Annotated in this window: 45 protein-coding genes; 24 read left to right on the forward strand and 21 right to left on the reverse strand. The window is 68.9% G+C overall.

From position 1 onward, the window contains the following. From M3148_RS18055 to M3148_RS16070, 3 genes are all read right to left on the reverse strand, one after another. On the reverse strand, positions 1–87 hold an 87-nt coding region (locus tag M3148_RS18055), incomplete at its 3' end, for a helix-turn-helix domain-containing protein (protein ID WP_285885079.1). Between the two features lie 226 nt (positions 88–313). Beyond that, on the reverse strand, positions 314–892 hold the full coding sequence (locus M3148_RS16065) for a DUF2314 domain-containing protein (protein ID WP_251305742.1): 579 nt from the start codon (positions 890–892) through the stop codon (positions 314–316). Next, complete coding sequence (locus M3148_RS16070; RefSeq protein WP_251305743.1) at positions 889–1,203, reverse strand: PadR family transcriptional regulator; 315 nt, start codon at positions 1,201–1,203, stop codon at positions 889–891. Before M3148_RS16070 ends, M3148_RS16065 begins: the two co-directional genes overlap by 4 nt. 361 nt (positions 1,204–1,564) lie before the next feature. Between M3148_RS16070 and M3148_RS16075 the strand changes: the two genes are divergently transcribed. Next, on the forward strand, positions 1,565–1,852 hold the full coding sequence (locus tag M3148_RS16075) for a hypothetical protein (RefSeq protein ID WP_251305744.1): 288 nt from the start codon (positions 1,565–1,567) through the stop codon (positions 1,850–1,852). A 307-nt stretch (positions 1,853–2,159) separates the two neighbouring features. Here the strand turns inward: M3148_RS16075 and mobF are convergent, their stop codons facing one another. Then, positions 2,160–5,771: a MobF family relaxase gene (gene mobF / locus M3148_RS16080; RefSeq protein WP_251305745.1), complete on the reverse strand. Its 3,612-nt coding sequence runs from the start codon at positions 5,769–5,771 to the stop codon at positions 2,160–2,162. Between the two features lie 248 nt (positions 5,772–6,019). Here mobF and M3148_RS16085 point away from each other — a divergent pair, with 248 nt between their 5' ends. The 3 genes from M3148_RS16085 (at position 6,020) to M3148_RS16095 (ending at position 7,777) form a co-directional block, all read left to right on the forward strand. Beyond that, positions 6,020–6,382 carry a hypothetical protein gene (locus M3148_RS16085; protein WP_251305746.1) on the forward strand — a complete coding sequence of 121 codons (363 nt, stop codon included), beginning with the start codon at positions 6,020–6,022 and terminating at the stop codon, positions 6,380–6,382. Positions 6,383–6,714: 332 nt separating this feature from the next. Further along, positions 6,715–7,017, forward strand: a complete 303-nt coding sequence (locus M3148_RS16090; RefSeq protein ID WP_251305747.1) for a hypothetical protein — start codon at positions 6,715–6,717, stop codon at positions 7,015–7,017. A 175-nt stretch (positions 7,018–7,192) separates the two neighbouring features. Further along, on the forward strand, positions 7,193–7,777 hold the full coding sequence (locus M3148_RS16095; protein WP_251305748.1) for an SHOCT domain-containing protein: 585 nt from the start codon (positions 7,193–7,195) through the stop codon (positions 7,775–7,777). A gap of 198 nt (positions 7,778–7,975) precedes the next feature. On the opposite strand, the gene M3148_RS16100 is transcribed toward M3148_RS16095, so the two are convergent. Continuing rightward, positions 7,976–8,548, reverse strand: a complete 573-nt coding sequence (locus M3148_RS16100; protein WP_251305749.1) for a recombinase family protein — start codon at positions 8,546–8,548, stop codon at positions 7,976–7,978. Positions 8,549–8,831: 283 nt separating this feature from the next. Between M3148_RS16100 and M3148_RS16105 the strand changes: the two genes are divergently transcribed. From M3148_RS16105 to M3148_RS16130, 7 genes are all read left to right on the forward strand, one after another. Beyond that, positions 8,832–9,791 (forward strand): excalibur calcium-binding domain-containing protein, encoded by a 960-nt coding sequence (locus M3148_RS16105; RefSeq protein WP_251305750.1) that lies wholly within the window; start codon positions 8,832–8,834, stop codon positions 9,789–9,791. Positions 9,792–10,048: 257 nt separating this feature from the next. After that, a complete protein-coding gene (locus M3148_RS18440) occupies positions 10,049–10,543 on the forward strand; it encodes a MucR family transcriptional regulator (RefSeq protein WP_368859565.1) in 495 nt (164 codons plus the stop codon). Positions 10,544–10,896: 353 nt separating this feature from the next. Further along, positions 10,897–11,451, forward strand: a complete 555-nt coding sequence (locus tag M3148_RS16110) for a sigma-70 family RNA polymerase sigma factor (protein ID WP_251305751.1) — start codon at positions 10,897–10,899, stop codon at positions 11,449–11,451. After that, entirely contained in the window at positions 11,444–12,109 is a 666-nt protein-coding gene (locus M3148_RS16115) for a hypothetical protein (protein WP_251305752.1), read from the forward strand. Before M3148_RS16110 ends, M3148_RS16115 begins: the two co-directional genes overlap by 8 nt. A gap of 7 nt (positions 12,110–12,116) precedes the next feature. Then, positions 12,117–13,133 (forward strand): ImmA/IrrE family metallo-endopeptidase, encoded by a 1,017-nt coding sequence (locus M3148_RS16120; protein ID WP_251305753.1) that lies wholly within the window; start codon positions 12,117–12,119, stop codon positions 13,131–13,133. Between the two features lie 84 nt (positions 13,134–13,217). Beyond that, a complete protein-coding gene (locus M3148_RS16125; RefSeq protein ID WP_251305754.1) occupies positions 13,218–13,373 on the forward strand; it encodes a hypothetical protein in 156 nt (51 codons plus the stop codon). A gap of 93 nt (positions 13,374–13,466) precedes the next feature. Next, on the forward strand, positions 13,467–13,739 hold the full coding sequence (locus tag M3148_RS16130; protein WP_251305755.1) for a hypothetical protein: 273 nt from the start codon (positions 13,467–13,469) through the stop codon (positions 13,737–13,739). Here the strand turns inward: M3148_RS16130 and M3148_RS16135 are convergent. From M3148_RS16135 to M3148_RS16195, 13 genes are all read right to left on the reverse strand, one after another. Then, on the reverse strand, positions 13,736–14,476 hold the full coding sequence (locus M3148_RS16135; RefSeq protein WP_251305756.1) for an HNH endonuclease: 741 nt from the start codon (positions 14,474–14,476) through the stop codon (positions 13,736–13,738). The genes M3148_RS16130 and M3148_RS16135 overlap by 4 nt on opposite strands. 61 nt (positions 14,477–14,537) lie before the next feature. Further along, positions 14,538–15,683 (reverse strand): hypothetical protein, encoded by a 1,146-nt coding sequence (locus M3148_RS16140; RefSeq protein WP_251305757.1) that lies wholly within the window; start codon positions 15,681–15,683, stop codon positions 14,538–14,540. Further along, a complete protein-coding gene (locus tag M3148_RS16145; RefSeq protein ID WP_251305758.1) occupies positions 15,680–17,017 on the reverse strand; it encodes a DNA cytosine methyltransferase in 1,338 nt (445 codons plus the stop codon). Before M3148_RS16145 ends, M3148_RS16140 begins: the two co-directional genes overlap by 4 nt. Before the next feature lie 260 nt (positions 17,018–17,277). Next, positions 17,278–17,583 carry a hypothetical protein gene (locus M3148_RS16150; RefSeq protein ID WP_251305759.1) on the reverse strand — a complete coding sequence of 102 codons (306 nt, stop codon included), beginning with the start codon at positions 17,581–17,583 and terminating at the stop codon, positions 17,278–17,280. Positions 17,584–17,943: 360 nt separating this feature from the next. Beyond that, positions 17,944–19,053 (reverse strand): hypothetical protein, encoded by a 1,110-nt coding sequence (locus M3148_RS16155; RefSeq protein ID WP_251305760.1) that lies wholly within the window; start codon positions 19,051–19,053, stop codon positions 17,944–17,946. Positions 19,054–19,187: 134 nt separating this feature from the next. Beyond that, positions 19,188–19,592, reverse strand: coding sequence for a ParB family protein (locus M3148_RS16160; RefSeq protein WP_251305761.1), 405 nt, complete (start codon positions 19,590–19,592; stop codon positions 19,188–19,190). Then, entirely contained in the window at positions 19,589–20,371 is a 783-nt protein-coding gene (locus tag M3148_RS16165) for a ParA family protein (RefSeq protein WP_251305762.1), read from the reverse strand. Before M3148_RS16165 ends, M3148_RS16160 begins: the two co-directional genes overlap by 4 nt. Before the next feature lie 332 nt (positions 20,372–20,703). Next, positions 20,704–21,003 (reverse strand): glutaredoxin family protein, encoded by a 300-nt coding sequence (locus M3148_RS16170; RefSeq protein WP_251305763.1) that lies wholly within the window; start codon positions 21,001–21,003, stop codon positions 20,704–20,706. Between the two features lie 167 nt (positions 21,004–21,170). Next, positions 21,171–22,088 (reverse strand): ArdC-like ssDNA-binding domain-containing protein, encoded by a 918-nt coding sequence (locus tag M3148_RS16175; RefSeq protein ID WP_251305764.1) that lies wholly within the window; start codon positions 22,086–22,088, stop codon positions 21,171–21,173. 541 nt (positions 22,089–22,629) lie between these two features. Next, positions 22,630–23,880 (reverse strand): IS256 family transposase, encoded by a 1,251-nt coding sequence (locus M3148_RS16180; protein WP_251305765.1) that lies wholly within the window; start codon positions 23,878–23,880, stop codon positions 22,630–22,632. Positions 23,881–24,439: 559 nt separating this feature from the next. After that, positions 24,440–25,531, reverse strand: a complete 1,092-nt coding sequence (locus tag M3148_RS16185) for a hypothetical protein (protein ID WP_251305766.1) — start codon at positions 25,529–25,531, stop codon at positions 24,440–24,442. Between the two features lie 266 nt (positions 25,532–25,797). After that, positions 25,798–26,034, reverse strand: a complete 237-nt coding sequence (locus M3148_RS16190) for a hypothetical protein (protein ID WP_251305767.1) — start codon at positions 26,032–26,034, stop codon at positions 25,798–25,800. 58 nt (positions 26,035–26,092) lie between these two features. Further along, positions 26,093–26,416 (reverse strand): helix-turn-helix domain-containing protein, encoded by a 324-nt coding sequence (locus M3148_RS16195; protein ID WP_251305768.1) that lies wholly within the window; start codon positions 26,414–26,416, stop codon positions 26,093–26,095. A gap of 231 nt (positions 26,417–26,647) precedes the next feature. Between M3148_RS16195 and M3148_RS16200 the strand changes: the two genes are divergently transcribed. The 13 genes from M3148_RS16200 to M3148_RS16260 all read left to right on the forward strand — a co-directional run bounded on the left by M3148_RS16200 (position 26,648) and on the right by M3148_RS16260 (position 39,751). Further along, on the forward strand, positions 26,648–27,787 hold the full coding sequence (locus tag M3148_RS16200) for a MinD/ParA family ATP-binding protein (RefSeq protein WP_251305769.1): 1,140 nt from the start codon (positions 26,648–26,650) through the stop codon (positions 27,785–27,787). A gap of 17 nt (positions 27,788–27,804) precedes the next feature. Beyond that, entirely contained in the window at positions 27,805–28,080 is a 276-nt protein-coding gene (locus tag M3148_RS16205; protein ID WP_251305770.1) for a hypothetical protein, read from the forward strand. 21 nt (positions 28,081–28,101) lie between these two features. Continuing rightward, the gene (locus M3148_RS16210) at positions 28,102–28,794 is read left to right on the forward strand and encodes a hypothetical protein (protein WP_251305771.1); all 693 of its coding nucleotides are present in this window, start codon (positions 28,102–28,104) and stop codon (positions 28,792–28,794) included. Between the two features lie 2 nt (positions 28,795–28,796). Next, the gene (locus M3148_RS16215) at positions 28,797–30,353 is read left to right on the forward strand and encodes a type IV secretion system protein (RefSeq protein ID WP_251305772.1); all 1,557 of its coding nucleotides are present in this window, start codon (positions 28,797–28,799) and stop codon (positions 30,351–30,353) included. Then, positions 30,350–31,975: an SCO6880 family protein gene (locus M3148_RS16220; RefSeq protein WP_251305773.1), complete on the forward strand. Its 1,626-nt coding sequence runs from the start codon at positions 30,350–30,352 to the stop codon at positions 31,973–31,975. The genes M3148_RS16215 and M3148_RS16220 overlap by 4 nt, the downstream gene beginning before the upstream one ends. Further along, the gene (locus M3148_RS16225; RefSeq protein ID WP_251305774.1) at positions 31,972–33,444 is read left to right on the forward strand and encodes an ATP/GTP-binding protein; all 1,473 of its coding nucleotides are present in this window, start codon (positions 31,972–31,974) and stop codon (positions 33,442–33,444) included. Before M3148_RS16220 ends, M3148_RS16225 begins: the two co-directional genes overlap by 4 nt. Then, positions 33,445–35,163, forward strand: coding sequence for a type IV secretory system conjugative DNA transfer family protein (locus M3148_RS16230; RefSeq protein WP_251305775.1), 1,719 nt, complete (start codon positions 33,445–33,447; stop codon positions 35,161–35,163). Next, positions 35,160–35,669 carry a hypothetical protein gene (locus M3148_RS16235; RefSeq protein ID WP_251305776.1) on the forward strand — a complete coding sequence of 170 codons (510 nt, stop codon included), beginning with the start codon at positions 35,160–35,162 and terminating at the stop codon, positions 35,667–35,669. The genes M3148_RS16230 and M3148_RS16235 overlap by 4 nt, the downstream gene beginning before the upstream one ends. Further along, positions 35,666–36,229, forward strand: a complete 564-nt coding sequence (locus tag M3148_RS16240) for a hypothetical protein (RefSeq protein ID WP_251305777.1) — start codon at positions 35,666–35,668, stop codon at positions 36,227–36,229. The genes M3148_RS16235 and M3148_RS16240 overlap by 4 nt, the downstream gene beginning before the upstream one ends. A gap of 16 nt (positions 36,230–36,245) precedes the next feature. Then, positions 36,246–37,667: a M23 family metallopeptidase gene (locus tag M3148_RS16245; RefSeq protein ID WP_251305778.1), complete on the forward strand. Its 1,422-nt coding sequence runs from the start codon at positions 36,246–36,248 to the stop codon at positions 37,665–37,667. Positions 37,668–37,682: 15 nt separating this feature from the next. Beyond that, complete coding sequence (locus tag M3148_RS16250) at positions 37,683–38,327, forward strand: M48 family metalloprotease (RefSeq protein ID WP_251305779.1); 645 nt, start codon at positions 37,683–37,685, stop codon at positions 38,325–38,327. Between the two features lie 123 nt (positions 38,328–38,450). Next, positions 38,451–39,461: an EcsC family protein gene (locus M3148_RS16255; RefSeq protein WP_251305780.1), complete on the forward strand. Its 1,011-nt coding sequence runs from the start codon at positions 38,451–38,453 to the stop codon at positions 39,459–39,461. Positions 39,462–39,562: 101 nt separating this feature from the next. Further along, positions 39,563–39,751: a DUF4913 domain-containing protein gene (locus M3148_RS16260; RefSeq protein WP_251305781.1), complete on the forward strand. Its 189-nt coding sequence runs from the start codon at positions 39,563–39,565 to the stop codon at positions 39,749–39,751. Here the strand turns inward: M3148_RS16260 and M3148_RS16265 are convergent. The 3 genes from M3148_RS16265 to M3148_RS16275 all read right to left on the reverse strand — a co-directional run. Further along, a complete protein-coding gene (locus M3148_RS16265; RefSeq protein WP_251305782.1) occupies positions 39,717–40,343 on the reverse strand; it encodes a DUF6338 family protein in 627 nt (208 codons plus the stop codon). The two genes, M3148_RS16260 and M3148_RS16265, sit on opposite strands and share 35 nt — an antisense overlap. 6 nt (positions 40,344–40,349) lie before the next feature. After that, complete coding sequence (locus M3148_RS16270; RefSeq protein WP_251305783.1) at positions 40,350–40,499, reverse strand: hypothetical protein; 150 nt, start codon at positions 40,497–40,499, stop codon at positions 40,350–40,352. An 81-nt stretch (positions 40,500–40,580) separates the two neighbouring features. After that, a partial coding sequence (locus M3148_RS16275) for an IS30 family transposase (protein WP_251305784.1) occupies positions 40,581–41,060 on the reverse strand: 480 nt, incomplete at its 5' end.

The raw sequence follows: 41,060 nt of genomic DNA on the forward strand, positions 1-41,060 counted from the left end.
ACGGTCGAGGTACTCGGCGATCCTGCGCACCGTCCACCCCGCCTTGAGCCCCGTGGAGATCTCCGCCCGATCCGTCGCCGTCAGCATCCTGCGTCCCACCAGCAACCCCTCACCCGACCAGCACTGTCGCTACGACGCTATGACACCGCCCAATGCCATCCATTCGAATGCATGGCTCCTCACTGATCGCTGCCGCAGCTTGCGGCCGGCACCGGATGAGGATCCCCGCGGGGCGAGGCTTCCCACTATGGTCGCGACGGAACAGTCGAATTAGGCGCAGCGCAGGTTCGATTGCGCCTACGGTCGGTGGGATCTAGGCCGCCTCCTCCTCGATCAAGATCCCCTCGTCTTCGAGAATGCAGTCGATGATGTCGTCGATGTGGAAGGAGACCGTTTCGCCCGGGTCCATGTAGACGAACACGGGTGAGTTATCGAGGACGCCGACGAGCCGGTCCCCCTTTCGCTCGGTGACTGTTACCCACATGCGCTCTCCGGGGAACCGCTTGACGGACCACATCAGCTTCACCTGATCGCCGGGGCCAATCACAGCCTTGTCCTCGTCGTCCGGGATCTCGAACGAGACGGGATACGCCAGGTGCCGCTCAAGCCCCGACTCCAAGCTGCAGCGATGCCACACGTACCGTCCCCACATCCACTCAATGCGTGGGGCAAGCCCGATCCGAAGTGCAACCTCGAACTGCTGAGCGACCCAGAACGGGCGTTCCCACCGCGGAACCTCGTACAACTCAGCCTGAAGTTCGAGCCGCCGGTCGAAGTCAGGGATGAGCCGCACGATCACGGCTAGGACGATGCCAGGGGCGAAGCCGAAGATCAGCACGGCGAGCATGAAGACCCCGAACGTCCCAGGCGCTCTCATCAGTTCGCCGATCATGCGAACCTCACCTTCATCGACTGGAACCGGGACTGCTTCTCGGCTCGCGCAACTACAGCGCCGAGTTCCCTGCGCCCGCGATCCGTGAGTGTGTAGTAGCGCCGTGGGGGTCGCTTCTGACCCTCCGCACGTTCCTCCCAATGGTCATCTAGCCATCCCTCGCCCATCATCCGGTCGAGTTGCGGATACAGAACGCCCGAACGCACACCCGACCGCTGGGACAGGGCATAGCCCCACACCCGACCGTCACCATCCCTGTCCATGTCCATGATCGCGAGTGCCACGAGAACGAGCGAGTGAGTCACCTTCATAGGTCGTACTCTACATAGGTAGAGGTAGCCCCAGCCGACGACACTCGGGGCGGCTCGATGAAATCTCCTGTCAGGTCCACACGGGTTCACCCCGTGCGCTCGTTGGCAGTGAGCTCGCGTAACCATCCCCATCGTCCCGGTTGGGGAACCGCCGCGGGCCGGTCCGTACGGGGTCGTGGCCCTCCTCGAAGCGGAGCCCAGCCACGTTCCGCAGGGGATCGACTCACGGGATGTCGCATCGGCGAGGCGCCCCCGAACCGCCCCGACAGGAGCCGCTACTGATCTGCGACAGAACCCCGCCACATCGCGTCAAAGCCATAGACATGGGTCGCACCTGAGTTGAGCAGCATAGGTTTAGCGCATGAACGACTTCGTCATCGCCGCGTTGATCTTCGCCCTCTCGGGTGTCTTCGTGGGATCCGCCGCAGGCGTCCTCAGCGAGGCTGAGGGCTTGAAGGCGGAGACCAAGCGCAGGTTCGACGTGGCTAAAGCCGGCGGACGCCTCTTTGCGGCACTTGCGACCTTCATCGGCGCAGTCGCCGCACTACCCGGCAAAGGCACGTGGTGGCTCGCCATCGTCGCCGTCGTCGCGTTCACCGGCGCAACCCTCGCGGTCGGCCGGATCACCCCCCGCCGAACGAGCGAGTAGGCCAGGACAGACGACTCAAGGACCGCCGGAAACAGAGGTGCGTGCTCGACTCGACTGACCCGGGTTCCGCAAGGCGAACCGCCTACGGGCCACACCGCGGTCAGCAGATGTGACCGCCGCCTGGGTCCGTCGCGTAATACCCGTCCTGTGAAGGTAGTCACGAGGGTCTCCTTTACGGGACGCGGGCGTCGGAAAAGCGCACGACCAAGCAGGGAGTGGATAGTCACGCTGAGTGCTGACCACAGCACTCCGGAGTCGCCCTGCCGCCCTGTGTTGGCGGCAGCGCGCCTCGGCGCCGACTCCTCGCTTAGAGCTGTGGCCCGCGGCGGGTGGGGCCAGATCTTGCAGGCGGGTCGTCACCACGACGGCGGCGTTGCTCACGGTGCCGACGGAGCTTCTCGCGCGCCTGGACGATCCGCTCGGCGGGTGTCTGATCGCCGAGCGGCGGCTCCTGCTGACGACCCGCCACGCCCAGCGTGCGGTCGGGCTCGTCCACGTGCGCGTGCCTGCGCTCGTTGCGAATGCCGACCATCGCATCGTCGTCTCCGCGCCGGGTGACCTGGCGCATGCGCTCCAGCGCGGCGGCCGCGGCCCGGTAGTCCTCGCCCTGGCGGCCCTCATCAACCTGCGGGCCGAGCGCGTCGGTGTCGGTGATCGACCACCGGTCGCGGTACCCCGCAACCGCGCGTGCACCAGCCACCCACGCCTCGACACCCTCAGCCTCGACCGGGATCGGTATCCGCTGAACCCACGGTGGCCGGCCGGCGGCTGCGTCGTCGGTCAGGTAGTCCAGGCGTTGTTCGATCAGCTCAACGTGACGATGGACCCACGGCTCGACCCGTGAGTCGACCTCGGGCAGCGAGTCTCCCGTCCCCGCTGTCGGGGCTCGCCACGCCGGCACGGGCTCTGGACCGGGCCCGGTGCGGTGCCGGTCGACGGCGTCCTCGACCTCGGGCACCAGGCGGGCGAGGCTGTGGGCGTCTTGCCATGCGCGTTCCTGGGCGCTGGTCGCCGACACCGCGGCGCCGTCGCGGCCGATAATCCGGCGCAGTGCCTCGGCCGGCGACTCGGCGGGCTTGGTCTCGTCGTGGCCATCGGCCCCGACCAGAGCCTCAGTCACGAGGTAGACCCGGTTGCTCTCCCGGCCTCGGGTGGCGGCGGTGTACAGCGCCTGGCGGTCGGTGGCCTCGGCGTCGATGAGCGCGTGGGAGGTGTCCACGGTCATCCCCTGGACCCGGTGCACGGTCGCGGCGTAGGCGAGTTGGACGTGCTCGGCGACGTAACCGGCCGGCAGAGTGAGGGTGCCGCCGTGCCGGGCGTGGCGCACGCGCAGCCGCCCGTCGTCGGCCCGGGCGAGCACGGTCCACACGTCACCGTTCTTGACGAAGTCCCGGCCCGCCGCGGTGGCCAGGCGGCGCTCGTTGCGGCGGGTGACGATCCGGTCGCCGCGGCCGGCGTGGCTGCCGTCGGCGAGCTGGACCCCGTCGGGTTCGACCCGGCCCGCTGCGACGAGGTCTCGTCGGGCCTGGGTCGACAGCGCCAGTGCGTCGTCGTTCGAGCCGGCGACCATGACCGAGTCCTTGCCGGTCTCGACGTCGTCTCGCCAGGCCGCGTAGACGTCCTCGAGCATCGCCTCGCGCGTGCCGCCGCGCACCCGGTCCCGCTCGAGGTAGAACTGCGCGCCGTCGGGGTCACCGCGACGCAGCTGCAGCGAGGCCGCGGCCTCGGCTGGGTCGGTGAAGCGGTGTACCTCGCGCAGGTGAGCTGCGCCCACCCGCTCGTCGATCAGCCGGAGCACTCCCCCGGCCTCCACGGCGGCGAGCTGTTGCGGGTCACCCAGCAGCCGCACGCTCGCCCCGTGCTCGCGCGCCAGGGCGAGCACCGCGGCGAGCTGGGGCGTGCCGGCCATGCCGGCCTCGTCCACCAGCAGCACCGTGCGCGCGTCCACCTGCAGGCTCTCGGGGATCTGCCCGCGCCTGTGGGCGTCGATGAGCTTGTGCAGCGTCTCTCCGGTGACCCCGAGCTCCTCGCCGAGCACGGCGGCCGCGGCTGCTGAGGGTGCCAGGGCCAGCACGCGTCCGCCGGCGTTCTCCACCGCGCGGGCGAAGGCGGCCATGGCGGTGGTCTTGCCCGCCCCGGCCGGCCCGATACCGGCCGTCAGCTCGCGGCCCGAGCCGGCGAAGTGCGCGGCCAGGGTCCGCTGCCCCTCGTCCAGCGTCCTCCCGGTGCGGGCCTCGACGGCCGCGGCCGCGTCCTCGAGGTGCCTGTCGTCGACGTGCAGGCCGCCGGTGCGGAGCGCGGCCTGGACCAGGTCGGCTTCCGCGTCGAGCACCGCACGGCTGGTGTAGCTGCGGGCCCCGTGGACGGTGTAGACGGACTCGCCGTCGGCGCGCCGAAGCGGCGCCGGCGCCGGGTTGAGTTCCGGAGGGTCCAGCCGGATCGACAGGGCCTGTGCCCGGTGAGCGACCCGCTCGGCAAGGCCAGCGACGTCGCCGGCAGCCGGGTGCCGGCGGACCTGACGCATCGCCTCGGCCATGAGGTGCCACGGCCCCCAGGTGGCGCGCTTGGTTTCCACCTCGCGCACCACCTGGGCGGCGAGCTGGTCAACGTCGACCGACTCGCCCTCACTCTCACCGGCGCCGGGACCATGCACCGCGGCGGCGACCATGGCGTCCACGGCCTCTTGCCCGCCGAGCACCGCGGCTGCACTGGCTCGCCACTGCTGCCGGCGTTCGGTGAGCGTGACGCCCTTCTGCTTGCCCTCTCTGGTCTCCAGGGTGGCCTGCTGAGCCAGGCGCAGCTGGATGCGCTTGGGTGGCTCGTGGCCGTGCTCGGACCGGTACCGGGCGAGCAGCTCGTGGTAGGTGTCCTCGATCGCTGCGCGACGCGAAGAGAACACCTCGCGTACTCGCTTGTCGATGCCCTCCACCTCACGGACGGGCTGCTTGCCCGGTCCGCGGGACTCCTCGACGAACTCCACACCGAGCCGCCGGCGCAGCTCGTTCTCGACCAGGGTGTTGTACCGCTCCGAGGCGGCAACGCCGAGTGCGTGGAGGACGCGCGCGTCCAGCGCGCGCCAGCGCCCGTCGGTGCCCTGCACCTTGTTCGACACCGCGACGTGGGTGTGCAGGTTGGGGTCCCCGGTGCGTGAGTCGGCGTGGTCGAACGCTGCGGCCATCAGTCCGCGTGCGTCGACCTGTGCGGCCCCGCCCTTGCCGACCCGGGTCACCCCGGCTTCCTGCTCGACCCACGCGAACGCTTCCTGCCACGCGGCCTCGTGCGCGGCGGCGACCTCCCGGCGCACGTCCTGCCCGCCGAGGGCCCACAGCGTGCTCACCGATTTCACCGGCGTGAACACCAGGTCGTATCCCGCGACGGGCTGGCGCTGCTGCTTGCCCTGCGCCGCGAGGAACGTTGAGCGCTCCTCATCGTGCGGTTCGCGACCGAGCCGTTCGGTCAAGAGGTGGCCGGCGACCTGCCACCGGATGAGGTCACGCTCGACGCCTGCCTGCGGGGGGCGGTCCTGGTCGACCTTGAACTGCGTGTACGCCGCGGTGATGGCCGAGCGCCACTGCTGGTCGCTCTCCACCGGCGCGAACCGCGGGAACCGCCGGCCCAGCCGTGCGACCTCCACGGCCTGCTCCGGGCTGGCTCCGCGCGCCATCGCCTCGGTGATGATCCGGTCCGCGTCCGGGTGCAGCCCCTCTCCGAACAGGGCCCGCATCTGTGCTTCGGACACCCGTCCCGTGACGTCGACGCCGGCCATGCCGGCTCCGACCCACCGGCCCGGTGGGTTGCCCTCGTGGGCGTAGTAGTCGGCCAGAGACTCCCCGGCTGCCCGCTGCTGGTCGCCGGTGGCGACCTGCCGCGTGAGGTAGGTGTAGCCGTCGCCGGCGTGCAGGACGTGCACGGTCATCATGACCGGCTCCCTCCCGTCGCTCGCCGCGAAACTGGGGCCAGCGTAGCGCACCCACTGAAAGTGCAAGAGGTGTGTACGGTTCAGCATTTTGCGCGCTGTGGTGGCGGACGAGGAGGAGAGGGCGTTAGCGTGGGGACGGGTAGGACACAGGAGTCAGACAGTTGTGGAGTACGGGGGGATGATCGGCGATGGCAAGGACGACGAAGCAGATAGATGCTAGGGAGCGGGCACGCAAGGCACGGCTGCGCGTGGACACCGAGCGCGAACAACGCGACCGCAACATCGAGGACGCCGCAGCCGACTACTTCGCCGCGGCTGACAACTACGCCGAGGTCACGAGGAAGCTCGAGGTGATCGAGGGCCGCATGCGCACGGCGGTGAAGAGCCTGCTCGACCTCGGCGAGTCCCAGGCCCGCATCGCCGCACTCCTGGAGATCGATACCAAGGAGGTCCGCCGGCTCCGCGCCGGCTTTGACGGGAAGACCAAGACCGCCGATCAGAGCAAGCAGGCCGACAGCCAAACGCCAGTTCCACAAGACACCGACCTTCCCACGGAAGTTCACGGCGAATCTGCCGCCCGGCTCCTCGCTGGCTCAGGTCATGGGGGCTGAGCCTCCTCCCCCCCCCCCCCCCCACACAGTCGCCCCGCCACAGCCAGACTGCCCTCTACCGGCTCGATAAGTTGGGGGCTCTTACGCTGGCGCCAGACTCACGGCCAGGGCGGCCCGCGAGGGGTTCGGTCTTCTTACGTACCTCACCGTCGCGCGCACCTTACTTCGAGCCGAGAGTGGCTTGTCGGCCGTGGCATTAGGGTGGCGCGATGAGTCGACACGTTCTGACATGTGCTGTGCTCGGTGCCGTCGTCGCAGCCACTGCCGCCTGCAGTGGCTCAGGAGAGACAGACCTCGGTGACGGGAAAGACTCCGGCGTGCAAAATGTCCCGGTGCCCGACAACGCCGAGCCAAGAGACGACCTGGATCAGGCATATACCATCCCGGGCGCTTCTTATGAAGATGTCGTCTCCTGGTACGAGGCTCAGCTCCCGGTCGAGGACCGGTACAAAGATCTAGCGTTCTGTGAGACGCAGGAACTTGACAACATCACCACCTGGCTGTGGTGGGACGATGCCGAAAAGTACTCCGACGATGACTTGAGACCTTGGCTGTCAGTGACGGTCTTAGACCAGCATCCAACCGAGGTGGTGGTCTCCTACGATCCTGAGGATGCAAGCGGGCCCTGCGACTAGCTCGGCTCGCTCGAGGCAAGGATACGTTTCTCTCCGTTATGCGCGGGGAAGCATCATGGCAATGGCATAGCAGCATCCTCGACGCTCTTAAGACGGTGGGTCGGCGGGGGGCACCCCGGCCCCCTCGCGCCGCGAGAGCCCACGACGCCGCACGGTGCGAGCTACCGTGGGCAGCATGGGAATGTTGCGCAAAGATCCGGAGAAGCGGGCAGAGGGCCAGGCAGCCGCAGCGGCGACCCGGGCAAACAAGGACGCGAAGGTGCGAGCCGCTGCGCTGAAGTCCGAGGAGGCTGCACGGAAGAAGGCCCAGAAGAAGGGGATAGACGTCTCCGGATCGGTGGCCGTCGGCTACGTTTTCGACGACTCAGCGGACAAGTTCCTAGTGGTTTTTCCCGACCGGGTCGAGCTGATCAACCGGGGCAAGATGGGATCACTGCTGAGGGCCGGCGCCGGAGCCGAGACGGTCCCGACCTCGCGGATCTCGTCGGTCGAGTCCCGCAACAAGGGGATCTGGAACGTCCTGGAGATCCACACCTCTGGGAACGTCGTTGAGTTCAAGGCCGATCACGTGTCGGGGCCATACCTACGTGAGGTCATCCTCGAGCAGGTGGGCGGCGGCACCGTCGTCCCCGCCGGCGCTGCACCCAGCACCCCCGATGCGGCAGACCAACTCAAGAAGTTGGCAGCGCTGCACGCGGACGGCATTCTCACCAAGGAGGAGTTCAACACCAAGAAGGCTGAGCTACTCGACCGCATGTAGCGGATAGTCGCGCCCCACATGCTTCAGCCGATCGGTGGATCGAGGATAAGGAGCCGCCACCGGGAGGAGTCCGGCACCTCCCGGCCTCAGGATCACGGCCCCGACCCCGTCGCCGTAAGACCTGTCCGGTGGTATGCCCGGTGGGGCACCGCATCCGGCACACTGCGTAGTCCCGGAGGACCAGTCGTGCACTTCCGGCTAATCGGCGGCCGCCAGGTAGCGGTAGACCGTTGCACGTGACACCCCAAGAGCCTTGGCAATCTGTGTTGGGCTCTCGCCATTGGCGCGGCGGGCGCGAGCTATCGCTAACTTGTCGCGGTCCATCACCCGAGGTCGCCCGCCCAGGCGTCCCTGCGCTCGGGCAACTGCCAGGCCCGCCATGGTGCGTTCGCGGATGAGGTCACGCTCGAGCTCGGCGAAGGCGGCCATCATCGTGAAGAAGAACTTCCCCTCCCCCGTCGGGCTGTAGGTGCCGGCCAACGTCCCCGTAAGGACGCGTAGACCGATACCTCGGTCACTGAGGTCATCGGCGACCGTGAGGATGTCCTTGGTCGACCGGCCCAGGCGGTCAAGCTTCCACACCGCCAAGGTGTCCATGCCGTCGCGCATGTAGTCCAGCGCCGCGGCTAGCCCTGGGCGATGGCTCGATCGGCTGCTGATCTTCTCCTCGAAGATCTTGATACAGCCGGCCGCTTGGAGGGCGTCGCGCTGCAGCTGGGCGTCCTGAGCGCTGGTGGACACGCGGGCCAGGCCGACGAGGTTGTGCGTCACCCCGTAAGCGTCTCAGAAACGGTCGCAGAACAAGAGGACGACACGGCCAGTTTTGAGACGGGTTGTGGACGTGCGGGCGAACATTCAGCGTCGCACAGTTGCGCCGTCTCATAAACGATCGTTTTCGATCGTGACGCCATGAGGCCGGCCAGGCTCGATCCGGGCACGCGCCTGGGTTGCCCAGTGACGATGGCGCCGCGAGTGACTACGTTGCATCTAAGGAGCGGGGCCAAAGCCGGTCCCGGCCGACCAAGGAGGAACTGTGGCAAGACGACGACGTTTGGTGACCATCGCCTCGGCAGGAGCCGTCGCGCTAGCGACAATCGTGGCCGGTGGCTCGACCGCGGCCGCCAAGGGCGGGGAGATCGGAGGATCCGGTGACCAGTACTTCCTGAACGACACGTGGTCAGGCAAAGCCAACATCGAGTTCAGTTACGGCGCTGCCACCGACCAGGTTTACGTCGGTGACTGGGATGGCAACGGCACTGACACCCTCGCGGTCCGCCGTGGCGCTACGTTCTACATCCGCAACTCCAACTCCGGCGGCGGAGCGCACCAGGTTGTCACATACGGTCGCCCCGGAGACGTCGTGCTAGTCGGTGACTGGGACGGTGACGGGAAGGACACCTTTGCCGTACGCCGCGGCGCCGCCTACCACGTGAAGAACTCACTCAGCTCTGGACCGGCCGACCGCCTCGCCGTCTACGGCCGTGCCTCGGATGCAGTACTGGTTGGCGACTGGAACGGTGATGGCAAGGACACCTTCGCCGTACGCCGCGGCGCCGCCTACCACGTCAAGAACTCGATCTCGGCAGGCGCAGCCGACCACGTCGCCGTCTACGGGCGCGCGGGCGACGACGTTTATGTAGGGGACTTCGACGGCGATGGGGACGACTCCTTCACCGTGCGTCGCGGCGCCACGTACCACGTCGCCAATGCGATCCGAGCAGGGAAGGCAGACCGGACCCTGACCTACGGCCGGACGACGGACACCACCCTGGTGGGCGACTGGAACGGCGACGGCACCGACACCCTCGGTGTGCGCCGCGGGGCTCCCAAGCCGGCGCCCGTTCCAACCCCGCGTCCGCCCACCGTCCCGGGACCGCCCTCCGACCTTGACTGCGACGACTTCCCCACCCAAGCAGCGGCACAGGCCGAGTTCAACCGCTGGTACCCGATCTACGGGGATGTCCACAAGCTCGATAGCGATGGCGACATGATCGCCTGTGAGTTCCTGCCCTAAGTCGCAGACAACCTGTAAGCGCAAGGGGGGGCGCAGAAACCGGGGGGTGCGAGGGCGGCCAGCCACCGCCCGGGGGAAGCGCGGAGGCACGAATGAACCCAGCGGCCATCAGGCCGCACCGTCAGCCGGCGGAGCCCGACCTTGGTCTTGGAGCGTCGCTTCCGCGGCGCTCGTCGCCGGTCGACGTAGGCGACTTCCGATTCGTGGACCAACGTTGGGTGTAGACGCGGCGACGCGCGCTTGCCACGATTGCCCCGATGGAGGTCGGCGATGAGGACGGCCACGGCCGCTTCGGGGTTCTCGAGGAGGACGCCGATGGTCTGCTGTGCCACGAGTGTGGCCAGCGGTTCGTCCATCTCGGACTGCATGTTTACAGGGCCCACGGGCTCACTGCAGCGGAGTACCGCCAGGCGCATGGTCTTGGCCGACGTGGGTTGGTAGCGGCGTCGACTCGACAAGCTCTCGCGGATGGCGCGCGTGCGCGACTCCCCCGCAACAGTGCCTTTCTCGAGAGGAGGGATCCCGCGAAGGCCACCGCCGCGCGCCTGGCGGCGGGCAGTGTCTTCTCGCCGGCTGGCCTTGAGGCGATGCGTCAGGCGAGCGCTTCTCGGCGCGGGCAGCAGCGCCTGGGCACGGTCGTGACGTGTGCGCAGTGCGGGGTCCAGTTTTGTCCGCTGACGGACGCGAAGCGACGGCGTTTCTGTTCGCGTTCGTGCGCCTCGAAGTACAACCGAGCCCGACGGTCGCGATGACCGGTCCCTTCGGGGGCCTGGCGGCATTCGGGGGCGGCCAGCCCCCGCCCTACTGGGGCTTGTCCCCGGCCGGGCGGTCGGACGGCTGCGTGGCCGCACCGGTACGCCTCCTCGCGGTCGGGTGGCCCTCGTCTGCGCGACGACTCCGGCCCGAGGCGAATCCGAGGAACTGCTGCAAGCCGCAGAGGATGTTGATCCGCAGACGACGAGAGCGAGCGAAACAATGCATAGAGGAAACTCAGCACGGGGGAGCGTTAACTCTTGGTCGCGCAGTCTCGACTACTAGTCGAGGGGATGGGGTCAGTGATGGATCGTCACCGATGGTGTGGGCTTAGGGCGAGGTGCAGCACGCCGTGACGGGAAACGAGACGCGGCTGGACGTCGCTGCGCTCTACCTGCGCCACCGGGATGCGATGCATAGAGCCGCAGGTCTAGTACTCCGGGGGGCGGGTCGTGAGTCCGAGGCTAGCGACGCCGTACAAGACGCTGTCGTCTCGATCATGGCGTCGCTCCCTCGGGACGTGCGGAACTGGGAGGCCTTCCTGGTCACCGTCGCTAAGCGAAAGGCGCTGGATCGGGTCCGATCGGCAGAGGTACGTCACGCCGGGGGCGAGCTTGTGGAGACTGCCCATGACAGTGCGGACCCGGATAGGTCCCACGTTGCCGAAGATGTCGCTGACGCAATCGATCAACGGCGGCGGGCAGCGCTCGCCCGCGACTGCCTGACGACGGTGTTGGACGACCGCCATCGAAAGGCCGTGTGGGAGACGCAGGTCCTGGGACGGACCCGAGCCGAGGTGGCGGCCGAACTGAATGTAAGCCCCGCGCGGGTGAGCCAGATGACCACACGAGGGCTAGCACTGCTCCGAGAAGCGATGCAGAGAAGGGAGGAGGGAAACGATGGATGAAGATCTGCGCGACAGACTCGTGGCAGAGATGCTGGAGCGGCCCGAGGAGCGGGAACGAATCCTGAGTGATGTCGAGCTCACCGATCTGGAGCGCCACGAGTTGTCCAGCATTGTCGAGATGTCAGACCTGCTCTGGCTATCTGCTCAAGGTGCGCCCGCCCTGGCAGATGACCCCACGGCGGCCATGCTTGGCCTCCTCCCTGATAGCGAGTGCACGCTAAGTTCAGGCGCACTGTCTCGAGCAAGGAAGCATGCACGCCTGAGCGTCTCTGACGTCGCCGCACGCCTCCGCGAGCGAGGTTGGGAGTTCACCAAGGGCGACGTGTTCAGGTGGGAGACACGGACCGCTGCAGACGTGGCTCCAGCGGTGGTGCAGGCTGTCGCCGATATCGTCGGCGCACCGGTGGAGGACCTGATCTCGCCTCCATCGACGGCTTCGCTACCCGAGGGAGTGAAGGCTGCACGCCTGCATCCGCTGTTTGACCAGCTCGTCGACCGCTGGGCCCGCGCCCGGCGAGTCTCACCCGCCGTGGCCGCGGGAACACTCGAGAGTCGGATGCTCGCGACCGTTCACCGCGGCGAGCAGCCGAGCACAGAGCAGCTTCTGCAAGCTATCGATGCCTTGGTCACTTCGGTCGAGCAGGGCCAGCGGGAGTGATGGACACATGGACCTCGAAGGCTGTGTCCATCAGGCGCTCTCCCTGCTTGCCGATGACGTGCGCGCTCGCTTCGCCCAGGATCCCGTGGTGGTTCTCCGCGATGACCTGAGCCTGATCGTCGAGCCCGCTGAACATCTCGCCACAACGCGCGACGATGGTGGCGCGTGTGATGGCGTGTCGTTCCTTCAGGACGGGGTGATCCTGTACGCGCCCACGCCGTGGAGCCGCCGCGAGAATTTCACGCTCGCTCACGAGCTCGGGCATTGGCTCGCGGAGGAGGCCCCCGACGTCTATGACTGGGTAGCGGACCAGGAGGAGGCCGGCCGGCTCCTGGAGACTCTCTGCGACCGGATCGCCCAACGTCTGCTGTTGCCCGAGACGGAGGCCGATCGGGTCATCGGCAGCGGCCCGATGAGGGCACAGCACGTCATCGACCTCTACAACGCCACCCAGGCAAGTAGGCCGGTATGTGCAATCGCCCTGGCGAAGCGGTTGCCAGGACTGGGAGCGATCGCCATCCTCGACCGCGACACCGGCACTGTGACGCACGCCAGTGTGAAACCTGACCCCGAAGAAGGCTGGCCTGTCGTATTCCCATGGCGCGGCCAGCAGCTCAGCGATAGCCACCCACTGCTGGGAATGGCACCGGGAGCATCAACTGCTCGGCGCTTGACGTGGCGGACCCCGTGGGGCGCACAAGCGGACTTCTATGTCGACGCTGTCGCCGATGAGAGACGGATCGTTGCAGTGTTCTGCGCGTCGGACCTCTGGGACGTCGAGCGGTTCCACGTCCCTACGGACCGGGACTTCGACGCCCGTCCGCTCCTCACGGGGTCCTGCTGTGGGACCGTCTTCGAGCGGCGAGGGTACCCGTGCCCAGAGTGCGGCCAACCGTTCTGTCCCCGTTGCGGTGACTGCCCATGCGCGCGAGACGCGAGGTGTGCAGTGCTCTGTACCAGCTGCTTTCTTGCTTTCCTGCCACACCTCGTCAGCGACGGTCTGTGTGTGGACTGCCGATCCTGACCTAACTCCAGCCGCTGCCACCCCGACTACCTAGTGAGAGCCCCCCTCGAACGGACCCGGGCCCTCGGGATGGAGGTGAGATAGATGGCCAAGAACACCGGACGCGGGCACCGCGTCGGCGCCGTGAAGGCCCGCAGCGAGTTCAAGCGCGGCGAGACCTGGTTCAAGCGCGACACCAGCACCGGCCGCATCCTCAACGGCAGCCCCAACCAGCACAAGGGCGTCCGCAACGAGAAGTGACCCGACGGCCGGCGGCGCTGTGGCGTCGCCGGCCGGGCGGTCCCGATGGGTGCACCCAGTTCCCAATCACAAACTGACACAGCAGGAGGAGACATGGCGGTTCACTGGGTCAACTACGACCTCAACAAGGCGGGGCAGGACTACACGAAGCTGATCGACTACTTGAAGTCGCACCAGAACTGGGCGAGGCCCCTGAAGAGCAGCTTCTTCGTCAAGACGTCGCTGACAGCTTCACAGCTTCGAGACGGGATCAAGCAGCACATCGACGGGAACGACGACATCGTGGTGGTGACGGTCACGGGCCAGTCATGGGCCACCTACGGCATCTCGCCAAACCTGAACGAGTGGATGAAGAAGAACCTCTAGGCCCCTGCTTCGGCCCTGGCCGCGGAGTGCTGGACGCGCACAACCTGCCGGAGTTCCTGCGGGGTGATCCAGTGGCCTCGGTGGATCATTCGGTGGCAGTTTGCGCACAAGAGCGCGAGGTCCTCGAGTCGAGTAGTTCGGCTGCCCGTAACGTGCAACGGCACGGTGTGGTGCACCTCGATGTATCCGGTGCCTCGCGCGCCGTAGTACTCCTCGAAGCTGAACCCGCACACCTCGCAAGCTAACGGGCTGCCTGCAGCTGAAGTAGCCTCGATCTTCCTCCGGCGGAGGGTCGCGTGCCGCTCCCGGGAACTGTGAAGTGCGAGGAGGATGGTGCCTTCGCGTGCCTCAGGCTCGAAGTCAGCATCGGCCGGCGACAGCTCCGGGATCCGTTCGCCCGTCTCAAGAACGTGGCGAATGGCGTGGGCGGTAGCACGCATGTGCTCCGGGGCCTCGAGAAAGTCCTGGAGGACCACTCTGTCCAGTTTGCCGCCGCGCGTCCGTCTGCCGGCGTAGCTTGGATGGGCCGTGACGATGTCCCACGTCTTCCGGGACACAGCATCGGCCGACCGGTAGTTGGGTTGGCGCAGTTCTCGGGGATAGAACTGGTTGGTGTCTCGGAGCAGGGCCGATAGCGCCTGAGCTTCGGGCGCCGTTTCGGGAAGGGCGCGCCAGTCGTTGCTCGCGACGAGGTCGCAGGCGAGGATGACCTCTTCGCGCTTCCAACTGAGCCTCATGTGAGGAGCGTAGGGTGCTCGCTCGCAGCACAAGCCCTCTCAGCCGCGTGATCCTCGAGTGCTAGCTAGACAAGCTCTCCAGCCAGGTTTCCAGCGCGGACAGCCGTCCGGAGTCGATCCGTTCGAGGGCACGAGCTTGTCCCCCGCTGGGGCGGGCTGAGATTCCGGGCGCACTGTACGCGGCGACGGGACCACGGGGGTTGACGTGGACCACGTCGGTGAACAGGAGGGCGTTCTGGCGGCGTGTATCGCAGGCGGCGGCGAGGCGGGCAGGGTCGAACTCGTTGGTGATGAGGACGTAAGAGAAGTCCTCGCCCGCGGCTTCGAGCTCGGTGTATGCCCGAAAGTCGCTGACGAACTGCTCCTCCCGGTCACTGCGGACACTCCACTTGCAGGAGACGAGAATCCGCCGGGCGTCGGCGCGGCGAACGAGCGCGAGGTCGACCTGTTTGGCTTTCTCGCTGCCCCGCGGGGGGTGGAATCCCGGCAAGTCGTGCAGCCACGGCCTTACGCGGATGTCGTAGGACTCGGTGATGCGGGGGATGCGTGTGAGCAGCGCGACGAGCGTGTCCTCGAAGCCCTCACCGACTAAGTTCTTGCGCTTGTTCTCCTGGCCGACGTGGGCTTGGATGCGCTCGGTTAGATCGCGCAGGGCCTCCGGCGGCGGCTCGTGGCTGAGGTAGGGAGCGAGCGCTTCAGTGAGGATCGCCTCGAGCTCAGGGTCCTCGCCGGGCAGTGGCAGGTCTCGTCCGACGTAGGGTGCGCGCTGGGTGTCAGCGGCTACTGCGCGCTCGCGACGGCGTGTGGCCGCTGCTGCGGCAAGGTCGGCGGTGGCCCACCGGAACATGAGGTCTATGTGCTCCCCAAGCTCGCTCGGTGGGACCCCCAAAGCGTCAGACAGCCACACATGGAAAGCCAGGCTGCGGGCGTACCAGGGACGCCCCGGTTGAGACTTGTCGCTTTCGTAGCAGTGAGCGAGACCGGTTGTCCGGTCAGCCCACAGCAGGAGGCGGTAGACGTGCTGCCAGGCGTTGCTTTGGGTGACTTCTGGAACGTCGGCGAAGTAGTCACTTAGCAACTTGGCACGGTTTTCCTCGCCGAACGCACGCGCCGGGACCGTGGACGTCGCTGCTGGGCTCGTTCCCAGTTCCGTGGCTGCCGGGGTGTCTCGTGGCGCGCCGAGACCTGCCGGGGTGGGCGTGCTCATGCGGTCAGGCGAGCGGTCTTGGCGGAGGAGAGCACCTCGCGTAGTGCCTGGGCGGCAGCCGCGGCGAGGAGCGGCGGGACCGCGTTGCCGACCTGGCGGTACCTCGAGTGGGCGGCGCCTCCCGACATGCGACCCGGAAGCGGCCCGCGTCGGGCGTCCGTAGTGAAGACGAAGCGGTCGGGAAAACTCTGGAGGCGGGCGAACTCCCGGACGCTGAGCGCCCGCCTGTCAGACCAGTGGTAGGCGGAGTCGCCCTTCGTGTTGAGGGTCCACGCCCAGATATCCGGGTGGAGCCTGCGGTATGCATAGTAGTGGGCCCGGCCCAGGCGGCCTGAGCCGTTGTGAGGGCCCCACTTAGCGCCGGTGAGGTACCGGGCCAGGAGGTGGTCAGGAAGGTCGCGGTGATTCCCTCCTGCCGGAATGCCTGCCAATCGCAGCAGGGTGTCGGCCTGTGACCGCGGCACGCTCACATTCTTGAAGGTCTCGGGCGCCCCAGAGCGCATGAGTCGCTGGTACGCCGAGCTCGGAGCCGGGAGGTCGGCCACGGCCATGCTCTCGGCACGGCGCCCGGTTTCGAGAGTGACAAGGTCGCCGATTGCTTGCTCCACTGTCACCGCGGTGAGGTTCTCCGAGTCGGCGAGGGCGAGGCCGAGTCTTTGGCCATGCTCGTCGGGTCGGGCCGCGACAACATACCGGGCTGTGAGTTCGTCGGAGCTCGACTCACTCGGAAAGCGGACGAGCTGGACGGCACTGGTCACGCCGGTACCGCTGAGTTGGGGCGTGGGCACTCCGAGAGATTTGCGCACGCCGAGGAAGAAGAGACGCTTCCTTGTCTGGGGCACACCGAAGTCGGCGGCGTCGAGGAGCTGCGCTTCGACGTCGTACTCGCCGTCGAGGCTGAGGTCAGTGAGGACTTGCTCCTTGACGCTCATCTGGTCCATGCCCGGGACGTTCTCCATCACAAAGGCATCAGGCTGGGCGTGGGCGACGCTGGAGACGAACTCGCGGTAGAGCGAATTGCGGGGGTCGTCGATCAGCCGGGTGTGGTTCCGGACCTGGGAGAATCCCTGGCAGGGAGGACCGCCGACGATGATGTCCGCCTCGGCGGTCACCTCGTCGAGGCGTGCCCGCAGGTCCGGGTCGCGGATGTCACCGCACAGCGCCGCCGCCTCCGGGAAGTTTCGTGCGTACGTCGCCACGGCGTCGGGATCGTAATCCGTGCCGGCGATCACCGAGTAGCCCGAGGCACGAAACCCCTCGGACAGTCCGCCTGCCCCGCAGAACAGGTCGACGACCTTGAGTTCTGGATGGTCCTGAGAGGTAGGTGTCAGCACTGTCGCGGCCCCTCGTCGGCTGCCACACCAACTGAGATGTAGGCACCGGCGGTGTCCGAGAGTGACTGGCGACGGCGTACCGCCTGCTGCTCTAGGCGGTGCGCTAAGTCCACAGGGAGGCGCACGAGTACGGCCTTGCGCTCCCCCTTCCACTGAGGTCGGCGGCTGCGCGGGCGGGACATCCGTACCGGCGTTTGGATCTCGGGCATGACGTTCTTGTATCAGGTTTCGGAGCGACGACGCCTTCAACGCGCCGCCGCTCACGCCTCAACCCACATCCAGCCGTCGAGCTCGTAGGTCGTTGCTCGGTCCTCAGTTCCCCCGGCCACCCAGTAGTCGACCGCTCCGTCGCGGTCTTCGTAGACCAGGCGGTCGCCTTCGGTCCGGACTCCCTCCAGCCTCCATGGTCCGTGTGGGTCGACCAACTTCCACGCGGCGACGAAGGCACGAAAACTGTCCGCTGTGGCCAGCGGCACGATGAAGCCGTTCCACCGCTGATGCCTCACTCCTGCACAGTCGAGAGCGGGTGTTGCCGATGGCTCATGCCCGTCCAGGTAAACCGCCATCCGTTCCCTCCAAGTGAGTGCGTCTAGTCGGCTTGCTCCGCGCCCGAGGTATCGCTGACACCAGGCTCTCGCGCGGCCTGGCACTAGCGCTAGCTGCGCCAGCGCACGACTCCGTTCGCAGCGTGCGCTCGCCCCCCCAGGGCGCCGGTGGCTGCGTTGAGGGCCGGTGGCCGCGACCTCAAGTTCGGCCGCGGCGGTCACAGTTCCCAGTGGCTCCCGTCGCCGCGGTCATCCTCCCCCGCGTAGTACACGACATCGACGACACTGTTGTGCCAGGCGCCGAACTGTCGGCAGACCTGCTCGAAGTGAGTCGATCGTGGCGCGCAGCTCCCCTGAGGGGGGTGGCGCCGGGTGGCGGGGTCACTTTGCCGATTCGGCCTCGTCGGCGCCCTTCGTGGTCCGGCGGCCGGCCGCCCGACGCGGTGAGGTAGTTGACTCGGCGCGGGCCTGGGTGAGCTCGTCGCGGAGCTGGTCGACCTGGCGGTCGTAGGTGGCCCGGAGGTCTTGGACGCGCTGGTCGGCGTGGGCGCGTTCGCGGTCGACATCGGTGCGGGCGGCGTCGCGTTCGGCGACGGCGGTGGCCAGCGTGCTGCGCAGCTCGCCGGCGACCTCGCGGGCTTGGTCGAGCTCGGCGCGGACGGTGTCGCGCTGCTCGCGGACCTGGGCGGCGTCGGCTTCGGACCGCTCGGCGCGGGTGGCCTCGGCGGTGGCGCGGCTCTCGGCGGCCGCGGCGCGCTGCTCGGCGTCGATCCGTGCGTCTTCCGCGGCCTGTGCCCGCTGGGCCGCGGCGTCCCGCTCCTCCTCCGCGCGGGTGAGGTCACCGCGCGCGGCTGCCAGCTCGGTGCGCAGCTGGTCGGCCTCGGCAGCGGCTTGGGCCCGGTCGGCCTCGGCGGTCTGGCGAAGCTGGTCGAGCTCCTCGGTGGTCCGCTCCCCCGCTTCCAGGGCGTCGTCCAGTGCGGCGCGGGCGCCGGTCAGTTCCTGGGTGAGCTCCTCGACCTGCTCGGTCGCTTCGGTGGCCGCGGCGTCGGCCTCTTCGCGCTCTGCCTCGGCGCGGCGCTGTGCCTGCTCTGCTCGTGAGGCGCGGGCGTTCGCGGCGGCGACGTGCTCGGCGGCCTCGGTGGATACCGATTCGAGCTGTGCTTCGACGGCTTCGGGGTCGGTCACGGTGCGCAGCTCGCCAACGAGCGTGGTGAGCTGCTGGCCGAGGTGCTCGATCATGCCGGCGACCTGGCCGGTGATCTCACTGGCGCGCTGGCGTGCGGCGTCCACGGGACGGGTCTCCTCCGCGGTGGGGCCCTCGCCGGCGACCTCGAGGCGCCGGCGCGCGCGCCAGGCGGCGGCGCGGTTGTGCTTGGGGTCGTCGCAGTACTCCGGGGGCCGCCCGGTGTCGGCCTCCGCCGCCATGGCGTGGCGCCGGCAGCCGGGGAACCGGCATGTGCGCTGCTCTGTCTCCCTCTGCTGTTCGCTCATAACGTCACTCTACTATGCAACGTAACGGAACGAAAGACTAAAATACGGCACGATACGAAAGACGTAACGCAACGAAACGTCCCCGCACCTCCGGGTGAGGTGCGGGGATGTGGTCCCTCGACGAGGGGGGGGCTTCAGCGGCCCATGGGGCGACCCTGGGGCAGCTCTCGGGCGCCGACGCCGGGCCAGGGCTCGCCGTCGTTGTAGCGCTCTTCGAGGCGGCGCACCTCGGCCATGACGGCCTGGTTGATGAACTCGCTGAGTGACCGCGGGCCCTCGGTGGGGAACGTGTTTTGGATGGCGGCTCGGACGCGCGCGGTGTCGTCCTCGTCCTGGTAGAAGCTGACCTTGTGCCGGTACTTGCGCCTATCCCCCGCCGATGCGGCGGCCTGTGGAGCCGGCGCCGACACCGCCGGCGAGGCAGGGACCGGTGGCGTGGTGGTGGCTGCGGCCTCGTCCTCACGCTCAGGCGGCTGGGATGCGGGATCGGTGGGTGAGAGTCGGTGGAGGCTGCTCTTGCGGCGCGGCGGGCGGGTCATCGCACTGCCTCCTCGAGGTGGGTGAGGTAGTTGTCGAAGGTCTCGGCTAGGCGGTTGGCGCCCCTGCTGCCGTACTCGTCCAGACCCACGCTGGCCTCGGCGGCGTCCGAGAGCACGACTGCCTTGGGGACGGGGGGCTCGATGATCGCCATGGCTCCGCGTAGCTCCTCGAGCCAGGACTGGCCGCTGACGGTGTGCTGCTCGTGCTGGTTGACCAGGACGCCGGCGATGGTGAGGCCGGGACGGTAGTTGCGGCGCACGGCCTCGATGGTCTCGTGGAGCTTGACCAGGCCGTTGATGCTGGCCTGCTTGCTCTGGGTGACGATGAGGACGCCGTCGGCGGCGACCAGCGCGTTGATCGTGAGCTGGTCCAGTGAGGGCGGGCAGTCGATGAGGATCAGGTCGTAGCGCTCGGCGACGGGGGCCAGGGCCTCGCGCAGGCGAGCCTCGCGGCCGGCGCCGGCCACGACGAGCTCGTCGCGCACGACGCCGAGGTTCTCCCCCACCGTCGGCGCGACGTCCAGCCCGTCCCACACGCCGGGCACGAGTACGCCTGCCAGGGGTTCCTTGGCGCGGGCGCTGAGGACGTCGGCGATGCTGACGCTGTCCTCGGGCACCTCCTCGCGTGCCGTGATGGTGGTCAGGGTGCCTTGGGGGTCGAGGTCGACGACCAGCACCCACCGGCCGGCGCGGATGCCGGCGCGGGCGAGGTGGTAGGTGGTGGTCGTCTTGCCGACGCCGCCCTTCTGGTTGCACACGGCCAGTACGTGAGCGCTCATGTATTACCTCCAATGGTGCTGACCGTACTAATAGGGGTGCTGAGGTTGTGGGTGCCACACCGTCAGGGGATGATGCCCCGCTCGCGCATGAGGTGGCGGTGTTCCTCGGCGCACTGGGCCCTCTCCTCGCTGCTCGCACAGCTGGTCGTAGGGCGGGGGTGCTGGTGGCCGCTTTGGCCAGCGCGGCGAATGCCGCCCAGCTGGCTTCCTGTCGGGCTTCGGCGGCTCGGTAGCCGAGTTCGAAGCCGTGGTTGAGGCCGGCCTCGTAGTAGGCGTTGGCCAGTCGCTGGGCCGCGGCCGGGATCTGGGCCAGGCTCGGGGCCTCGTCCTCATCAGACATCGTGTCCACCTCCATTGGCGGGAATAGTGGTATCAGTGGTGTTGGTGGCATTGATCTTGGCCAGGGCGGTGATGCGGTCGAGGCGGAAGCCGGACCAGTGGTTGTCTTCGTCCTGGTCGACGACCACGACGGGGGCCTCGGTGTAGCCGAGCTCGTCGGTGACGTAGGAGCGCGCGACGGGGTCGGTGGTGACGTCGACGGTGCGGTAGGTGATGCCGGCCTTGTCCAGGCGCTGGCAGGTCATGGTGCAGCGGATGCAGCTGGGCGTGGTGTAGACGGTGAGCGTGTACATCCCTCTCCCCCTTCGGTCGGTCGCTCCCCCGCCAGTTCCCGCAGGTCCGGGCCGGTCGGGTATCTGGCGGGGAGCGCGAGGGGCGGCGGCCCCTCGCTGGCCCAGGGGCCGGGAGGTCTGGCGTCGCCTGCCAGGCCTCCCGGCCACCCCGGTTACTGGCAATGGTACTATTGGGGTTGCATAGCGACAATGGGTGTGGCGTTCTCGGTGGGCTCGAGGGCCTCGGTGAGGGTGTGGACGGCGGCCAGGACGCGGGTGGCGGTGCCGTGGACTTCTTCGCTGACGCCGTGGGTGTCGGTGTCCTTGTCGGACCATGTGGCGATGTAGCCGATGCTGTAGGCGCTGGTGTCCAGTCCGAGCAGGCCGGCTAGGACGTAGGCGACGGATTCGGCTTCGCACTCCATGGCTCCGCGGTGCTCGCGGTAGTCGCGCTCTGGGGCGTCGAGGTGTCCCAGGGTGATGTGGGCGGCCTCGTGGATGATGGTTTTTGCGGCCTGGGCTGGGGAGAGGGCGGCCTCGATGACGACGCGGTGGCCGTGGTTGGTGGCGTAGCCGTTGGTGTGGCCGTCGAGCTGCTCGCGGGTGACGCTCCAGCCGCTGGCGGTGAGGTAGTCGCTCACGGTGGCCAGGATGTCGAGGTCGTCGGTGCCGGTGAGGCGGTGGGCCACGGTGGAGTGGTCCTCTTGGCCGTCGATGAGGTCAGTCTGGGCGATGTCGAAGACCGAGAGGATGGGGAAGCGGGGCAGGCGCTTCTCGACCTCCTCGCCGGTCTTGGGGTCCTCCTCGGTGATCTTCTTCGTGGAGTAGCCGAAGATCTTGAGTGACTTCTCGCCCTTGCGGACCTGCCGGCCCTTGCCCTGCCACTGCCGGAACCCGGCGACGGCGGTCGCGGTGGGCCGCTGCCCGAGGATTAAAAGGACGTTGTTCAGGCTGTAGCTGTGGAAGGAGCGGGAGAAGTCGAGGAACCGGCGCCAAGCCTCGCTGCTGCGCAGGGCCTGGACCTGATCGGCGATGCCGGCGTGCAGCGCTTCGGCCTCCGCGCGGCGCTGCTCGGGGCTCTTGGTGTGTCGGGTTGTGCGGGACATGTCTCCCACCTCCGAAGCTGACGGTATTAGTACTGTTAGGACCGTTAGTGCTGTTAGTCCCCTCCACGTTTTCTTGCCGTGAAGGCACGTAGTGCCGCTAGGGAGAGCCGGCCGGAGTGCAAGGCGTCGTGGAATACCGGACTGAGCGGAGCGAGGGAGGATATGCCGCGAAAGCGCCTTGCGCGCAGGTCGGCCGACCGTATGCTGCCGCCAGGCTTCACGGCGAGAAAACGAGCGCCGCAGGCGCGAGGAAGTCGCGGCCGCGCAGCGGCCGTCAGGCACGGCCCGCAGGGCGGCCATGGGGGGGCGAGATCACGGGCTCGGCGGCGCGGACCTCGAGTGGCGGCTAGGGAAGGATCCGGGGGCGCCTTCTATGCGAGTCCTCTATTAGTACTGTTGGGGGTGCGCTGTCCGCACCCTTAACTGGTTCAAGCGGCCGTGCGCGTAGCTGTGGAGGGATGGCGGCAGGCACCGTCTCTTGAGGAAGGTCACGGTCAAGCCCTGGGGAGTGGTGTATCGGTCCTCGAGATCGGGGGGTTGATCAGGCGCTGATGGCGCCGATGGGTTCGGTGGTGGTCACCTCCTCGGGGCTGGTCTCGGCGACAAGGGCCAGTCGGGACTTGGCCAGGACGTCCAGGCCGAGGTAGCGGCGTTGTTCGGCCCACTCGTCGTGCTGCTCGGCCAGGACGGCGCCGACGAGGCGGATGATGGCCTCGCGGTTAGGGAAGATGCCGACCACGTCGGTGCGGCGGCGGATCTCGCGGTTGAGGCGCTCGTTGGGGTTGTTGGACCAGATCTGGCGCCAGATCGCCTGGGGGAAGGCGGTGAAGGCCAGGATGTCGGCCCGCGCGCTCTCTAGGTGCTCGGCGACGTCGGGTAGCCGATCGGCCACCGAGTCCAGGAGCTTGTCGAACTGAGCCTGGACGGCCGGGGCGTCGGCCTGTTCGTAGACCGAGTGCAGCATCGCTTTGACCGCCGGCCAGGAGGCCTTGGGGCAGGCGGCCATGAGGTTGGCCGAGTAGTGGGTGCGGCAGCGCTGCCACGCCGCTCCGGGCAGGGTGGCGCCGATCGCCTCTACCAGCCCGGCGTGGGCGTCGGAGGTCACCAGGCCCACGCCAGTCAGGCCACGGGCGACTAGGTCGCGGAAGAAGGCCAGCCACCCCGCCCCGGTCTCCCCGGTGGCGACCTGGACGCCAAGGACCTCGCGGTAGCCCTCGTTGTTGACGCCGGTGGCGATCATGACCGCCACGTTGATGACCCGTCCGCCCTCGCGGACCTTCATCGTCAGAGCGTCGGCCGCGACGAACGTGTAGGGCCCGGCATCCAGCGGCCGGGTGCGGAAGTCGGCCACGTGTTCGTCCAGGTCCTTGGCCATCTCCGACACCTGCGACTTGGACAGGCCGGTGATCCCGAGGGTCTGCACGAGCTTGTCCATCCGGCGGGTGGAGACCCCCAGCAGGTAGCAGGAGGCCACCACCGTGGTCAGGGCCGCCTCGGCCCGGCGGCGGCGCTGCAGCAGCCACTCGGGGAAGTAGGAGCCCTGCCGCAGCTTGGGGATCGCCACGTCGATCGTCCCGGCGCGGGTGTCGAACTCCCGGTGACGGTAGCCGTTGCGGCGATTCGTCCGGGCATCGCTGACCTCCCGGTAGCCGGCCCCGCACACGGCGTCGGCCTCGGCGGACAGTAGGGCGTTGATGAACGTGGTGAGCATCTCGCGCATCAGATCCGGGGATGCCTGGGCGAGGTGCTCGTGCAGGAACTGGGCAGGGTCGATACTGGATGGAGCGGTCACCGTGATGGTCCTTTCGAGGCGGTTGTGAGAGATCACTCGAAGGATCGCGCGGTGACCGCCTTCGTCTACGACGACACGCTCACCGTGCTACCGATACACCACTCTGCTGGACTCCACTAAGGTCACTTCTGCCCGCCCCGTGTTGGGTGTCGCGGCTCGCGTACGGGACCGCCGGGGATGTGAATCCAGGGACGGACGTCTTCCGTTCGAAGCCAGACGAGGCGTTCGGCGCGTGGGTTTCGCGGGTCAGTTCGCCACAGGATGAGGACGTGGGTTGGGGTCCAGCGGTTAGCAGTGGCGGGAATCCACCAGACGGACCCGTTGCCGTCAGCGAGGCGTGCCAGGCAGGGGATGGCGCCCATGGGGTTGAGGGGAACGAACGCCGGGTGCTCGGCGTTGGTGGGCTCCATTCGCATAGTCCAAGTATCGAACATGTGTGCGAGCGTAGGGCGGCTGAGGTGTCCGGCATTGGAACTGACTGCGGCACCGATGGTGACGGCTGAGGCCTCCCCGCAGGCCCACCCTCGGTGGTTCTCGTTCGAACTGGAACAGTGAGCGATCACGAGGACGGGTGTGGAGCGTCGAGAGGCCGGGACTCACCGACGAGCTGAGGTGCCTGGCGGGCTCCCTCAGGCAGCGCGGCAGCCGGCAGCGGCCGGCCGGTGCGGATGGCCTCGGCAACGGCACGGGCCAGCAGCCGGCCGGGGCTCTGCGGCCCGGCTGCGGTTGCGCGACGGGTGGCCTCGGCCTCTCGACGGACACGAGTTCGTGCGGCGTTCTCGCGCCGCTCGGCCTCGATGCGCTGGGTGGGGGAGCGGCGCACGGTGCCGTGCGGGTCCTGCCAGGCAGCCAGGCGGTAGCTGAGCCAGGCCCCCATGTTGCCCACACCGTTGGCACCGTCATGGGGATAGCTGCTGCCATCGGGCCGGTGATCGATGGCGTGGTGGACGTCGGCAACGCTCCAGCCGGCCAGGAAGAAGGGCCGCAGGATCGAGCGGACGTGCCGGGCACTGAGCCGTCTCAACGGGAAGGAAAGGTGACGCAAGGTGTCCGCTGCGCGCAGCATGTCGTCCTTGCTGCTTGGCGTGACGGACCGTGACCACGCTGGGAGCTGTCGCTGTGCCGGGAGCTGGGGGTGCCGCGCTTGCGCGGCCCGGGTTGTCGGGCCGCGCAGCGGCTCCGCATTGGCCTGTGCCAGCCTCTCGCGCGCGTGCGTGCGGGGGGCTACGTGAACCTCTTCCAGGGGAGGGGTCTCAAAACTATCCACAGCCTGAAGCGGCCTGCGCACGCTCAGGACGTACACCGCGCGCTCGTTGGTCCCGCCGTCGGCCTTGGGGGCATAGGCCGCGGTGCGGCCGGTGGCCACGATCCCGAGCAGCTTCCACTCCCGCAGGCGGCGCAGGTAGCGGTCCACGCTCGCGCGGGAGCTCGCGGCGCTGGGGTCTACCTCGAGGACGGCGGCGGCGAGGCTGGTCCAGGAGAACGTCGTGGTCTTGGACTTGGGGTCGATGGCGTTGGCGATCGCCAGGACGAAGGCGCGGTAGGTGGACCAGGAGCGGGCGGTCATGGTCGCGGTGCCCGGGTGGACCAGAGCTTGGTCGACCCAGTCGCTGACTCGCCGGGGCAGGGTGTGGCCCTCGGGCAGGGCCATCCGCACCGTCAGGGGCGCGCGTTCGCGGGTCTTGCTGGGCCGGCGACGGCGCCGCCTGCCCTGGTTCCAGGGCTCGCGTGTGTGCGGCGTGTCGCACGGCAGAGGTAGCGCGGAGGAGGCAGGGGTAGCTATGGTGGGCTCCGAGCGTTAGACGCACGAAGGTGCGTCGATCTAGGCCCTTCACCGACCCGCCGCCAAGCAAGAGGGTGAAGGACTTGGACTCTGGGGCCGGCCCTTCGGGGCCGGCCCCCACTCATATGTGGGGGTTAGGCGCTCGTTGCTAGAGGCAGCTCCTGTTGCGACGTGTTCTTGGCAGGCTCGGGGGCAAGATCGGCCAGGCCTTCGTGCTCGGCGAGCACGGCGGCGACGTACTCGCTGATCGACGCATAGCCCTGGCGCTCGGCGCTTGCCCGGACGGCGTCACCGACGCGCCGATGCGGACGCGTGACGAGGAGATCGCGATCGCCCTTGTGCGGGCGACCCTTTCGTTGCTGTCCAGCCATGCCCCTAGTAAAGGGGCTCGTATCAGATATAAGCGCCAGGCGGCCGGGCGTGTCGCGCTTACTCGGCGTCGAGGTAGGCGCGCAGCCGCTCGATGTAGGTGTGCACCACATCCGGGTTGACATGCCAGGTGGGAACCCGGCCGCGTCCGCGGCGTTGGCCTGCCTCGACGTCGGCGGTGACGAGTCCTGAGGCTTCGAGCTCACGCAGGTGGCGGTTGGCGGCGCTGACACTGGCACCTGCGACAGCACTGAGTTCCGGTGCGGTGAGCGGCCCTTGTCCAACGAGCTCGCGAATGATCGCCGCGCGCGCACGGTTACCGATGACGTCAATGATCGCCTCTACCTCTGGTGGCATACCTGGCGGGGCGACATAGCGGGGCACCTGCCCATCCTGCCGGAGTTCCCGACACTCATGGGAGGGATGCTCCGCTGTCGCACCACGTGGTAGGTTTGCGTTTAATGGGAATCTAACACAGGATGAGATCTGGGGGCAGCGCGTACACCGTCTCAGCGGGACGGTTACGGCCCGGGGGCTACCCGCTGGGCCACGGCTCTGCTTCGATGTCAGTGCAGTACGCAAGGATGCGAGTGTTCATCGACGGGGGGAACCGTGATGAGTGACCTGTTCCGCGACGCGCGCCGCGCGCTGGACTTCGAGGAGCCCGAGGAGTCAGAGGCTCTGGTGTCCGGGGAAGTCGGCGTGTTGGAGCATGCCGTGTCTGAGGCGCAACCTTTGGACGCGGACGCTGATGTCCCGAGGGCTGCCCCATCGCCGCCCGCCAGCCCCCCGGAGTCGGCGGCGGTGGGGCTCTCGGGCACGGCCCGGGGGGAGTTGATCCGGCCCGGCGCCACAGAGCGGGTACGTGCGCGGTGGGGCTGGCAAGGGTTCATGGTTCGCGCGAGCGGTGGCGTCGTGCGGCTCGGCCCGGGCCCGGGGGAGCAACGATTCCTCGATGACGAGCGGGTGATCCGCCAGGCCACATGGTCGCGGGCGGTCAACATCCTGGTCGGGAACAAGACCGGCGCGGTAGGGAAGACGACGTCCTCGATCGTGTTGGCCGGCGTGCTGGGCCGAGTGCGGGGCGGGGCCACCGCGGCGTTTGAGGTGTCCGACGCGACGGGCGCGCTGGAGAAGCGTGCCGAGGGCTCGCCCACGCGGGGCATGGGTGAACTCGTTAGGGCGGCCGAGCATGTGGCGTCTGCCGGTGAACTCGCAGGCTATGCGGCTCCGCAGACCTCACTCGCCCATACGATCGGTTCAGTCCACGACCGCCCGGTGCTCACCGGCCAGGACGTTCGAGCCGCGCGTGAGGTTCTTGACCGGTACTACCGAGTGACGGTGGCGGACTCGGGGAACAACCCTCATTCCGATGCGTTCGGCGCTGCGGTCGAGACCGCGGACCTTCTCGTGGTCCCCACGCTGTTGTCGAGCGTGGCGGTACTCGATGCCTTTGACCTGCTGGACGTGGTTTCGCGGCGTGGCGAGCACGGCGCGCGGTTGGCGGAGTCGGCTGTGGTGGTCATCAATCACGACGGGCGTCCGGAGGACAAGGATGCCGTGCGGCGGGCACGAGAGCAGCTGGCGCGCCTGTGTGAGGTGATCCCGACCGTGGACGTCCTTGAGGTGCCTTACGACCCGCACATCGGCAGGGGCGGGGAGATCACGCTCGGATCGCTCTCGCGTGACTCCGAGCGTGCCTGGACACGGGTGGCGGCTACCGCCACCCGGAAGCTGCTCGAGAACGTCAACTAGAACCCTTGGGGGGAATCATGGAGAACCCGATCGACGGGATCATCCCGGACTTCTCGGTCTTCGGTGCGGAGTTCACGCAGTGGTGGGAGAAGCTCTTCGGCGCTCTGTGGGCGATCGCGATCATCGCTGCGCTGGTGTACCTCCTGCTGGGGGTGGTGACCATGGCCCAGTCCGGTGACAACCCGCACGACTACTCCCAGGGCCGGGGGCGGGCGATCAAGGCGCTGGTGGCCGTAGTGATCCTGGCCGCGTTCGGCGTAGTCGTCGGCGCCATCTTCGCCGTAGCGACCTAGCCCGCGCGTGGGGGAGGGGACGTGAGCTTCGAACCAGAGATACGGGTCCCGCGGCGCTGGCTGCGCCGGCTCGTGCTGGCGATCGTCACGGTCGCGCTGGTTGCGGGTGTGGTGGTGTGGGCCTCGGGCCTTGCTTCGCGAGAGCAGCCGGCGCCCGCGCCGGCGGGCCCGACCGCCGAGCCCGACCCGACCGGATCGGCTCAGACCGCGCGCGTGGCCAACGGATGTCTCGGCGGGCAAGCGGTCAACGCACAGACCGTGCTCCTCGCCCAGGATCAAGCCCCGCTCGACGACGTTGGCGCCGCCGAGTTCGCCGCAACCCTGGCGCGCTGGGGCGGCGGCGAAGGTGGTCTTCCACCCGCGGATGAGGTGCCCGTCGTCCTCGACACGATCGCCGCCCCGGACGCGTCGGATTCCGTGATGGGGCTAGCGGAGCATTCTGAAGAAATAGGCAGCGGCGCTGAGCGTCAGGGACCGGCGACCTCCACGGTGGAGGGCGGGTACTACATCGAGTCCTCCACAGAGCACGAGGTCGTGGTCTCAGTCCTCACCGTGGATACCGAGCCGGCCCCCAACAGCCAGGAAGTTATGGCGGGGTCCGTGATGATGACGCTGGATCGGTCTTCGGGGGGGTGGCTGCTCGTCGACTTCGGTGGCTCTCGCGAGCTAGAGGATCTGGTGTCGATCATGACCCCCTTCTCAGGGGGGTGCTGACGGTGGATGAGGACGACAACCCCAACCTCTGGGACCGGGCGACCGGTGCTTGGGACGGTCTCGTCGAAGGTGTGCAGAGTGCTGGTGACGCAGTCAGCAACGCGGTTGCATTTGGGTCTGACCCGTTGGGGTTTCTGTTTGAGAAGGCCCAGGACGCGGCGTACGGGCTGACGGACCGGCTGTTGCCGGCGCTGTTCGATGCGACGAAGCCGGATCTCTCGGCTGACTGGTTCCTGGAGGCCTACGCGGTGAGCTACGCCGCGGCGGTGTTCCTGTGGGTGATCAACCTGCTGTGGACGATCATGCGGTCGGCGCAGGGCGTGTACACGAGTGACGACGTCGCCGAGGTGCTGACCACGCGAGCTGCCCTGTTCTTCGGGATGTCCACCTTCGGACCGGCCGCGGGCTGGCTGGTGCTGCAGTTCTTCGCCGCGGTGGCGGAATCGATGGCGCAGTGGGGGATCAACTCCTCGGTCGATGAGTCGATCGCCTCGCTGGCGTCGATGATCGAGCAGACCGACGCAGCGGGCGTGGTCGGCGGCGTGCTGGTGGCGCTCGGGCTCATGGTCGCCATGGTGGTCGGGCTGGTGCTGGTGGTCATCACGCTGTGGATCACGATGGTCGCGGTCTACCTGGGCGGCGCGGTGGCACCGCTGGCGTTCGCGTGGCTCGGCAACCCCACGCACCACCGCATCGCCACACGCCTGCTGGTGTTGCTGCTGGGAGTGATCGCGGCCAAGCCGCTGCTGTTCTTCGTGCTGGGCATCGCCTACCGGATGGCCTCCGGCTCGGTGACGTGGCTGGAGGGCGGCTCCACCGACGTGCAGACGTTCGCGAACCTGGGGGCAGCGATGATCGCTCTGTGTGTGGCGGGCATGACACCGTTCTTGCTGTTCAAGTTCGCCCCAGTGACCCCGACGGGGGCCGGGCAGGCGGGCCCTGCGGTGAGTAAGTCGAGCCGCGACGGTAACGATCGCGAGGAGGAGGGCTCGCAGACTCAGCGGCGGGCTCGGCAGAACGCGCGCCGGCGCCAGGAAGCGCAGGGCGAGCCCGAGGAGAGCGAGGGCGGCTCGAGTAGCTCGAGCGGCTCGGGCAGTAGCGGTAGTGGCAGTGGTGGTGCAGCCGATGGTGGGCAGAAGACCGGCCCGATCCAGAAGGCGCTGGAGGCCAAGCAGCGCGACAGCGCACACGGAGGATCTGGCGGCGGGAAGGGCAAGTCCGGGGCCGGTGAGCCGGGCGGGGAGAGTGCCGCGACGACGGGGACGAACCCGACCACCGCCGGTGCGGCTGCCGCCAAGGGTGGCGGCCCGGCGGCGGCAGGGGCTGGCAGCGGCGGGGCGGGCGCGTCGACGGGTTCCGCGGCAGGTGCCGGCGGTGCCGCAGGAGGTGCCGGTGGGGCCGCGGCTCGGGCCGGGGGAGCTGCGGGCAAGGTCGGCGGCGCCGTGGGAGCCGGTGTTGCGGTGGCCTACATGGCGGCCAAGAAGTCCGCGGAGAAGGGCGCCCAGGCCGGAGAGGTGTCGGCCAAGGAGATGGACGACCAGGGGGGTGGGTCCCAGTGACGCGGACCTCGGTGCTTGGCGGGGAGACCCGTCACCGGTCGGTGCTGGGTGGCTCGATGCCGCTGTGGAAGCTGACGTCGGTGGGTGCGGCGGCGGCGGTGGGCATGGTGCTGACGATGTTCGCCGGCGAAGGCGGCTTCGTCGTCGGTGTGCTGCTGGTGGCAGCGACGTGGCTGCTCACCGCTTCGACGCCGCGCGGATCGGTGCTCGCGCGCGTCGTGACCCGGCGACGCTGGAAGGAGCGCACCACTCGCGGGACGGTGAAGTACACGCCGTTCGACCAGGGCAGCTGGGATGCGCTGGCCGTGCAGGCACGCGCGAAGTCACCGCAGGTGCGCGCCGACGCGGCCCGTCAGGCCGTGTCGCTGCGAGACACCCCGGACGGAGCCTCGGGCATGGCGTGGCTGGAGAAGCGCCCCCGGCGCCCGGGGGTGGCCTGGCACGCTCCGGCCGGGGAGCCGGCATACCTGTCGGTCGCCTTCGAGGTCTCCGGTCAGATCCGGGGTCTGGAGTCCGACGCCGCCACCGACGCGGCCGCGGCCGGGTGGGGACGGTTCCTGGCCAGGCTGGGGTCGCACGACTCGGTGGCGCGCATGGCCCAGACCATCACGCGCGTCCTGCCGCCGGACTCCGCCCGGCATCAGGCATGGCTGGTGGAGAACCTCGACCCCGACACCCCACCGGAGGTCGCGGCTTCCTACGACGAGCTGCTGCGCAAGGTGGATGCCTCCACGATGACTCCCCGGCACTACGTGGTGATCCGCTGGCCCCTGACCAGCGCGTTTCGTCACGCCGCGGCCCGTCACGGCCAGCGGCGTCAGGGGTGGCGGGAGCTGATGCGCATCGAGGTCGCGTCCATGACGGCGCGGCTGCGGGGGGCCGGCCACAGCTGGGTGCGGCCGCTGAGCGCGGCCCAGACGGCCGCGGTGATGCTGCACATGCAGAGCCCCTCGCGGGCGATCGACCAGGTCGCGGGGGTGGACCCGGACCGCTTCGGTGTGCCCAGCGCCGATCACTACTCCGCGCACGTCGTCACGGTCACCGACCCGGCCACCGGGCAGGAGACGCAGTGGTGGCACCGCACGGCCCGGATCACCGCTGAAGCGATGGCCACGGTCCACCGCTCCTCGCTGTGGATGACGGCGCTGCTGTCAGGGACCGGGGACGGGACACTGCGCACGCTCTCGTTCCACACGTGGGTGATCCCCGCGGCCCAGGCACGGGCGGCGGCGCGGCTGGACCGCACCCGCGACTCGGCCGATCGGCTGGCCCGCTCCCAGGCCGGGCGCATCGAGGACGAGGAGACCGAGCTGCGCCTGAGCGCCGCGCAGCGCCGGGCGCGTGACCTGCGGCCCGGTGAACATCACGCGGGCGTGGAGTGGGTGGGATACCTGACTGTCAGTGCCCGCTCGGCGGCGCAGCTGGCCGAGGCGTGCCGCAAAGCCCAGGCGACCGCGGCCGACGAGCTGGGCATCGAGCGCCTGGAGTGGCTCGACACGCTCCAGTCGGCCGCGTCGGGCACGACGTGGCCCATCGCCCGGGGCATGCGACCGCCGGCCGACCGCGGCCGGGACAAGGTCATGTCCCGGATGGCCGGCCACGGGGCGAAGGAGTCGCTATGAGTATCGAGACCCGACTGCGTCGACAAGACCCGGTGACCGGCGAGGACCAGCCACCCTCGGCCCGGAAGAAAAAGCGACGCCGCTTCCTGGCCCCACCGCCACCGCCGGCACCGCGCGAGGAGGGCCTGACACCGTTCAACGCCCGCGGGACCCGGCTGCGGGCCTCGACCTGGTGGGCCGAGCGCGGCTACTACGCCCCGTACGACCGGGGCGCTCCGACCACCACCCGGCAGGCCGAGGTCCTCAATACCGCCGTGGTCGCCTCACCGAGCGATCTACAGGCACCGGTCATCGGCACCGAGTCCCTCAGCGAAGCGGCGGTCAGGCACGACAGCTTCTTGGCCTATGAGGCCGGCCTGGTCACCTCCCCGAACATTCTGGTGATCGGGGACGTGGGCTCGGGTAAGTCCTCGGTCCTGAAGACCGCCTATGGACTGCGGCCGCTGCTGCTGCGCGATCGCCGCGTGGTGGTCTTCGACAAGAAGGACCAGGGCGGCGAAGGGGAGTACGGCGACCTGGTGCGCACCTACGGAGGCGAGCCGATCACCTTCTCCCTGGCGGGGGATGGCGTGGTGCTCAACCTCCTGGACCCGGTCATCACCGGAGCCGGGTCGCGCAACCAAGTACAGCTGCTGATGGTAGCCGCCGAGCTCGCCCAGGGCGGGGAACGGCTCGATGAGTGGGAGCGAGAGGCACTGCGCTCGGCCTACCGAATCGTCATGCGCCAGGCCGAGACCGACCGGGCGGGGGCCCCGCCCATCCTGCCCGACGTGCTGGCCGCTCTGGGGCACCTGGAGGCCGACCCGGCAGACAGCTACAAGGACCTCTCGCCCGCGTCCCGGGAGCGGCTGCACGCCGCGGGGCTGGGCGTGCGGTTCCTGTTGACCGGGCTGCTCGAGGAGTACGGCGGCATCTTCGACGGCCCCACCTCCCCGGGGGTGCGGCTGGAGCGCAAGCTCACCAGCTTCGACATGTCCCAGCTGCCCGACGACGGCCCAGCGGTGCCGACGGTCATGGCGATCGCGAACATGTGGTTGCTGGGCATGTTGCGCCGCAACCGGGGGATGAGGACGAACCTGCTCGTCGAGGAGGGCTGGCACCTGGTGGCCGGCCCCAGCGCTGGCCTGTTGAAGTCGAACACGAAGCTGGCCCGTGCACTGGGGTTGGCGTTGGTGGTGGCCATGCACAAGATCGCTGACGTTCCGCCGGGCTCACCGGCGATGGCGGTGCTGCAGGAGGCCCAGACGGTGCACATCTACCGCCAGTCGCGCGCGGTGGACGTGGAGCGGTGCGTGCACGACTTCAACCTCGACCCTTCGGCGCTGACGCTGATCCCGACGTTGTCGACCGGCACGTGCCTGTTCAAGCGTGGCGCGGAGCCGGAGCTGATGGTCGAGCACGTGCGCTCGGAGCTGGAGAAGCGGCTGACCGACACCGATCAGGCGATGACGACGAGGGGGCGTAGCTAGATGGTCTCGCGGGAGAACCGGCCACCGCTGCCGGCGAGGACGAAGGCGAACATCACCGTCGCCGCGGCGGGTGTGCTCGCCTTGGCGTGGTGGCACGTCGCGCTGTGGCTGACCGCCGACGGGCTGCCGATCGCAGGCGTGGACCGGACGCTGGTGGCGCTGGTGCGCCTGGAGCCGCTGTCCCTGGGTGAGGGGGTGAGGTCGCCGGCTCTGCCGGTGGCGGTGGGGGTGTGGCTGGCGCTGGTCGCGGTGAGCCTGGGTGGGCTCATCGCGTTGATCGCGTGGCGTCATCGCCGCCGCGCCGTCAAGGGCATGGTCGCCGGGTCGGCCCTGCAGCGGCGCACCGGCACGAACGGGCGCCGCGCCCCCGGCGAGCCGGCGTTGCTGTCCCCGATTGGCCACTACAACGGCCAGGCGGTGCGCCCCCGTACCGAGGACACCGGCTGCGTGATCGCACCGCCGCGGCAGGGCAAGACCGCCTACCTGGCGGTCGGGCAGGTCCTCGACGCGCCCGCCGCCGTGGTGGCGACCTCCACGAAGGTCGACCTGCTGCGCCTGACGGCCCAGCTGCGCGCCGAGCGCGGCCGGGTGTGGGTGTTCGACCCCGAGAGCGTCTCGGGGTGGCCCGAGCTGGCCCGCTGGGACATCGTCGCCGGCTGCCAGGACGTCCGGACCGCGATGGAGCGCTCACGGGCGATGGTCGCCGCCCGGCCCCTGGAGGGGTCGAAGAACGCCGGCTTCTTCACCGAGGCCGCCGACACGGTGCTGCGCTGCCTGCTGCACGCCGCGGCCCTCCACGGGCTGAGCATTCGCCAGGTGCTGCGCTGGGCGCGGGACTTCGACGACGAGACGCCATATGACATTCTGCGAGAGCATCCCGACGCGGCGCCGGGCTGGGTACGTGACCTGACCAAGTTCTGCCGGGGCGAGGCCCGCGAGACCGTCTCCTCCACCGACATGTCACTGTCCCTGGTGCTGGCTCCGCTGGCCGACCCGCGCGTGGTCGACCTGGTCTGCCCACCACCGGTCGCCGAGGAGGACGGGCCGGAGGCGGCGGTGTTCGACCCGGCTGCGTTCGTGGCCTCCACCGACACCCTCTACCTGCTGTCTGAGGGCGGGCGCACCGGTGTGGCACCCCTCATCACCGCGCTTGTCGCCGCCGTGGTACGCGCCGCGCGCGCCACCTCCCAGCGCACCGCCACCGGACGGCTGGACCCACCCATGACGTTCGTGCTGGACGAGGTCGCCAACATCGCCCCCATCCCCGACCTGCCCCAGCTCATGGCCGACGGCGGCGGCCGCGGTATGAGCGTGTGGCCGGTGGCCCAGGACATGGCCCAGCTGGAGACCCGCTTCGGGGCCGAGGGCGCCAAGACAATCTGGGGCGCGGCCGCGGTCAAGATCCTCATGGGCGGCTCGTCCAACGACTCCTTCCTGGAGTCCACCTCACGTCTGGTGGGCGAGCGGCGCGTGGACCGCTCCAGCCGCCACTACAAGGAGGCCGGCAACGTCCCGGCGTTCAACATCTCCACCGAGAAAGAACGCGTGATGACGGTGGCCGAGCTGCGTCAGATCCCCGAGGGCCGGGCGCTGCTCCTCTACCGCGACCTGCCGGCCGCGGTCATCGACCTGACCCCCTGGTGGCAGCGCGATGACGCGAAAGCCCTACGCGCGTCGGAGGCGTGGGTGCTGGAACGCGAAGGGATCCCCACGCCATGAGCCAGCCAGACATCAGCCAGCTCGACGGGCGGGTCACCGCGCTCGAGGAGCTCGTCGCCGCGCTGGCCGAGACACTCGCGGCCCGCGCTGGGGGGGGCCCGTGGTGGTGGCAAACGCTGGGCCGCGAGGAAGCGGCTCGGCTCTGGCAGGACCTGGCCGAGTTCGTCACCTACCTCTCCGGCCGCTACCTCAGCGGGCTACCCGCCGAGTACCGGGTCGCCGCGTGCTGGTACCGCCACCCGGTGGCCGTGGAGCTGCTCACCGCGCTGATGGTCGCCCACACCGGCGCCTACCGTGACCCGGGCTCCGAGCCCGGGCCGGGGCTGGTCGACTTCCACGAACGGTCCCTGTGGCCGACGCTGGAGCGCCTGCGGCACCTGCGCCTGTTCTCCTCCTGCCAGGACGGCCACACCGATCGTCTCTCCACGGCGCCCACCACACCCGACGACGGCTTCGCCGCCCACGTCGCGGCCGACCTCGCCACCCGCGACGAGGAGGACCAGTGAACCGGGCCCGGCTCTCCACCGCAGCGGCGACCATCACAGCTCTTCTCGTCATCGCCGGGTGCGGCGACGGCGAGGAGCCGGCGCCCGATGCGCCGGCGACAGCCGGGATCGTCGTGCCGACGTCGGACGTCGAACCGACCGCAGAGCCGCCCGCGCCCCCCTCGGCCGAGGCGGACCAGCCGCCGATGGAGGAACTCACCGGTAGTGAGCAGAACCCGACCGAGGGGCCACCGCCGTGGGACGCCGCGGCCGAGCAGGCCGCCCTCGACCGGGCCGTGACGTTCATGCGTGCCTTCGCGCGTCCAGACCTGCCCGACGATCAGTGGCACGCCGGCATCGCCGGCCAGATGACTCCAGCCGGCGCCGAGCTCTTCGCCTACGTCGACCCGCGCAACGTCCCCGCCAGCCAGATCACCGGCCAGGCCCGCGTCCTCGACCACTCCACGGGGTCCCTGGCCGAGGTCCACGTCGAGACCGACGCCGCCACCTATCTGGTGACCCTGACCAGGGTGAGCCAGGACGCGCCGTGGCTCGTCGAGTACGCCGACCCACTGGAATGAACCGGGGGGAGGCCTCATGAAGGCCGGTCACATCCTCGCCGCCGTGGTGGCCCTCGCCGTGGCGAGCGTGGGCCTGGTCCTGTTCGTCGGCTCGGGCCTCAGCCAGAGCCAGCCCGCCGCGGCGTGCCAGCCAGGTCAGCCGGTCACCGTCGCCGGCGGCGAGCTGCCCGGTGAGGTCGCCGGCTGGTCCGGTGAGCAGCTGGCCAACGCCGCCGCGACCATCCGCGCCGGAGCCGACCTCGGTATCGACGCCCGGGGCCAAGCGATCGCGGTCATGACGGCCATGGGTGAATCGTCCCTGGTCAACGTCGCGCACGGCGACGCCGTGCGGGCCGACACCATCGGCCTGTTCCAGACCGGCCCCGAGCACGGCAGCTACGACGCGCGCATGGACCCCTACCAGGCCGCGGTGCTGTTCTTCGAGCGGCTCACCGCCGTACCCAACTGGCAGGATCTGCCACCCACGATCGCGGCACACCGCGCGCAACGCAACGCCGACCCCCTGCACTACGAGCAGCACTGGCCCGACGCCCTGAAGGTCATCGCCGCCCTGTCCAGCGACACAGCAGCAGCCGTGGTGCCCGCCGCCGACAACCCGGGCAACCGGTATGACCTTGGCCCCGTCCAGCCACACACCCAGGCGCTGGCCGAGGAAGTCGGCACCCGCTTCGACGTCGCCGACGTCGGCGGCCACCGGGAAAGCGCCGTCGACGCCGGCGGCCATCCGGCCGGCCTGGCGGTGGACTTCATGACCGGCGATGACGTGGCGCTGGGTGACGCGATCGTCGCCTACCTGATCGAGCACGCCGAGCGGCTCTCGGTGGACTACATCATCTGGCGTCAGGCCATCTGGCACGCCGCCGACCCGCAGGCCGGGTGGCGGCCGATCGCTGACCGCGGCTCACCCACCGCCAACCACTACGACCACCCGCACGTCAACCTCCGCCCCACGCCGTCGGCCACCTCGGGCGCGGGCCCACTGGAGTGCCTCTCCGCATCCGCCGTCGCGCCCGCGGGCCTGACCGTCCAGGGCGAGTGGGTCGCGCCCGTGGACGGGCCGATCACCAGCGGATACGGGCCACGCTGGGGCAAGTTCCACGGCGGCACCGACTTCGGCGCCCCGTGCGGGACACCGATCTACGCGGCCTCCGACGGCCGCGTGATCTACGCCGGCAACGGCCCACACCCCCGCCTCGGGCTGACCGGTCACGTCATCATCATCGACCACGGCGCAGGTGTGCAGACCAGCTACAACCACATGTACGCAGGCGGCCTCGGGGTGCGCCCCGGCCAGGTGGTGCAGGCCGGTCAACTGATCGCCGTCGTGGGCAACGACGGCTTCTCCACCGGCTGCCACCTGCACTACGGGGTGTACCTCGAGGGCCAGCACACCGACGCCGAACCGTTCATGGCCGGCGTTGGCGCCCCCCTCGGCTGATCAGAAGGTAGGACGATGGCGCAGCGAGGCACCGGCAGGCCGGCCGAGCTGCTCAGCGAGGTCCACGCTCTGGCCGCCCGCGCGGCCAGCGCCGGACGACCCCTGCGGTCGGTGCCGTCGGTAGAGATCAGCGACAAGCTCTCCAGCCGCGCGTTCCCCGCCCACACCCCACCCCGCATACGACTGAGCAGCCGCCTGCTGCAGCTGAGTCCGCGTGAGAGGGCCTGGACGATCGCCCACGAGCTCAGCCACGTCCTGCGCCATCAAGAGGGATCTGCCTGGCGGCGTGCCCCCATCTGGCCCTTCCTCCTCGCATCGGTGGTGACATTCGCCAGCTTGACCGGCGCGGTCATCGTGGCGAGCTGCAGCCTGATCCTCAGCACACTGCTGGTTCTCCTCGCCCTCGCCGGCGCCGGCGGACTCACCTGGTGGAACGTGGCGCAGCTCGCCGGCGGTCGACGCAACGAGAGCGAGACTGATGCGCTGGCCGCGACCGTCTTCGGCGAGGTCATGACAGAGGAATGGGTCCAGCACACCCTGCATGCCGAAGGCCTCAGCAGGTACCTCCCCCTGGCCCTGCGATCACACCCACCACCCGACGCGAGACGCCGCGACGCGCTTCTGGCAGCCAGCGGCACGAACGCATCGGGGGGCGGCTGAGACGCCCCCCGCGGGGCGCTGCGCTCTCGGCACCCCGGTAGCCGATCCCGAATGGGACAGCCAAGGTGACTTGGCGAATAGATGGCCAATCCGACGGTCCGAGCGTTCACCTACCCTCTGTCCATGAGCAAGGAACAGTCCCTTCCCGAGCGCATGTCCCGATATGAGCGGAAGCGCTGGGACGAGATTCAAGCGCACTGGGAGAAAAAGGCCCAAGGGCGGAAGGCCGTGCTCCCGCCTCGAGCCCGGGCCGCGCTCGGTACCACAGTGGACGGTGCGAAGAGCACCGTCTCGAAGGCCGGCAAGGCGGTGGCAGAGCGGACCCCGGAGAAGGTGAAGGACGTCGCGAGCGTGGCCGTTGATGCCGCACTCGTGCCGACCGTACATAACGTCGTGCAACTACTCGAGCTGCTCAACGAATGGGTGGTCGAACTGACCAACCCGGAGGCGGTCCTGAAGCATCACCGGGACAAGGGCCGCGAGGTGGAGTCCCTGGAAGACCTGCGACACCTGGACCTTGAAGAACTGGAGGAACTGACTAACGGTATGGCGCTAAAGTGGGGCACCGTCGGCGTTGGGCAGGGAGCGAGTTTCGGCGCGCTGGCCATGATCCCCGTGCCCGTCCTCGGCAGCGTCTTGGCTATCGGGCTCGACATGATCGCCATGCAGGCACTCACAGGCGCCATCGCCACCCGCATCTGCTACGCCTACGGGTACGATGCCGCCGATCCGGAGGTGCGGTACATCATCGATCGCATGGTCGCCCGGGCCTACAAGAACCAGGTGGTGAAAGCTGGCTCGGTGAAGAAGGCCAGTGCCGCGTTTGACGCGGCGAGAGGCCGGGTCAACTGGAGTCAGAACCTTCGGGATGACCATCGCCTCATGGCCGCGGTCGAGAAGTTGCTGAAGAGAGCGGGCAACGGGAAGCACGTGCCCGTCAAGAACGCCCGGATGGGTATGCCGGTGATCTCGGTACTGGCGGGTGCCGCGACGAACTCGCACGTGTTGGGGGACACCGCACGTCAGGCGCGGCACTACGCCGCGACCGTCCTGCTCGCGGAGAAGCACGGCCTGGAACTTCCTCGGAACCTGCGCCGCAGCCTTGAGCCCGACGAGGACCCAGACGACGAGTAACGAGATCGGCACGCGGAGCGTGCCACAGCGGGATCGACGGCCGGAACCGGGTCTGGGCCGCCCGCTGGTGGGAGCACCTGCGGCTGGACCCCGGCACCGGCATGAGTGTGTGGTGGCGCGAGCACGCCGACTACCACATGGCCGTCCTCATGGACAAGCACGGCCCGTTCGCCGCCGCCGAGGGCACCCAGACGAAGAAGGGTGACCCTCTTCCTATGAGGCCCCTCCACCGGGACTGTTCCCCGATGTGCGGGTCTAGTTCTCGACGTAGACGACTTGGATCGACTTGATCTGAGACTCCGGCAAGATGACCACCCGCCAGCGATCGTCCAGGTTCTCGAACTCCTCACGCGGTCGCTTCCTTCGGACGGGTGGACCGATTGCGAGGCTGCGTTGCGCATCTTCGGGGTCGGAGTCGAAGCCGATCAATTCACCCTTCCAAACCGTGTTGTCGAGAAGTTCCACGGTCAGATACGAGGCGCGGGCGCCGGCCGGGCGCATGTCGACGAGCGCCTGGCTCCAGATTCGCCCCTCGTTGATCGGGGCACGCCCCGGCCACTTCACTAGAGAGGCGAGCAACACGAGGCCGCAGGCGAGCAGCGAGGTCGCGACAACGGCCGCAATGTACGGCACCGACGTGACCGGCGAACCGCTGCTGGCGAAGGACTCGACATGGCGGTAGAGGGGCATCCAGACCCACCCAGCGAGGATTGCCGCTGCCAGTCCTGTCGCGGCCAGTGAGGTGAGGACGACACGCGACACCTCGATGAGCGTGCTTTCCTTCACCGCTGGCCGGTATCGCGCTCGCTGCAACTGCCAGAAGATCCCCGGTGCGAGCAGGAGGAGGAACGAGACGAGCGCAGCCAGACTGTCAGGGACCACGACCGGCTAGTCGCTGTTGTCGTCCGCGACGTCGACGACGTCGTTCGCGCCGACCTTACCTGTGTCGATCGTCGTATAAGCGGATCCAAGGAGGCCCTTCTCCTCCAGTTGGGTCAGATCCACTGTGGTGCGCGGGTCGTTCTGGGGTTCGCTCATGTCAGCTCCATCGAGATGTCCGGACAGGCCACGGGGCTAGGGCCCTCCGGCAGTCTTCCACCAGGATCCGACAAGGCGGTGTCAAGGCGTCGTAGCAACGCTGTCGGTGAGGAGTCGTTCGAAGGCTTCGCGTGGAGTGAGGTAGCCCAGGACGGCGCGGGGACGTTCGTTGAGCTCTTCGGCGATCGAGGTCAGGTAGGGCTGGTGCGTGGGGATCGCGGTGCCCTTGGGCAGGTACTCGCGGATGAGGCCGTTGGTGTTTTCGTTGGTGCCGCGCTCCCACGGGGAGTGCGGGTGGGCGAAGTACACGGGCATCTTCGTTGCCAGGGTCAGGGCGGCGTGCTTGGCCATCTCAGAGCCTTGGTCCCAGGTCAGCGACTTACGCATCATCGCGGGCAGCTCATCGGCGTTGTCGATCAACGCGTCGGCGAGGCGCTCACTGTCCTTGCCCGCCGGCAGCGCCAGGATCGTGGTGAACCTCGTCGTGCGCTCAACCAGCGTCGCCGCCGCAGAGCGGCCGTGGGCGCCGATCACCAGGTCGCCCTCCCAGTGGCCCGGCAC

The organism is Georgenia satyanarayanai (assembly GCF_023715365.1).
GTDB classification, from domain to species: Bacteria; Actinomycetota; Actinomycetes; order Actinomycetales; family Actinomycetaceae; genus Oceanitalea; species Oceanitalea satyanarayanai_B.

Coding starts and splice junctions, on each gene's coding strand:
- M3148_RS16065 (WP_251305742.1), bottom strand. CDS start 892: ATGATCGGCGAACTGATGAGAGCGCCTGGGACGTTCGGGGTCTTCATG.
- M3148_RS16070 (WP_251305743.1), bottom strand. CDS start 1,203: ATGAAGGTGACTCACTCGCTCGTTCTCGTGGCACTCGCGATCATGGAC.
- M3148_RS16075 (WP_251305744.1), top strand. CDS start 1,565: ATGAACGACTTCGTCATCGCCGCGTTGATCTTCGCCCTCTCGGGTGTC.
- mobF (WP_251305745.1), bottom strand. CDS start 5,771: ATGATGACCGTGCACGTCCTGCACGCCGGCGACGGCTACACCTACCTC.
- M3148_RS16095 (WP_251305748.1), top strand. CDS start 7,193: ATGGGAATGTTGCGCAAAGATCCGGAGAAGCGGGCAGAGGGCCAGGCA.
- M3148_RS18440 (WP_368859565.1), top strand. CDS start 10,049: ATGGAGGTCGGCGATGAGGACGGCCACGGCCGCTTCGGGGTTCTCGAG.
- M3148_RS16115 (WP_251305752.1), top strand. CDS start 11,444: ATGGATGAAGATCTGCGCGACAGACTCGTGGCAGAGATGCTGGAGCGG.
- M3148_RS16120 (WP_251305753.1), top strand. CDS start 12,117: ATGGACCTCGAAGGCTGTGTCCATCAGGCGCTCTCCCTGCTTGCCGAT.
- M3148_RS16125 (WP_251305754.1), top strand. CDS start 13,218: ATGGCCAAGAACACCGGACGCGGGCACCGCGTCGGCGCCGTGAAGGCC.
- M3148_RS16130 (WP_251305755.1), top strand. CDS start 13,467: ATGGCGGTTCACTGGGTCAACTACGACCTCAACAAGGCGGGGCAGGAC.
- M3148_RS16135 (WP_251305756.1), bottom strand. CDS start 14,476: ATGAGGCTCAGTTGGAAGCGCGAAGAGGTCATCCTCGCCTGCGACCTC.
- M3148_RS16140 (WP_251305757.1), bottom strand. CDS start 15,683: ATGAGCACGCCCACCCCGGCAGGTCTCGGCGCGCCACGAGACACCCCG.
- M3148_RS16150 (WP_251305759.1), bottom strand. CDS start 17,583: ATGGCGGTTTACCTGGACGGGCATGAGCCATCGGCAACACCCGCTCTC.
- M3148_RS16155 (WP_251305760.1), bottom strand. CDS start 19,053: ATGAGCGAACAGCAGAGGGAGACAGAGCAGCGCACATGCCGGTTCCCC.
- M3148_RS16160 (WP_251305761.1), bottom strand. CDS start 19,592: ATGACCCGCCCGCCGCGCCGCAAGAGCAGCCTCCACCGACTCTCACCC.
- M3148_RS16165 (WP_251305762.1), bottom strand. CDS start 20,371: ATGAGCGCTCACGTACTGGCCGTGTGCAACCAGAAGGGCGGCGTCGGC.
- M3148_RS16170 (WP_251305763.1), bottom strand. CDS start 21,003: ATGTACACGCTCACCGTCTACACCACGCCCAGCTGCATCCGCTGCACC.
- M3148_RS16175 (WP_251305764.1), bottom strand. CDS start 22,088: ATGTCCCGCACAACCCGACACACCAAGAGCCCCGAGCAGCGCCGCGCG.
- M3148_RS16185 (WP_251305766.1), bottom strand. CDS start 25,531: ATGGCCCTGCCCGAGGGCCACACCCTGCCCCGGCGAGTCAGCGACTGG.
- M3148_RS16190 (WP_251305767.1), bottom strand. CDS start 26,034: ATGGCTGGACAGCAACGAAAGGGTCGCCCGCACAAGGGCGATCGCGAT.
- M3148_RS16200 (WP_251305769.1), top strand. CDS start 26,648: ATGAGTGACCTGTTCCGCGACGCGCGCCGCGCGCTGGACTTCGAGGAG.
- M3148_RS16205 (WP_251305770.1), top strand. CDS start 27,805: ATGGAGAACCCGATCGACGGGATCATCCCGGACTTCTCGGTCTTCGGT.
- M3148_RS16225 (WP_251305774.1), top strand. CDS start 31,972: ATGAGTATCGAGACCCGACTGCGTCGACAAGACCCGGTGACCGGCGAG.
- M3148_RS16230 (WP_251305775.1), top strand. CDS start 33,445: ATGGTCTCGCGGGAGAACCGGCCACCGCTGCCGGCGAGGACGAAGGCG.
- M3148_RS16235 (WP_251305776.1), top strand. CDS start 35,160: ATGAGCCAGCCAGACATCAGCCAGCTCGACGGGCGGGTCACCGCGCTC.
- M3148_RS16245 (WP_251305778.1), top strand. CDS start 36,246: ATGAAGGCCGGTCACATCCTCGCCGCCGTGGTGGCCCTCGCCGTGGCG.
- M3148_RS16250 (WP_251305779.1), top strand. CDS start 37,683: ATGGCGCAGCGAGGCACCGGCAGGCCGGCCGAGCTGCTCAGCGAGGTC.
- M3148_RS16255 (WP_251305780.1), top strand. CDS start 38,451: ATGAGCAAGGAACAGTCCCTTCCCGAGCGCATGTCCCGATATGAGCGG.
- M3148_RS16260 (WP_251305781.1), top strand. CDS start 39,563: ATGAGTGTGTGGTGGCGCGAGCACGCCGACTACCACATGGCCGTCCTC.
- M3148_RS16270 (WP_251305783.1), bottom strand. CDS start 40,499: ATGAGCGAACCCCAGAACGACCCGCGCACCACAGTGGATCTGACCCAA.